Source organism: Cyanobium sp. Alchichica 3B3-8F6, assembly GCF_024346435.1.
Lineage (GTDB): Bacteria > Cyanobacteriota > Cyanobacteriia > PCC-6307 > Cyanobiaceae > Cyanobium_A.
On sequence record NZ_JAGQCZ010000001.1, the window covers coordinates 217,487 to 273,662 of the forward strand.

General features: G+C 67.9%; 54 protein-coding genes and 2 tRNA genes (1 of these 56 only partly in view). 35 read left to right on the plus strand and 21 right to left on the minus strand.

The window, feature by feature from the left end; genetic code table 11:
• Positions 1–1,078, plus strand: partial view of a magnesium chelatase subunit H gene (locus KBY65_RS01260; protein WP_255000213.1) — the 3' portion only. 2,927 nt of this gene lie to the left of the window's left edge; 1,078 of the gene's 4,005 nt are visible here — the last part of the coding sequence; its start codon lies off the left edge, out of view; the stop codon is at positions 1,076–1,078.
• On the opposite strand, the gene folP is transcribed toward KBY65_RS01260, so the two are convergent.
• The 3 genes from folP to KBY65_RS01275 all read right to left on the minus strand — a co-directional run bounded on the left by folP (position 1,033) and on the right by KBY65_RS01275 (position 2,904).
• A complete protein-coding gene (gene folP / locus KBY65_RS01265) occupies positions 1,033–1,851 on the minus strand; it encodes a dihydropteroate synthase (RefSeq protein WP_094559332.1) in 819 nt (272 codons plus the stop codon). The two genes, KBY65_RS01260 and folP, sit on opposite strands and share 46 nt — an antisense overlap.
• Positions 1,852–1,906: 55 nt before the next feature.
• Positions 1,907–2,635, minus strand: coding sequence for a triose-phosphate isomerase (gene tpiA, locus KBY65_RS01270; RefSeq protein WP_094559333.1), 729 nt, complete (start codon positions 2,633–2,635; stop codon positions 1,907–1,909).
• Between the two features lie 62 nt (positions 2,636–2,697).
• Complete coding sequence (locus KBY65_RS01275) at positions 2,698–2,904, minus strand: RNA-binding S4 domain-containing protein (RefSeq protein ID WP_094559334.1); 207 nt, start codon at positions 2,902–2,904, stop codon at positions 2,698–2,700.
• A gap of 35 nt (positions 2,905–2,939) precedes the next feature.
• Between KBY65_RS01275 and KBY65_RS01280 the strand changes: the two genes are divergently transcribed.
• From KBY65_RS01280 to KBY65_RS01290, 3 genes are read left to right on the plus strand one after another with little or no spacing between them, the layout of a single operon-like run.
• On the plus strand, positions 2,940–4,679 hold the full coding sequence (locus tag KBY65_RS01280) for an ABC transporter ATP-binding protein (protein ID WP_255000215.1): 1,740 nt from the start codon (positions 2,940–2,942) through the stop codon (positions 4,677–4,679).
• Complete coding sequence (locus KBY65_RS01285; RefSeq protein WP_255000217.1) at positions 4,679–4,978, plus strand: hypothetical protein; 300 nt, start codon at positions 4,679–4,681, stop codon at positions 4,976–4,978. Before KBY65_RS01280 ends, KBY65_RS01285 begins: the two co-directional genes overlap by 1 nt.
• Positions 4,979–4,991: 13 nt before the next feature.
• A complete protein-coding gene (locus KBY65_RS01290) occupies positions 4,992–5,234 on the plus strand; it encodes a DUF6447 family protein (protein ID WP_241518353.1) in 243 nt (80 codons plus the stop codon).
• 29 nt (positions 5,235–5,263) lie between these two features.
• Here the strand turns inward: KBY65_RS01290 and KBY65_RS01295 are convergent, their stop codons facing one another.
• From KBY65_RS01295 to carB, 5 genes are read right to left on the minus strand one after another with little or no spacing between them, the layout of a single operon-like run.
• Positions 5,264–6,277 (minus strand): ABC transporter substrate-binding protein, encoded by a 1,014-nt coding sequence (locus tag KBY65_RS01295; RefSeq protein ID WP_255000219.1) that lies wholly within the window; start codon positions 6,275–6,277, stop codon positions 5,264–5,266.
• Positions 6,258–7,121 (minus strand): ABC transporter ATP-binding protein, encoded by an 864-nt coding sequence (locus tag KBY65_RS01300; RefSeq protein ID WP_255000221.1) that lies wholly within the window; start codon positions 7,119–7,121, stop codon positions 6,258–6,260. The genes KBY65_RS01295 and KBY65_RS01300 overlap by 20 nt, the downstream gene beginning before the upstream one ends.
• On the minus strand, positions 7,118–8,008 hold the full coding sequence (locus KBY65_RS01305) for an ABC transporter permease (protein ID WP_094559339.1): 891 nt from the start codon (positions 8,006–8,008) through the stop codon (positions 7,118–7,120). Before KBY65_RS01305 ends, KBY65_RS01300 begins: the two co-directional genes overlap by 4 nt.
• Positions 8,009–8,040: 32 nt before the next feature.
• Complete coding sequence (locus tag KBY65_RS01310; protein WP_233128424.1) at positions 8,041–8,721, minus strand: DUF3386 domain-containing protein; 681 nt, start codon at positions 8,719–8,721, stop codon at positions 8,041–8,043.
• Between the two features lie 25 nt (positions 8,722–8,746).
• Positions 8,747–12,067, minus strand: a complete 3,321-nt coding sequence (carB, locus tag KBY65_RS01315) for a carbamoyl-phosphate synthase large subunit (RefSeq protein WP_255000223.1) — start codon at positions 12,065–12,067, stop codon at positions 8,747–8,749.
• A gap of 97 nt (positions 12,068–12,164) precedes the next feature.
• On the opposite strand from carB, the gene KBY65_RS01320 reads away from it, so the two are divergent.
• The 6 genes from KBY65_RS01320 to KBY65_RS01345 all read left to right on the plus strand — a co-directional run bounded on the left by KBY65_RS01320 (position 12,165) and on the right by KBY65_RS01345 (position 16,556).
• On the plus strand, positions 12,165–12,800 hold the full coding sequence (locus KBY65_RS01320; protein ID WP_254987015.1) for a DUF3318 domain-containing protein: 636 nt from the start codon (positions 12,165–12,167) through the stop codon (positions 12,798–12,800).
• On the plus strand, positions 12,793–13,203 hold the full coding sequence (gene rsfS, locus KBY65_RS01325; protein ID WP_255000224.1) for a ribosome silencing factor: 411 nt from the start codon (positions 12,793–12,795) through the stop codon (positions 13,201–13,203). The genes KBY65_RS01320 and rsfS overlap by 8 nt, the downstream gene beginning before the upstream one ends.
• A gap of 5 nt (positions 13,204–13,208) precedes the next feature.
• Positions 13,209–13,691, plus strand: coding sequence for a CGLD27 family protein (locus KBY65_RS01330; protein ID WP_255000225.1), 483 nt, complete (start codon positions 13,209–13,211; stop codon positions 13,689–13,691).
• A gap of 19 nt (positions 13,692–13,710) precedes the next feature.
• Positions 13,711–14,682 carry an asparaginase gene (locus KBY65_RS01335; RefSeq protein WP_254987012.1) on the plus strand — a complete coding sequence of 324 codons (972 nt, stop codon included), beginning with the start codon at positions 13,711–13,713 and terminating at the stop codon, positions 14,680–14,682.
• 57 nt (positions 14,683–14,739) lie between these two features.
• Positions 14,740–14,816 (plus strand) — tRNA-Met (locus KBY65_RS01340).
• 96 nt (positions 14,817–14,912) lie between these two features.
• Positions 14,913–16,556, plus strand: a complete 1,644-nt coding sequence (locus KBY65_RS01345; RefSeq protein ID WP_094559346.1) for a GMC oxidoreductase — start codon at positions 14,913–14,915, stop codon at positions 16,554–16,556.
• A 176-nt stretch (positions 16,557–16,732) separates the two neighbouring features.
• On the opposite strand, the gene KBY65_RS01350 is transcribed toward KBY65_RS01345, so the two are convergent.
• Together KBY65_RS01350 and KBY65_RS01355 are read right to left on the minus strand one after the other, a co-directional pair.
• Entirely contained in the window at positions 16,733–16,993 is a 261-nt protein-coding gene (locus KBY65_RS01350; protein WP_255000226.1) for a DUF2811 domain-containing protein, read from the minus strand.
• A gap of 430 nt (positions 16,994–17,423) precedes the next feature.
• The gene (locus tag KBY65_RS01355) at positions 17,424–18,527 is read right to left on the minus strand and encodes a sirohydrochlorin chelatase (RefSeq protein WP_255000227.1); all 1,104 of its coding nucleotides are present in this window, start codon (positions 18,525–18,527) and stop codon (positions 17,424–17,426) included.
• An 89-nt stretch (positions 18,528–18,616) separates the two neighbouring features.
• Here KBY65_RS01355 and KBY65_RS01360 point away from each other — a divergent pair, with 89 nt between their 5' ends.
• The 4 genes from KBY65_RS01360 to KBY65_RS01375 are packed head-to-tail and all read left to right on the plus strand — an operon-like array spanning position 18,617 to position 22,498.
• Complete coding sequence (locus KBY65_RS01360) at positions 18,617–19,273, plus strand: ParB-like protein (RefSeq protein ID WP_094559349.1); 657 nt, start codon at positions 18,617–18,619, stop codon at positions 19,271–19,273.
• Between the two features lie 12 nt (positions 19,274–19,285).
• Positions 19,286–21,349, plus strand: a complete 2,064-nt coding sequence (locus KBY65_RS01365) for a cation:proton antiporter (RefSeq protein ID WP_315860010.1) — start codon at positions 19,286–19,288, stop codon at positions 21,347–21,349.
• Positions 21,349–21,795 carry a universal stress protein gene (locus KBY65_RS01370; RefSeq protein ID WP_255000228.1) on the plus strand — a complete coding sequence of 149 codons (447 nt, stop codon included), beginning with the start codon at positions 21,349–21,351 and terminating at the stop codon, positions 21,793–21,795. Before KBY65_RS01365 ends, KBY65_RS01370 begins: the two co-directional genes overlap by 1 nt.
• A gap of 37 nt (positions 21,796–21,832) precedes the next feature.
• Positions 21,833–22,498: a hypothetical protein gene (locus tag KBY65_RS01375; RefSeq protein ID WP_094559351.1), complete on the plus strand. Its 666-nt coding sequence runs from the start codon at positions 21,833–21,835 to the stop codon at positions 22,496–22,498.
• Here KBY65_RS01375 and KBY65_RS01380 read toward each other — a convergent pair.
• Positions 22,495–24,894, minus strand: coding sequence for a glycogen/starch/alpha-glucan phosphorylase (locus KBY65_RS01380; protein ID WP_255000229.1), 2,400 nt, complete (start codon positions 24,892–24,894; stop codon positions 22,495–22,497). The genes KBY65_RS01375 and KBY65_RS01380 overlap by 4 nt on opposite strands.
• Positions 24,895–25,084: 190 nt before the next feature.
• Here KBY65_RS01380 and KBY65_RS01385 point away from each other — a divergent pair, with 190 nt between their 5' ends.
• Complete coding sequence (locus tag KBY65_RS01385; RefSeq protein ID WP_255000231.1) at positions 25,085–27,253, plus strand: glutamine synthetase III; 2,169 nt, start codon at positions 25,085–25,087, stop codon at positions 27,251–27,253.
• Positions 27,254–27,268: 15 nt separating this feature from the next.
• On the opposite strand, the gene KBY65_RS01390 is transcribed toward KBY65_RS01385, so the two are convergent.
• The gene (locus KBY65_RS01390) at positions 27,269–28,003 is read right to left on the minus strand and encodes a hypothetical protein (protein WP_255000254.1); all 735 of its coding nucleotides are present in this window, start codon (positions 28,001–28,003) and stop codon (positions 27,269–27,271) included.
• 274 nt (positions 28,004–28,277) lie between these two features.
• On the opposite strand from KBY65_RS01390, the gene KBY65_RS01395 reads away from it, so the two are divergent.
• Entirely contained in the window at positions 28,278–28,481 is a 204-nt protein-coding gene (locus KBY65_RS01395; RefSeq protein WP_255000256.1) for a hypothetical protein, read from the plus strand.
• 123 nt (positions 28,482–28,604) lie between these two features.
• Here KBY65_RS01395 and KBY65_RS01400 read toward each other — a convergent pair whose 3' ends face one another.
• Entirely contained in the window at positions 28,605–28,790 is a 186-nt protein-coding gene (locus KBY65_RS01400; RefSeq protein WP_255000258.1) for a hypothetical protein, read from the minus strand.
• Positions 28,791–29,056: 266 nt separating this feature from the next.
• Here KBY65_RS01400 and KBY65_RS01405 point away from each other — a divergent pair, with 266 nt between their 5' ends.
• From KBY65_RS01405 to KBY65_RS01415, 3 genes are all read left to right on the plus strand, one after another.
• Entirely contained in the window at positions 29,057–29,455 is a 399-nt protein-coding gene (locus tag KBY65_RS01405) for a molecular chaperone DnaJ (RefSeq protein ID WP_255000259.1), read from the plus strand.
• Positions 29,456–29,567: 112 nt separating this feature from the next.
• The gene (locus KBY65_RS01410; protein ID WP_255000261.1) at positions 29,568–30,110 is read left to right on the plus strand and encodes an esterase/lipase family protein; all 543 of its coding nucleotides are present in this window, start codon (positions 29,568–29,570) and stop codon (positions 30,108–30,110) included.
• Between the two features lie 23 nt (positions 30,111–30,133).
• The gene (locus tag KBY65_RS01415) at positions 30,134–30,583 is read left to right on the plus strand and encodes a hypothetical protein (RefSeq protein ID WP_255000263.1); all 450 of its coding nucleotides are present in this window, start codon (positions 30,134–30,136) and stop codon (positions 30,581–30,583) included.
• A gap of 12 nt (positions 30,584–30,595) precedes the next feature.
• On the opposite strand, the gene KBY65_RS01420 is transcribed toward KBY65_RS01415, so the two are convergent.
• Both KBY65_RS01420 and KBY65_RS01425 read right to left on the minus strand, forming a co-directional pair.
• Positions 30,596–32,764, minus strand: coding sequence for a beta-glucosidase family protein (locus tag KBY65_RS01420; protein WP_255000265.1), 2,169 nt, complete (start codon positions 32,762–32,764; stop codon positions 30,596–30,598).
• A 621-nt stretch (positions 32,765–33,385) separates the two neighbouring features.
• Positions 33,386–33,457, minus strand: a tRNA-Lys gene (locus KBY65_RS01425).
• A 98-nt stretch (positions 33,458–33,555) separates the two neighbouring features.
• Here KBY65_RS01425 and KBY65_RS01430 point away from each other — a divergent pair.
• The 7 genes from KBY65_RS01430 to KBY65_RS01460 all read left to right on the plus strand — a co-directional run bounded on the left by KBY65_RS01430 (position 33,556) and on the right by KBY65_RS01460 (position 39,419).
• A complete protein-coding gene (locus KBY65_RS01430) occupies positions 33,556–34,080 on the plus strand; it encodes a gamma carbonic anhydrase family protein (RefSeq protein WP_094559358.1) in 525 nt (174 codons plus the stop codon).
• Between the two features lie 76 nt (positions 34,081–34,156).
• A complete protein-coding gene (locus KBY65_RS01435) occupies positions 34,157–34,279 on the plus strand; it encodes a photosystem II protein Y (RefSeq protein ID WP_094559359.1) in 123 nt (40 codons plus the stop codon).
• Between the two features lie 31 nt (positions 34,280–34,310).
• A complete protein-coding gene (gene trmFO / locus KBY65_RS01440; protein WP_255000267.1) occupies positions 34,311–35,699 on the plus strand; it encodes an FADH(2)-oxidizing methylenetetrahydrofolate--tRNA-(uracil(54)-C(5))-methyltransferase TrmFO in 1,389 nt (462 codons plus the stop codon).
• A gap of 21 nt (positions 35,700–35,720) precedes the next feature.
• Positions 35,721–36,878 (plus strand): linear amide C-N hydrolase, encoded by a 1,158-nt coding sequence (locus tag KBY65_RS01445; protein WP_255000269.1) that lies wholly within the window; start codon positions 35,721–35,723, stop codon positions 36,876–36,878.
• A 63-nt stretch (positions 36,879–36,941) separates the two neighbouring features.
• A complete protein-coding gene (gene crtH / locus KBY65_RS01450; protein ID WP_255000270.1) occupies positions 36,942–38,504 on the plus strand; it encodes a carotenoid isomerase in 1,563 nt (520 codons plus the stop codon).
• A 97-nt stretch (positions 38,505–38,601) separates the two neighbouring features.
• On the plus strand, positions 38,602–38,886 hold the full coding sequence (locus tag KBY65_RS01455) for a hypothetical protein (protein WP_254987000.1): 285 nt from the start codon (positions 38,602–38,604) through the stop codon (positions 38,884–38,886).
• Positions 38,883–39,419, plus strand: a complete 537-nt coding sequence (locus KBY65_RS01460; RefSeq protein WP_255000274.1) for a hypothetical protein — start codon at positions 38,883–38,885, stop codon at positions 39,417–39,419. Before KBY65_RS01455 ends, KBY65_RS01460 begins: the two co-directional genes overlap by 4 nt.
• Before the next feature lie 37 nt (positions 39,420–39,456).
• On the opposite strand, the gene KBY65_RS01465 is transcribed toward KBY65_RS01460, so the two are convergent.
• Positions 39,457–40,230: a response regulator transcription factor gene (locus KBY65_RS01465; RefSeq protein WP_233128444.1), complete on the minus strand. Its 774-nt coding sequence runs from the start codon at positions 40,228–40,230 to the stop codon at positions 39,457–39,459.
• Between the two features lie 165 nt (positions 40,231–40,395).
• On the opposite strand from KBY65_RS01465, the gene KBY65_RS01470 reads away from it, so the two are divergent.
• Positions 40,396–40,662 (plus strand): DUF6761 family protein, encoded by a 267-nt coding sequence (locus KBY65_RS01470; protein ID WP_094559365.1) that lies wholly within the window; start codon positions 40,396–40,398, stop codon positions 40,660–40,662.
• Positions 40,663–40,693: 31 nt separating this feature from the next.
• Here the strand turns inward: KBY65_RS01470 and grxD are convergent, their stop codons facing one another.
• The 4 genes from grxD to KBY65_RS01490 all read right to left on the minus strand — a co-directional run bounded on the left by grxD (position 40,694) and on the right by KBY65_RS01490 (position 42,575).
• Complete coding sequence (gene grxD / locus KBY65_RS01475) at positions 40,694–41,017, minus strand: Grx4 family monothiol glutaredoxin (protein ID WP_255000276.1); 324 nt, start codon at positions 41,015–41,017, stop codon at positions 40,694–40,696.
• 4 nt (positions 41,018–41,021) lie between these two features.
• Positions 41,022–41,255: a BolA family protein gene (locus KBY65_RS01480; RefSeq protein ID WP_094559367.1), complete on the minus strand. Its 234-nt coding sequence runs from the start codon at positions 41,253–41,255 to the stop codon at positions 41,022–41,024.
• A 40-nt stretch (positions 41,256–41,295) separates the two neighbouring features.
• Entirely contained in the window at positions 41,296–41,793 is a 498-nt protein-coding gene (locus tag KBY65_RS01485) for a tetratricopeptide repeat protein (RefSeq protein WP_233128428.1), read from the minus strand.
• A 71-nt stretch (positions 41,794–41,864) separates the two neighbouring features.
• Positions 41,865–42,575, minus strand: a complete 711-nt coding sequence (locus tag KBY65_RS01490) for a lysophospholipid acyltransferase family protein (RefSeq protein WP_255000278.1) — start codon at positions 42,573–42,575, stop codon at positions 41,865–41,867.
• A gap of 152 nt (positions 42,576–42,727) precedes the next feature.
• Between KBY65_RS01490 and KBY65_RS01495 the strand changes: the two genes are divergently transcribed.
• Both KBY65_RS01495 and KBY65_RS01500 read left to right on the plus strand, forming a co-directional pair.
• Complete coding sequence (locus KBY65_RS01495) at positions 42,728–43,477, plus strand: pyridoxine 5'-phosphate synthase (RefSeq protein WP_255000279.1); 750 nt, start codon at positions 42,728–42,730, stop codon at positions 43,475–43,477.
• Complete coding sequence (locus KBY65_RS01500) at positions 43,474–43,794, plus strand: MgPME-cyclase complex family protein (RefSeq protein WP_094559370.1); 321 nt, start codon at positions 43,474–43,476, stop codon at positions 43,792–43,794. Before KBY65_RS01495 ends, KBY65_RS01500 begins: the two co-directional genes overlap by 4 nt.
• Here the strand turns inward: KBY65_RS01500 and KBY65_RS01505 are convergent.
• A complete protein-coding gene (locus tag KBY65_RS01505; protein ID WP_094559371.1) occupies positions 43,791–44,114 on the minus strand; it encodes a hypothetical protein in 324 nt (107 codons plus the stop codon). The two genes, KBY65_RS01500 and KBY65_RS01505, sit on opposite strands and share 4 nt — an antisense overlap.
• Before the next feature lie 125 nt (positions 44,115–44,239).
• On the opposite strand from KBY65_RS01505, the gene KBY65_RS01510 reads away from it, so the two are divergent.
• The 6 genes from KBY65_RS01510 to KBY65_RS01535 all read left to right on the plus strand — a co-directional run bounded on the left by KBY65_RS01510 (position 44,240) and on the right by KBY65_RS01535 (position 56,007).
• Positions 44,240–44,899, plus strand: a complete 660-nt coding sequence (locus tag KBY65_RS01510; RefSeq protein ID WP_254986991.1) for a metallophosphoesterase — start codon at positions 44,240–44,242, stop codon at positions 44,897–44,899.
• A gap of 23 nt (positions 44,900–44,922) precedes the next feature.
• Positions 44,923–48,171, plus strand: a complete 3,249-nt coding sequence (locus KBY65_RS01515; RefSeq protein ID WP_255000282.1) for an exodeoxyribonuclease V subunit gamma — start codon at positions 44,923–44,925, stop codon at positions 48,169–48,171.
• Complete coding sequence (locus KBY65_RS01520; RefSeq protein ID WP_255000284.1) at positions 48,168–51,917, plus strand: UvrD-helicase domain-containing protein; 3,750 nt, start codon at positions 48,168–48,170, stop codon at positions 51,915–51,917. The genes KBY65_RS01515 and KBY65_RS01520 overlap by 4 nt, the downstream gene beginning before the upstream one ends.
• Entirely contained in the window at positions 51,914–53,515 is a 1,602-nt protein-coding gene (locus tag KBY65_RS01525; RefSeq protein WP_254986988.1) for an ATP-dependent RecD-like DNA helicase, read from the plus strand. Before KBY65_RS01520 ends, KBY65_RS01525 begins: the two co-directional genes overlap by 4 nt.
• On the plus strand, positions 53,512–53,877 hold the full coding sequence (locus KBY65_RS01530; RefSeq protein WP_094559375.1) for a phosphomannose isomerase type II C-terminal cupin domain: 366 nt from the start codon (positions 53,512–53,514) through the stop codon (positions 53,875–53,877). The genes KBY65_RS01525 and KBY65_RS01530 overlap by 4 nt, the downstream gene beginning before the upstream one ends.
• Before the next feature lie 240 nt (positions 53,878–54,117).
• Entirely contained in the window at positions 54,118–56,007 is a 1,890-nt protein-coding gene (locus KBY65_RS01535) for a DEAD/DEAH box helicase (protein WP_255000286.1), read from the plus strand.
• The last annotated feature ends 169 nt before the right edge of the window (positions 56,008–56,176 follow it).

The following is a 56,176-nucleotide window of genomic DNA, read 5'->3' on the forward strand; positions in this document are numbered from 1 at the left end:
CTGGCCCGAAACCATCGCCTGCGTGCTCTGGGGCACCGACAACATCAAGACCTACGGCGAATCGCTGGCCCAGATCCTGTGGTTCATCGGCGTGCGGCCCGTGCCCGATTCCCTCGGCCGGGTGAACAAGCTCGAACTGATTTCCCTTGAAGAACTGGGCCGCCCCCGCATCGACGTGGTGGTCAATTGCAGCGGCGTGTTCCGCGACCTGTTCATCAACCAGATGGGCCTGATCGACCAGGGCGTGAAGATGGCGGCCGAGGCCGATGAGCCCCTGGAGATGAACTTCGTGCGGCGTCACGCCCAGGAGCAGGCCGAAGCCCAGGGCGTCTCCCTGCGGGACGCGGCCACCCGGGTGTTCTCCAATGCCAGCGGCAGTTATTCCTCCAACGTCAACCTGGCGGTGGAGAACAGCACCTGGGAGGAGGAGAACGAGCTGCAGGAGATGTACCTCTCGCGCAAAACCTTTGCCTTCAACGCCGATAATCCCGGCGAGATGAACCAGAACCGCGACGTGTTCGAATCGGCGATGAAAACTGCCGATGTGACCTTCCAGAACCTGGATTCTGCCGAGATCTCACTCACCGATGTGAGCCACTACTTCGATTCCGATCCCACCAAGCTGATCCGGGGCCTGCGCGACGACGGCAAGGCACCATCGAGTTACATCGCCGACACCACCACCGCCAATGCCCAGGTGCGCTCACTTAGTGAAACAATTCGGCTCGATTCGCGCACCAAGCTGCTCAACCCCAAGTGGTATGAGGGCATGCTGAACAGCGGCTATGAGGGTGTGCGCGAAGTCGCCAAGCGGCTCAACTTCACCCTGGGTTGGAGTGCCACCAGCGGCGCGGTGGACAACTTCGTGTATGAGGAAGCCAACGACACCTTCATCAACGACCCGGAGATGCGCAAGCGGCTGATGGAGCTCAACCCCCACAGCTTCCGCCGCATCGTGGGCACCCTGCTGGAAGTGAACGGCCGCGGCTACTGGGAAACCAGCGACGAGAACATCGCCCAACTGCAGGAGATCTACCAGGAGATCGAAGACCGGATCGAAGGTGTCACGGAGCCCTGAAGGGCATCGGCCATGCGGGCGGTCTGCGCGATCGGCCCCACGTCATGCACCCGCAGGATCCGCGCCCCCTGGGCGATGGCAAAGCCGCACACCGCCGCCGTGCCCCAGAGCCGCGCCCGAGGCCGGGATTCGTTCAGCACGGCCCCGATGAAGCGCTTGCGTGAGGGGCCCACCAGCAGTGGAAAGCCCTCGCCCGCCAACAGCGCCAGGCCCCGCAGCAGCGCCAGGTTGTGGCCCGTGTCCTTGGCAAAGCCCAGACCCGGATCCCAGATCACCTGAGTGGGGCGCACGCCCGCCGCGATCGCGGTTTCGGTGGCCTCAAGCAGGCCAGCGCGCACCTCCCCCACCACATCGTCGTAGTGCGCCAGTTGATCCATGCTGCGGCTATCGCCGCGGCTGTGCATCAGCACCAGGGGGCACCCCGCCGACGCCGCCAGCCGCAGCAAGGCGGGATCGCGGCGGCCGCCGCTCACATCGTTGATCCAGTGGGCCCCAGCCGCCAGGGCGGCCTCGGCCACGGGGGCGTGAAAGGTGTCGATCGAGAGCAGGGCGTTGGGATGGGCAGCGCGAATCGCGGCCAGGGCCGGCAAAAGCCGCTCCAGCTCCCGCTGCGGCCCCACCTCCTCGGCACCGGGGCGGGTGCTCTGGGCACCCAGATCGAGCAGATCAGCCCCCTGGACCAGCATCAGGCCGGCCTGTCGCACTGCGGCCTCCACACTGGCCAACCTCCCGCCTTCACTGAAGGAGTCGGGGGTAAGGTTAAGCACCCCCATCACGGCAGTGCGCCCACCCCAGGGGAAGCGAGGCTCGCCCATCAGGCGACTCCCCTCAGCGGCCGTAGTTGGCGATGCGGGCGAAGCTCACCGCATCGAGGGAAGCACCACCCACCAGCACGCCGTCGATCTCGCTCTGGGCCATCAGGTCGTCGATGGTGGCCGGATTCACCGAACCGCCGTATTGCACCGTGACACTGGCATTGCCCACCCAGCCGCGGATCAGCCCGCAGATGCGGTTGGCCTCCTCGGCGGCACAGGTTTTGCCGGTACCGATCGCCCAGATAGGCTCATAGGCCACGATCAGCCGAGTGGGGTCCACATCCTCCAGCCCCTGCTCGATCTGGCGGTGAATCACCCGCTCGGTTTCGTTGGACTCGCGCTGGTCGAGGCTCTCGCCCACGCAGAGTATCGGGATCAGGCCATGGATCTGGGCGTTGCGGGCCCGCAGATTGATCTGCTCATCACTCTCGCTGTAGTACTTGCGCGGCTCGCTGTGGCCCACGATCGCGTGGCTGACGCCGTGCTCCACCAGCATCGGCGCCGAGATCATGCCGGTGTAGGCGCCCTGGTCCTCCCAGTGCACGTTCTGACCAGCAATCTGCACCCCGGCCCCCGCGAGGTGGCGGCAGAGGGTGGGAATCGAGGTGAAAGGCGGAGCGATCACAACCTCCCGGTCGTCGGTGAGATCGGCAATCAGCGGTCGGAACGTGGCCGCAAACACCCGCGTCTCAGCGCAGGTCATGTGCATCTTCCAGTTGCCCGCGATCACGGCCTTGCGCACCGGCCCACCCCAACGACGTCAGCAAAACCTAATGGGCCGCCGGTCACTCCCTGAACCCTGGATCAGGGCCGGGCTCTGGGCACCTCACGGGGCGGCGTGAACAACACCTCGCGGCCATCGAGGGCCACCGCATCCCCCAGGGCCAGCTGGCGACCCCGGCGGGTTTCGATGGCGCCATTGACGCGCACATCCCCCCGTTGAATGCGCAGCTTGGCTTCACCGCCGGTGCCCACCAGGCCCTGGTACTTGAGGAATTGATCGAGTTTCAAGGATGAGCCCGCAACGGTGGCGATACCGTGACTGCATGCTTGCACCGTCGCTGGCCGGCTTCCGTCACCTCTGGCCGCTGCTGAAGCCCTACGGCAGGCGCCTGCTGGCCGGGGGTCTGTGCATCCTCATCTACGTGAGCTGTTGGCCGCTGCTGGCCTGGCTGGCCGGTCAGCTCATCCCCGCCATCGGCGCCGGCAACTTCCCAGTGGTGCTGCGCACGATCGCGGCGGCCTTGGGCTTGTTTCTGGTGCAGAAGGCGGCCCAGTTTGGCCAGGACACCCTGCTGGCCGGCCCGGCCCTACGCGTGAGCCAGGAGCTGCGCCGTGGGCTGTTTGCCCGGCTGCAGCGCCTGGAGTTTGGCGCCCTGGAGAAGCTCTCGGCCGGCGACCTCACCTACCGCCTCACCGAAGACGCCGACCGCGTTGGCGAGGTGATCTACAAGACCATCCAAGACACCACCCCCAGCGCCCTGCAATTGGTGGTGGTGCTGGGCTACATGGTGTGGCTCGACTGGCCCCTGGCCCTCGCCACCCTGCTGCTGGCCCCCCTGGTGGTGCTGTTGGTGAGCAGCTTCGGCGCCCGGGTGATGGCGGCGGCCGAGCGCAGCCAGAAGCAGGTGAGCGAGCTGGCCGGCCTGCTGGGTGAGGCGATTGGCGGGCTGCCGCTGGTGCGCGCTTTTGCCGCGGAACCCTGGCTGCAGCAGCGCTTTGACGCCGAGATCGACCTGCACCGCCGAGCCCGCTACCGCACCCTGAAGCTGCTGGCCCTGCAGCATCCGGTGGTGGGCTTCCTGGAGGCCGCCGGCATTCTCACGGTGCTGCTGATCGGCGCCGCCCGCATCCAGGTGGGTGGCCTCAGCAGCCAGGGGTTCAGCAGCTATGTGGCGGCGCTGCTGATGCTGATCGATCCGATCTCCCACCTCACCACCAACTTCAACGAATTCCAGCAGGGCCAGGCCTCGCTGCGTCGGCTGCGGGCCATTGAAACAGAACCGGTGGAAGCACCCGACAGCCCCACGGCCCAACCTCTCGGGCCCGTGCGTGGCGCGCTGGTGCTCGAGCAGGTGCGCTTCGGCTACAGCCCTGGCCAGCCTGTGCTGCACGACCTCAACCTGGCCGTTGAACCGGGGCAGGTGGTGGCCTTGGTCGGCCCCTCGGGGGCCGGCAAGAGCACCCTGTTTTCGCTGCTGCTGCGCTTCAACACCGCCCAGCAGGGCCGGGTGCTGCTTGATGGCCAAAACCTCGCCGACCTGCGGGCCCGGGACCTGCGCCGGGCGGTGGCCCTGGTGCCCCAGCAGAGCAGCGTGTTTTCGGGCACCGTGGCCGAGGCGATCGCCTTCGGGCGGCCCGCCAGCGAGGCGGCGATCCGGCAGGCCGCCGAGCTGGCCAACGCCGCTGGGTTCATTGAGGCCCTGCCCCAGGGCTACGCCAGCCGCATCGAAGAGCGGGGCAGCAACTTCTCCGGCGGTCAGCTGCAACGCCTGGCCATCGCCCGCGCCGTGCTGGGCAACCCCGCCGTGCTGTTGCTGGATGAAGCCACCAGCGCCCTGGATGCCGAGGCCGAAGAGGCGGTGCAGCGGGGGCTGGAGCAGGCGATGGCGGGACGCACCGTGCTGGTGATCGCCCACCGCCTCGCCACCGTTCAGGGAGCTAACCGGATCCTGGTGCTCGATGGCGGGCGGATCGTGGAGCAAGGCAGTCACAATGCGCTCATGGCGCAGGGAGGCCGCTACCGCGAGCTCTGCGAGCGCCAGTTCATTCATCTGCAGACGTGATGACGTGGGAATACCGGGTGATCCACATCAACGTGGAAAGCGGCAATCCACCAGGGCCTCCCTCCCCCGAGGCCGATAGTGAGCGGCTGGGCGGCGCCCTCAGCCCGGAGTTTCTGAAGCAGGAATTCCCCCAGCAGTACGACGCTGCCGCCACCAAGCCACGCCACCCGGCGGAGCAGCTGCAATTTTTCCTCAATGCCCTCGGCAAGGAGAATTGGGAGATGGTGGAGGCAGCCCAGGTGGGGCCCCTGCTGATGTTTTTCTTCAAGCGACCGGTTGGCCTGCCACCCGTATCCTGAGACCTGCAGAAATTTGCCTCTCGTGGACAACGTCGCCCAGCAATCCGATAACCAGCCGCCCGTGCTCACCTTCGAGGGCAAGCGCTACGACCTAAACGGCTTGCCGGATGAAATGAAGGAGCTGGTGCGGGGCATGCAGGTTGCTGACGCCCAGCTGCGCATGCATGAAGACACCTTGAAGGTGCTTGCCGTGGGCCGCCAAGCCATGGCCAGCCAGCTCAACGACAAGCTGCAAAACATCACCCCCCTTCCCTGAAAAGAGGGTTGATCTGATGGGGGTGGGCTCTAGCTCACCACCTTCTGGGCTTCCTTGATTAGCTCCTCAGGCAGGGTCACCCCAATCGCTGCGGCGGTGGCCTTGTTCACCATCAACTCAGTTTTGGTGAGGGGCTCGAAGGCCATTTTGGCCGGCGATTCTCCCTTCAATACCCGCACCGCCAGCTTACCTGCTGCGTAGCCGTCATCGAAGTAGGCCCAGCCGATCGTGGCCAGGCAGCCGGGCAGCTTGATGTCGTCGGCATCCACCGAATACACGGGGATCTTCTTCTCGAGACCCACCTTGGCAATCGAGCCGAAGCCCTGAATCGTGGCGTAATCGCCGATCTTCACGAAGGCCTCGACCTTCTTGTCGGCCAGCACCTGGGCGGCTTGCAGCACTTCGCCGGAGTTGGCCACCGACTGCTCCACAACGGTGATGTTGCGTTTGGCCGCCTCCTCCTTGAGCACCTTGGCCTCGTATTCGGAGTTGGGCTCGCCGGGGTTGAAGATCAGACCCACGGTTTTGAGCTCAGGGTTGATTTGGCGAGCCAAATCGAGCTCCTTGCCCACCGGGTTGGTGCCGATCGTGCCGACCACATTTGGCTTGTGCTGCCCCACGCCACCCGGGGGCGTGCCGGCACCGGCACCCCAGGGATTGGAGCAGTAGCAGAACACCACCGGAGTGGTTTCTGGGGCCACCTTCATGGCGGCCTGCAGGGGCGGGGTGCCCACCGCCAGGATCATGTCCACCTGGTCGCCCACAAACTGCTTCATCACCAGGGTGGTGTTGGGCATTTCGCCGGCCGCATCCTTCTGGATGAAGTTGACCGTTTTGCCAGATATGTAGCCCGCTTCTGCCAGGGCCGCTTCGAAGCCCTTGCGGGTGTTGGTCGGAGGCGGAGCTTCCACCATCTGCAGCATGCCGATGGTGGGGCCTTTCACCTTGGCGCCACCACCGAGCTTGCCGCAGGCGGAGAGCACCACCGTGCTCACAGCGCCAGCCCCAACCAGGCTCAGAAATTCACGACGCTGAAGACCCATCTGGGGCACTGGAAGACTGCGGCGCAACTATGGCGGCGCCATACATCGACCGCAATGCGGCCGGGTCGAGATGTTCACGCTCGGCAGCATTCCAATCGCCAATCAAGCCACCCTCATGGAGCATCACCAACCGGTCGCCGTGGCTCAGGGCCTGCTCGAGGCTGTGGGTCACCATCAAGGCGGTGGTGCCCAGCTGGCGCACCAACCTGTCGGTGAGCGCCATCACCGTTGCTTCGGCCCGGGGGTCAAGGGCAGCGGTGTGCTCATCGAGCAGCAGCAGATCCGGGGAACCCAGGGTTGCCATCACCAGGCTGAGGCTCTGGCGCTGTCCTCCGGAAAGTTGACCCACCGGTTCATCGAGCCGGTCGGCCAGGGGCAAGCCCAGCTCGCCCAGCAGCTCGCGGTAGCGCCTGCGGTCGCCGCCATTGGGATGGATGCCACCAAAGGCACTAATCAAAAAACCTGCTGCAAACCTGGCTGGCCTGTTGCGCCGCTCCGCCAGCCGCAGGTTTTCAGCCACGGTAAGCCCCGGACATGTGCCCTCCAGAGGGTTTTGCATCACCCGGCCAATCCAGCGGGCCCGCTGGTGATCTCGCAGGCGGTGCAGGGGGCGGCCGCCCAGGTGAATACGGCCGGCGCTGTGGCGCAGGGTGCCAGCCACCAGATTGAGCAGGGTGCTCTTGCCGGAGCCGTTGCTGCCAATCACCACCAGAAACTGACCCGGGGGGCAGCTCAGCGAGAAACCGCTGAATAATTGGCGCCAGCCCGATCCCGGCAGGGGATGGCCCCAGCTGAGCTCCTCAACGCTGAGGCCCGGGACGCTGAGAGCAGGGGCAGAACTCATTGCTCCTGCCTCCCCTGGTCTGCCGAAAGCCCAGGTATGCGCAGCCGCCCGAAGGCCAGGGCGATCAGCAGCAGCAGGGCCGTTGCCAACTTGAGATCAACCGGTTCGAGGCCCAACTGCAGGGCGATGGCGATCATGGTGCGGAACAAAATCGCCCCCACCGACACCGCCAGCAGGGCCCAGGGCAGCGAGCGGGGCCGCAGCACCGATTCGCCAATGATCACCATGCCTAGTCCCAGGATCAGCGAGCCGATGCCCATGGTCACGTCGGCAAAGCCCTGATAGGTGGCAACCAGCGCCCCGGCCAGGGCCACCAGACCATTGGCAGCAGCGATTCCCACCGTGAGCCCGCGGCGCTGGTTGATGCCGTTGGCGCGGGCCATGGTGGGGTTGTTGCCCAGGGCGCGCAAAGACAGGCCGAAATCGGTGGCCAGCAGGAAGGAGATCAGCAGGATCATCCCAAGCGTCGCCAGGGTTAATCCTACGGCCCACTGACCATCTAGGCCCAGGCCCAGGTCGGGCAGGGCCAGAATTCCAGCTGGGGTTTCAGACAGGGGGATGTTGGAGCGCCCCATCAGCCGCAGGGTGATCGAATAAAGGCCGGTGGTGGTGAGGATGCCGGCAAATAGATCATTCACCCCCAGCCGGGTGTGAATCAGGCCAGTCACCGTGCCCGCCAGGCAGCCAAACAAGATCGCCAGCCCCAAGGCCACCGGCACCGGGGCGCCCTGACTGATCAACACGGCAGCGGTGCCACCACCCAGGGCAAAGGACCCGTCCACCGTGAGGTCTGGGAAGTTGAGGACGCGCAGGGTTAGGTAGGTGCCCAGGGCCAGACCGGCATAGGCCAAGCCCTGGTCGTAGGCACCAATCCAAAGGGAAAACATGGCTGCATTGTGCCTAGCAGCAGCCTCTTGGCTTAAGCCAAGGGGGCAAGATCCTCGAAACGAAACACCTGGCGGCCGGCCGGCGTGTCGCCATGGGCAGCGGTCTCAACCACCCGCTCGCTCAGCACCCAGGGGCCCACCCGAGCCAGGGGCACAAAGGTGTCGGTGAAACGGCTGATGCCCCCCTTGGCTGCGCCAGTTGCTGGATCGGCGTACTGGCTGGTGTAGCTGCGGCTCAGGTAGCCGCTGCCGGTGTCTGTTGTGCTCTCGGTGAAGATCGTCACCACGGTGCCGTGAATGTGGCGATGCACCATCGTCACCACATTTGCCTTGATGCGATAGCGATCGCCTTCGTTTTTGCCGCCCACGATCACCTCAGTGCCCACCGCGTCGGTGTCGCCGGCGCTGAAGGTGTTGGCGCCGTGGGTTTGCTCAAAGCTGCGCCGCACCCGGTGGATCGCCACCTCCCACAGTTGGGAGGCCAGGGCCTTGTGAATCTCCTCATCGGCGACGCCAGTCACCGTGGCCTTGAGGTCTGCGCCCACCACGAAGCTGCCCTCGACCTTCTTTTCGTCTTGCTCCCAGATGCAGCGGCCCTGATAACCTCCGAAATCCGGCTCCCAGGTGTAGCGATTTTCATAGGCGGCCCGGAAAGCCGCCGTGCAGTCGCTGCCTGAGGTGATCTGGTTGCTGACCTGGGTGCTGGCTGTCAAAGCGGGATCTATCGGGCCCCCAACCCTAACGAGTGAGTCCGGGGTGGATGTCCTGCAGGGCATTCACCTCAATGGTCTGCTGCTGCAACGCCGTGATCGCCTCGACAGCGGCCCTAGCCCCGGCCAGGGTTGTCACCGTCGGCACGGCGTAGTCGAGGGCGGCCCGACGCAGATATTTGTCGTCGTGGGCGGCCTGGCGGCCGATCGGGGTGTTGATGATCAGCTGAATGCGGGCCGAGCGGATCGCATCTTCAATGTTGGGCCGGCCCTCATGCACCTTGAGGATTGATTCCACCTGCAGGCCAGCAGCCCGAAGGGCCTCGGCGGTGCCACCGGTGGCGATCAGGGCAAAGCCCAACCCCACCAGCCGCTCAGCCACGGGCAGCAGGGCCGGCTTGTCGCGGTCGTGGGTGGAGAGAAACACCGTGCCGCTGGTGGGCAGGGCCTCCCCTGCGGCTAACTCGGCCTTGGCATAGGCCATGCCGGCACTGCTGGCGATGCCCATTACCTCGCCAGTGCTGCGCATTTCAGGGCCCAGCAACGTGTCGGAACCCGGGAAGCGCTTGAACGGCAGCACCGCCTCCTTCACCGTTTGCAGAGGCGGGATGGGCTCGGCCGTGAGCCCCAGCTCCGCCAGGGTGCGGCCGGCCATCAGCTGGCTGGCCACCTTGGCCAGGGGCACGCCGGTGGCCTTGGCCACAAACGGCACCGTGCGGGAGGCGCGGGGGTTGGCCTCGATGATGAACACCCGCTCGCCCTGCTCCGGGTCGTTCTGCACCGCAAACTGCAGGTTGATCAAGCCGCGCACCCCGAGGGCCAGGGCCAGGGCACTGCTCCACTCGCGGATCGTGGCCAGGGCCGCCTGGCTGAGGCTCACGGAAGGCAGCCAGCAGGCCGAATCGCCCGAATGGATGCCGGCCGGTTCGATGTGCTCCATCACACCGCCAATCACCACTACCCCCTCCCGATCGCAAAGGGCATCCACATCCACTTCAATGGCGTTATCGAGGTATTGATCGATCAGCACTGGGTGGTCGGGCTCCACCTGCACCGCTTCCACCATGTAGCGGTTGAGCTCGGCTTCGTCGTAGACAACCTCCATGGCGCGCCCGCCCAGCACATAACTGGGGCGCACCACCACTGGATAGCCCACGCGCGCGGCGATGGCCCGGGCCTCGGCCTCACTGCGGGCCAGACCATTGCGGGGCTGGCGGATCTCCAGGCGGCGCAGGATCGCCTCAAACTGCTCCCGGTCTTCGGCGGCGTCGATCGATTCGGGGGAGGTGCCCCAGATGCGGGTGCCGGTGGCCAGGCCCTCGGGGGAGGCCAACCAATTCAGCAGGGGAATCGCCAGCTTCAGCGGCGTTTGGCCGCCGAACTGCACGATCACCCCCTCGGGATGCTCCACCTCAATCACGTTGAGCACGTCTTCGAGGGTGAGCGGTTCGAAATAGAGCCGGTCGCTGGTGTCGTAGTCGGTCGACACCGTTTCCGGGTTGCTGTTCACCATCACGGTGGCGAAGCCCTCGGCCTGCAGGGCGAAGGAAGCGTGCACGCAGCAATAGTCGAATTCGATGCCCTGGCCGATGCGGTTGGGGCCGCCGCCCAGGATCATCACCTTGCGGCGGCTCTCGGGCTGCACCTCATTTTCAGGCGGCACGATCTCCAGCCCACCGGCAGCGTTGAGCCGCTCCAGCGGCCGCTCATAGGTGGAGTAGTGATACGGGGTGCTGGAGGCAAACTCCGCAGCGCAGGTGTCGACGGTTTTAAACACGGCATTGATGCCCAGCCCCTGGCGGTGGCGCCGCACCGTGAGCTCATCGCTGCCGGTGGCCCAGGCGAGCTGGCGATCGGAGAAGCCCAGCTGTTTGAGCTCCAACAGGGCGGCGGCATCGAGTTGCTGCAGCTGGCGGCCCCGCAGCAGCCGCTGCTCAGCCTCGAGGATGCAGCGCAGCTTGGCCGAAAACCAGGGATCGATGGCGCTGAGCTGGTGGATCTCATCGTCGCTGCGGCCGGCGAGCATCGCCGCGCGCACGGCGAAGATCCGCTCAGGGGTGGCGGTGCGCAGGGCCCGCTCCAGCTCAGTGGGCTCCCAGCTGGCATCGGGCCGGTCGCAGCCCCAGCCGGCATGGCCTGTTTCCAGGGAGCGCAGCGCCTTCTGAAACGACTCCTCAAAGCAACGGCCGATCGCCATCGCCTCACCCACCGACTTCATCGAGGTGGTGAGCACCGCCGGGCTGCCGCGGAACTTCTCGAAGGCGAAGCGGGGAATCTTCGTGACCACGTAATCGATCGTGGGCTCGAAGCAGGCCGGCGTGGCACCGGTGATGTCGTTGACGATTTCGTCAAGCGTGTAGCCGACCGCCAGGCGGGCGGCGATCTTGGCAATCGGGAAGCCCGTGGCCTTGGAGGCGAGCGCCGAGGAGCGGCTCACCCGCGGATTCATCTCAATCACCACCACGTCGCCGTTGGCGGGGTTGATGGCGAACTGAATGTTGCTGCCGCCGGTGTCGACGCCGATCTCGCGGATGATCGCGATCGACTGGTCGCGCAGCCGCTGGTATTCGCGGTCGGTGAGGGTCTGGGCCGGAGCGACGGTGATCGAATCACCGGTGTGCACCCCCATTGGGTCGAGGTTTTCAATGCTGCACACGATCACCACGTTGTCGGCGGTGTCACGCATCACCTCCAGCTCGAACTCCTTCCAGCCGAGCAGCGACTGCTCGATCAGGATCTGGGAAACGGGGCTGGCCTCCAGGCCGCTCTTGCAGAACGCCCGGAACTCCTCGGGGTTGTAAGCGATGCCGCCGCCGCTGCCGCCCAGGGTGAAGGCGGGGCGAATGATGCGCGGATAGCTGCCGATGGCCTCGCCCACCCGTTCGGCCTCCTCCAGCGTGTTGGCGATGCCCGATGGGCACACCGCCACGCCGATGCGCTCCATCGCCTGCTTAAAGAGAAGCCGATCCTCCGCCTTCTGGATGGCCTCAAGGTTGGCGCCGATCAGCTCAACGCCGTGCTTAGCCAGGGTGCCGTTCTGGGCGAGGGCGACGGCCAGGTTGAGGGCGGTCTGACCGCCCATGGTGGGCAGCAGGGCATCGGGCTTCTCGATCTCGATCACCCGAGCCACCACCTCGGGGGTGAGCGGCTCGATGTAGGTGCGATCCGCCATGTCCGGATCGGTCATGATCGAGGCCGGGTTGGAATTCACCAACACCACCTCAAAGCCTTCGGCGCGCAGGGCTTTGCAGGCCTGGGTGCCGGAGTAATCAAATTCGCAGGCCTGGCCGATCACGATCGGACCCGAGCCCAGCAGCAGGATGCGCCTCAGGTCCGTGCGGCGGGGCATGGGGGGTGGGCAAGCCAAACCTGCCTAGCCTCTCACGCCCCCCTGGCAGCAGCTGCGGCTGGAATCGCTAACGTGATTGATGACGCGGAAGCCCCAGATGAGTGAGCTCCAGCGCCTGAAAGGGCTGCTGCCACCTGAATTGCAGAGCTGGGTGTTTGTGGAAGCGGCCGCCTCGGTGGAGCCGCCCCTGATCACCATCGAAGAAATCGGCCGCGATGAAGTCGAAATTCAGGTCGACCTGGAAAGCTGGGACGGGCTGGCGATCGACCATCGCAACCTGCTGTTTTGGCACGAGGTGGGCCGCCTTCAAAACGATGCGGTGCCCCGCGACGGTTGGGAGATGGCGGCCCTGGCGATCGGCCTGGGTGGCGCCATCGGTGAGCTGTGGGTGCAGGACGGCCTCCTGCTGGTGATGGCCCTTGGCCTATCCGGCTTTGCCGGCTACCGCCTCTACCTCAAAAACAATTCCGAAAAGCGGCTGCAGGATGCCATCGCCGCCGATGAGCGGGCCATCGACCTGGCCACCCGCTTCGGTTACACCCTGCCCAATGCCTACAAGAGCTTGGGCGGCGCCCTTAAGGAGCTGGTGGAGCAGACCCGCAAGAAAAAGAAGCGCGCCTTCTACGAAGACCGGCTCGAGGCACTGCGCAAGAGTGCCGGCAAGGCCCGGGCCGAAATGGCCCAGCAGCAGGGCTCGCGTCAATCCGTCACCAGTGAGAACGTCTATGGCTAATTCCCCCGCTGGCAGGTCCACGACCCACCAGGAGCTCGACAGCGAGCAGCTGGCAAAGCTGGCGGCAGAAGCCTGTGACGACCGCAAGGCCGTGGACATTCGTCTGATTCGCGTTGACGAGGTGTCGTCGTTGGCCGATTGGTTTGTGATCTGCAGCGGCCTCTCCGACGTGCAGGTGCGCGCCATCGCCCGCTCGGCTGAGGATCAGATTGAGGAGGCCACCGGCCGGCTGCCCCTACGGCGCGAAGGCCAGAAGGAGGGCCGCTGGATGCTGCTCGACTACGGCGAAGTGATCGTCCACGTGCTCACCCCCAGCGAGCGCACCTACTACGACCTCGAATCCTTCTGGGGTCACGGCGAACAGGTGCGTTTCGTAAGCTCTATCCTAACAGTTTCTCCCTGAACGCCATGCCGTGCCCGGTGCCGCCCGAGCAACGGCCCCTGCAGGAATACGAGCAGTTGCTGGCCTCCTGGTTTTTTGTTTGGCCATCCCACGACCTGCCAGGTCTGTTGCGCCCCCTAGCCACCAGCTGGCTGCTGCTGCTGCCCGTTTCGATCCTGGTGGCCAGTGGCAGCTGGGTATTGCGCCACCACCCGGCCCAGCTGGTGCTGGCGGGCATGGTGGCTGCAGTGGCGCTACCGATGCTGCTGCTCGTGCGCCAGTGGCTTGGCTGGAATTACGTGCACCGCCGCCTGGTCTCCGAGCGAGTCGAATACGAGGAATCGGGTTGGTACGACGGTCAAGTGTGGGAGAAGCCCCTGGCCTGGCGCCAACAGGACCTGCTCGTCGCCCAGCACCAGGTGCAGCCCGTGCTGCGGCGGCTGCAGCAGGGTGCGGCGCTGGCGGTGATCCTGGCCTTGGCGGGGGCCAGCCTCTGTCAGGCTCTGTGAGATCGGTTCCCGGGCTTCTGTGACCCTGTCCTCCAGTTTTGGTGGCACTTCCCGCGGGGGCGTCCCTCCCCTGGAGGTGCGCCTGCTGCGCAACGGCATCGTCGAATCCCGCCACCGGGTTCATGCCGTGGTGTGCGACGGCCGGGGCCGGGTGTTGATGCGGGCCGGTGATCCCCAGCAGCTGAGCTTCGTGCGCTCCGCGCTCAAGCCCTTCCAGGCCACCGTGTTTGTGAGCAGCGGCGCGGCGGAGCAGTGCAACTGCGGTGAGCGGGGCCTGGCCATCGCCTGCGCCAGCCATGCCGGCACGGCCATGCACGCCCGCGAAGCCTTCAAGCTGCTCTGGGGTTCGGAGATCGAAGCCGAGCAACTGCAGTGCCCCGTGCCCGACTGCGGCAGCAGCCCCCTGGAGCACAACTGCTCCGGCAAGCACGCGGCCTTTCTGGCCACCTGCCGCCGCCTGGGCTGGAGCACCGAGAGCTACCTGCAGAAGGAGCACCCCCTGCAGCAGGAGGTGCTCAAGCGCGTGGGCGATCTGCTCGCCCAGCCCGCCGCCGAGCTGCTCACCGCCCGCGACGACTGCGGCGCCCCCACCCTGCAGCTGCAGCTGGCCCAGATGGCCCTGCTCTATGCCCACCTGGGTGCCGGCAGCCAGGCCGACCTGGAACGGCTCAGCCGGGCCATGCTGGCCCACCCGGAGCTGGTGGCGGGTGAGGGGCGCTTCGACACTGAATTGATGCGCCGCGGCCACGGCCAGGTGGTCAGCAAGGGCGGTGCCGAGGGCATCCAGTGCCTGAGCCGCGTCGGCGAGGGCATGGGGGTCGCGATCAAGGTGGAGGACGGCTCCGCCCGGGCCAAACATGCTGTAGCCCTCCACCTGTTGGAGCAACTCGACTGGCTGACGCCGATGACCCTGGAGGAGCTGCGCAGCCAGTTCTTGCAGCCGGCTCCCCATCTGCGCCTCGAGGTGCTCGGGGAGCTGCGCTTCGACTGACCCGCTTGACGGAACCAGCTGGACGGGCCACACCGACTGGTATGGTTGGGAAGTCGACGCGGGGTAGAGCAGTCTGGTAGCTCGTCGGGCTCATAACCCGAAGGTCGCGAGTTCAAATCTCGCCCCCGCCACCACATCCTCGAAACCCCGGCAGCCCCCTGTCGGGGTTTCGTTTTGGTTGGCCCGGGGATGGCCCACGCCCCGATCCACCCTCTGTGCCGCCCCGCCCGATGAAGGCCCCCACCCCAATGCGCCAACCGGACGCCATCGTTGTGGGCTCCGGTGCCACCGGCGGCGTGGCGGCGATGGTGCTGGCGGAAGCGGGGTTGCAGGTGCTGGTGCTTGAGGCGGGCCCCGACCTGTCCTCCCGCCAAGCCTTCGGCAGTGAACCGCTGAACACGGCCCGGCGCGTCGCCCACATCGCCAGCGGCAAGCAGCGCTTGCAGCGCCACCACCCGGGGTTCTGGAAACACAACCCCAACCTGTTCGTCGATGAGCAGCGCAACCCCTACTCCACTCCCAACGATGCACCGTTTCTGTGGAGTCGCGGGCGACAGGTGGGGGGCAAAAGCCTCACCTGGGGCGGCATCACCTTGCGCCTCTCCGACTACGAATTTCAGGCAGCAGAACGCGATGGCCAAGGGCCCGGCTGGCCCATCGGCAGTGCCGACCTCGCCCCCTACTACACCCGGCTCGAGCAACTGCTGGAGGTGCATGGTGCCTGCGACGGCCTGCCGCAGTTGCCCGATGGCCACTTTCTGCCGCCCCTGCCCTTCACCCCGGGAGAGCAGCATCTGCAGGAGTGCATCGGCCGCGATCTCGGTCTGCCCCTGATCGCCTCCCGGGGCTTCAACCTGCACCGGGGCCCGGGCTGGCCCCGCTCCTCCAGCCAGGGCCGCACCCTGGCCCGGGCCCTCGCCACCGGCCGCACCCAGGTGCGCAGCAACGCCGTGGTGAGCCATCTGCTGCTCGATGGCAACCAGGCCAGGGGTGTGGTGCTGGTGGATGGCCGCACCGGATCCCAGGAGCGGATCGACGCGCCACTGGTGGTGCTCTGCGCCTCGACGATCGAAACGCTGCGGATCCTGCTGCACTCCAGTGAGAGCCAGCAGCGCGGCGGCTTGATCGACCCCTCGGGCAGCCTCGGCCGCTACCTGATGGACCACATCTCCAGCAGCCGCTTCTTCTCGATCCCCGATGTGGCTGCCCCCGGCGGGGCGGTGGAGCTTTCAGGGGCGGGCAGCTGCTTCATTCCCAACACCGTCAACCTGGAGCCCGGCAGCGAGGTCGGGTTCCATGGCGGCTACGGCCTCTGGACGGCGCTGCAACGCTTTGATCCACCCGCCCTGCTGCAACGCCGCCGCGGCGAGGCGGTGGGCTTCCTAATCGGCCACGGCGACGTGCTGCCCAACGCCGACAACCGGGTCACCCTGAAAACCGAACAGCGCGATGCCTGGGGGCTACCGACCGCCCACATCGCCTGCCGCTGGGGTGAGAACGAGCGTCGCCTGGTGGCCCACATGCACCAGCGCATGGCGGCCGTGGTGGCCGCCGCTGGAGGGCAGATCCGGCCGATCGAAGACCTGTTCGTGCTGCCCCTGCTGGAGCCCTGGATCCGCAGCAGCCTGGCGGTCAGGCCCGAGGCACCACCCCCCGGCTACTACATCCACGAACTGGGCGGCGCTCGCATGGCCACCAGCGCCGAGGACGGCGTGGTGAACCCCCTCAACCAGTGCTGGGGGGCGGCCAACGTGCTGGTGGTGGATGGCGCCTGCTGGCCCCGTGCCGGCTGGCAGAGCCCCACCCTCACCGAGATGGCGATCACCTGGCGTGCCTGTGAAGCCGCCGCCAGCCGCCTGCGCCGGGGCGACTAGAGATCCGGGCCCCGTCGGCCAGAAAAGTTGTCGTCTCACGATCCGGTGTCGATCGCCACAAACGACGCTGGACATGCTGCGCACAATGACTATGCGACCTGTCACAGGGTCGGGCAAGGGAAACTCAGGCGGAGGTTGGCCCCTCCGCTTTTTTTGCGCCAATTCCGCGCAAACCCTCAGCGGCGCAGGAACAGGCCGTTGAGGTAGTGCTGGGTGACCCCCTGGTCGCTGCAGCCGTTCTGGAACAGGAAGCTGGCCAGGGCGGAGGAAATCAGACGGTATTGGTCCCAGTTGGGATGGTCGTTGAGGAACTCCCGCATGCCCTCGAATAGCACCTCCGGCACCTCGGCTTCGAGGCTGATGCAACATGCCTCCGGCTCGATGCAGCATGCCTCCGGCTCGATGCAGCGTTCCAAGTGACTGCGCTCGGTGCTCATGGAGGACGACCAATGGCTGGGGAAGGCCCCCTAGTACGCCACACCAACGGCGGGTGCGTCAAAGCGCTGCAGCTGGCTCGCCCCCGCGCCAATCCAGCCTGAGATTGCCTGTGCTGACGGACACCTGGAGCACCCAACCAGCACCGCCTGGCGAAGTAGGCCACTTCGGGCTGGAACTGTCAAGGCGTGCTTGAACAAAAGCGGATATTCCCCAGAGCCACGGCCCCAACGGGCTCAACGAGCCCGTTTCTGGGGAAAAACCCCAGGAAAACGGGGGAAAACAGAGGCCAAATGGGGAAAGCGTCGACAGATCAGCAAGCCTGATGCACTCGAGTCTCGCAAGACGCTGACCGCGCCGAGACCAATGAGCTGCTCGAAACACCACGGAATTCTTCCGAATTGGCGCCCTTGATCACCAGTCCCTCACCCCTCAGGTGGCACCGCCTGGGCGGAGGGTGCGGGGGCCGAGGGGATGGTCGGCGTGGGGGTAGGGCGGATGGTGATGCGCGTGATCGTGGCTGTGCCCAGACCCGTGGTCGTGGTTGTGAGCATGGCCACCGAGGGGAATGGGCACCCCATCGGGCTGACAGGCGCCGGTGCATTCCCGCTCACAGAGATCACAGCCGTCGGTGAGCCCCTCCACGTGGTGGTGGTGGCTGTGCTGCGGCGCCCCCACTTCGGTTTCAAAGCCGAGCACCTGGGCGCGGTATTTGCACAGCGAACAGTTCATGTTGGAGTCCCCCCGCACCACCTCGGCCACCCGTTCCACAAAGGTGTCGAGCACCAAGGGGTGATCGGCCAAGTACGACGCCTTCACAAACTCCACGTCGGGATGGTCCTGGGCCACCCGATCGGTGTGCTGCTGAATCCGGCTCACCAATACCCCCGAAAAGAGGAAATAGGGGAACACGACAACCCGCCGGTAGCCCAGCCGCACCACATGGCGCAGCCCAGGCTCTACCAGCGGGAATGTGACGCCCGAATAGACCGTCTCGCCCCAACCGAACCCGAAGCCCTCCACCAGCATCCTCGTCACCTTGGCGACGTTGGAGTTGGCATCAGGATCGGAAGAACCCCGTCCCACCACCACCAGCAGGGTGTCGTGCAGTGGCACAGCGTCGCCGGCCTGCTCGAGGGCTTCGCGGATCCGGGCTCCAGCCGCCTGAATCATCTTCAGATCGACCCCGAGCTCCCGGCCGTAGTCGATGCGCAGGCCCGTCTCGGCTGCGTAGGTGTTGAGCACCGACGGGATGTCGTTCTTGGCATGCCCAGCGGCAAACAGCATCGCCGGCACCGCCAGCACGTGGCTCACGCCTCTGGCCCGCAGCGCCTCCAGGCCATCGCGCAGGATCGGTCGGGCAAATTCCAGGTAGCCGTAGTCCACGGGGACCGCTGGCAGAAGCGCCTGTAGGCCCCGGGCCAAATGGGCGAATTCAGCCACCGCCAGCCGGTTGCGGCTGCCATGGCCGCACACCAACACTCCAATCGGTCCATGGGGACCATCCCTGAGGTCGGGGCTGGGAAGGGAAGCCATGGCCGTTCACACCTGTTGCGACCCTATTCCGGCAGCCCATCACGGGCGGCACCGGGCAGGATGGGGACATTCAGGCCGCCCACGCCGCCATGGCACTGCGCCTCCCCCCCTACAAGCCGTTGCCGGCTCCCAAGCCGGGATCGGCGCTGGTGGAGGTGCCGATCGCCCAGCTGCGGCCGACCCAGCTCTGCGTGGGACTGGCGGAAGTGCACAGCCGGCTGCGGGATTTCAGCGCTGAAAATGCCCGCGAACGGCGCTCCTATCTGGGCAGCAAGCCGGTGCCCCTGGTGCGGAACCGCCGCGGCGACGTCTGGATGGTCGACCGCCACCACCGCCTGCGGGCCCTGATCGAGATGGAGCCGGAGGCCACCGCCTTTGGCTATCTGGTGCTGGAGCTCGACACCGACGACCACCACGACGTGCTCGAGGCCCTGCACCGCCGCGGCTGGCTCTACCTCTATGACGGCCGCGGGCTTGGCCCCCTGGCCCCCTCAGCCCTACCCGAAATGCTCACCGGTCTGCAGGACGACCCCTACCGCAGCCTGGTGTGGAAGCTCAAGCAGGAAGGGGTGCTGGCACCCGCCCCGCTGATTCCCTTCCACGAATTCCGCTGGGGGGCCTGGTTGCGCAGCCGCCCCCTGCCGCCCTTCAGCTCCGAGCAGCTCGAGCCCGCCCTGCCCCGCGCCCGGGCCCTGGCCCGCTCCAGTGCCGCCTCCCACCTGGCGGGCTGGAAAGGCACGCCTTAATCCCCGCGCCGCGTGATCGCAAGCTGGCTCAGCGAGACCCCCCTGGCGGTGTTTGCCCTGCTGCTGGGGGTGAGCGTGTTGGTGCCACCGCTGGTGCGTCGGCTCCATCTGCCAGATCTGGTGGGTCTGCTGATGGCCGGAGTGCTCATTGGCCCCTTCGGCCTCGGCTGGCTGAACCAGGAGGAGCCCACGGTGAAGCTGCTCTCCGATGTGGGCGTGATCTACCTGCTGTTCATCGCTGGGCTGGAGATTGACCTGGCTGAATTCGCTCGCATCCGCCTGCGCTCCTTCCGCTTCGGTCTGCTCACCTTTGCTCTGCCGATGGCCGGCGGCTTGCTGCTGGGGCTGGGCTTTGGCTACTCCCTGCTGAGTGCCGTGCTGATCGGCTCGATCCTCTCCTCCCACACCCCCCTGGGCTACCCGATCGTGCGCAGCTACGGGGCCATGCGGGAGGAAGCGGTCACCGTCGCCATCGGCGGCACGATCCTGACCGACATCGCCGCCCTGGTGGTGCTGGCCCTGTGCATGGGCCTGGCCCGAGGAGATCTGACCGCATTTGCAGTGGTAGCCCTACTGCTGCGGGTGGTGGTGTACGCCGTCCTGGTGGTGCTGGTGATCACCCGCGTGGGCAAGGCCCTGGTGCAGCGCAACGTCAACAACGACAGCCCGTTGTTTGTGGCGGTGCTGCTGGCGGTGTTTCTGGCGGCCCTCGCCGCCGAACTGGCCGGCGTGGAAAAGATCGTGGGTGCCTTCCTGGCAGGCCTGGCTGTGAATGCGGTGTTGCCGGAAGGGCGGGTGAAGGAGCAGGTGATCGTGGTGGGAGCCACCCTGTTCATCCCGGTCTTCTTCATCGACCTGGGGCTGATGCTGAATCTGCCGGTGTTTGCCCGCACCATGGCGGGATCGCTGTTTGCCCTGCTGCTGATCGCCATCCTGATCGGCAGCAAGGGGCTCGCTGCCTGGTGGGCCGGACGCCTCTATCGCTACAACGGCATCCAGATGCTGACGCTGTGGTCGCTGTCGTTGCCCCAGGTGGCTGCCACCCTGGCCGCCACTTTCGTGGGGTTCCGCGGCGGGCTGCTGGATGAGCAGATGCTCAACAGCGTGCTGGCCCTGATGGTGGTGACGGCCAGCCTGGGACCCTGGCTCACCGCCCAGGCGATGCCCCGGTTGGGGGCAGCGGCAGCTGCCGCTTTAACGCCCGCCAACGACGGCCAGCTGGCCTTGCGGCGGAGGGGTTTGGCGGTGCTGGTGCCGATCGCCAACCCGGAGCAGGAGCGACGTTTGCTGGAGCTGGCCCGCCTGCTGGCTGGGATCGACACCGCACCTGCAGGCCGTGCACCCGCAGGCCGGTTGCTGCCGCTCAAGGTGGTTGCCCCTGAGCGGGCCGCAGCCGGCCGCGCCTGGCTGCAACAGGCCCAGGCACAACCAGTGGGCGAGCGTCTGCTGCGGGTAGACAGTGATGGAGCCCTGGGCATCGCCCGGGTGGCCCTCGAGCAGGACGCAGATCTGGTGGTGATGGGGCTGGCAGCACCCGACCACCTGGGCCGCCGGCTCTTGGCTGACTGGCTGTTTGGCGATCTGGTGGATGCCACCTGCCGCCTGGTCTCCTGCCCGGTGGTGGTGGCCCGTCTGCTGCAAGACCCCTGCGCCAGCCAACGCCTGCTCGTGCCCTTCAAGGACCTCGGCGCCGCTGCCCTGGAGCAGTTCCAGCTGGCCGAGCGCCTCGCCACCAGCAGAAGCCAAGCCGGAGCCAGCACGGCAGCCCAGGCTCGAGCGACGATCACCGTGCTGCACCTGCACGACCCCCACCTGCCGGCTGCCGAGCGCGATCAGCTCCACACCCGCCTGCAGCGCTGGGGCGAAGGGCCGGTGCCGGTGGAGGTCGTGCTGCAGCCGAGCCAGGCCATCGAGGCTGATCTGCTGGCAGCCAGCGCCAGCCACGACCTGGTGATCCTGCGCTCCCAGCGGCGGGTTGTGGCCGGCCTGCCGATTGCCGCGAGCGACCGGGTGGGTCGGTTGCTGCGCCGCCTGAACTGCTCCACGCTGGTGATCAGCGATCCCCTGCGCAGCTGATGCCCTACCGCCACCTGCTCGTGCCTACCGACGGCTCCGAACTCTCCGGCAAAGCCCTGCAGCAGGCCGTGGAGCTAAGCCAAAGCCTCGGGGCGCGACTCACCGTCTTTCACGTGCAGACCAACTTCCCGATCTCTCTGGTGGGCGTGGGCGAACTGGTGGATCCCCACACCGTGGATGCACTGGTGACAGCTGCTCGGGACAACGCCCAGCAGATCCTGGCGGAAGCCGCGGCCGTGGCCCAGGCCGCGGGGGTGCCCTGCGACCAGGACACCGTGGTGCACGCCCTGCCCAATGCGGCAATCGTGGAGGCCGCCGGCCGCCATGGCGCCGATCTGATCGTGATGGCCTCCCACGGCCGCCGCGGGCTGGAGGGGATGCTGCTGGGCAGCGAAACCCACCGGGTGCTCACCCACAGCGCTTGCCCGGTGCTGGTGGTGCGCTAAGACCTATACGCTGCCCCCCAGTGCAGTAGGCGAGCCGGTGGCCAAGGACGAAGCGAGCAGGGGCGAGGAATTGCTGGCCCTGGGCTGGACCGCCGAAGAGGTGCGCCAGTACGAAGAGCTCTGGGAGTACCGCCAGCGTTGGGGCGCCATCAACCTGGAGCCGGAAGATCGGGTGTTTCTGCGCCGGGCGGAGGCGGCCCTGCCCAAACGGGCAGCCAGCGGCAAGGGCTCACTGAAAAAGTCGCTGAAGGAGAAGTCGCACTACCGCTGGCTGCGCTTCTACTGCGACACCCTCCAGTCCGAGGCCGAGCGGCTGGGGCTGCAGCCCGGTGAGGAGGCGGCCTGGGTGATCCTGCTGGAGGAGGAGCTGCGCGCCCTCGACCATTACGAGCCCGTGCTGGGGCTGCCCGACACCCTCAAAGCGAAGGAACTGGCGCCGGCACGGGAGGCCTGGATCGAAGCCGTTGCTGCGCAGGGCCGGGAGCTGAGCGTCGATTTCGACGCGCCGCTGCAGGCGCTCAAGCAACAGGAGAGCACCAGCTGGAAGCCGCTGCGCAGCGAAGGAGCGCGCACCTATCCGGTGCTCGCTGCCGATGCCGCCGCCGCCTTCCGCACCACGGTGCGCCGCGAAGTGGCCCAGAAGATCCGGGCGACTTTCCCCTCGCTGCAGGACAGCGACAAGCCCGAACCCCCGAGCGACTAGGGCGCCGGGGCCCCGGCGCTGGCCTGCACCGGCACCCGGCCCACCTTCCAGATGCGCTCGGCGTAGTCAGCGATCGAGCGGTCGCTGCTGAAGAAGCCACAGCGCATCGTGTTGTGCAACGACATCCGCGCCCAGCGGCCCCGATCGAGCCAGGCTTCATCCACGGCGTTCTGGGCGCGGCGGTAGTCGGCCACATCCGCCATCACCCGGAAGGGATCGTGGCTGGTGAGGCTGGCCAGCAAGGGGTGGAAGAGCTCGCCATCCCCCTCGCTGAAGTAGCCCGAGCCGATCAACTCCAGGGCCTGGCGCACGGCCGGGTCCTGCTCGATCCAAGGCATCGGGTGATAACCGCTGTGGCCCAGCTGCTCGATCTGCTCTGCGGTGTGGCCGAACAGGAAGAAGTTCTCCGCCCCAACACAATCGTGGATTTCGATGTTGGCCCCATCGAGGGTGCCAATCGTGACCGCACCATTGAGAGCCATCTTCATGTTGCCGGTGCCGGAGGCCTCCTTACCAGCAGTGGAGATCTGCTCGGAGAGATCCACGGCGGGATACACCAGCTGGCCCAGGCTGACGCTGAAGTTGGGCAGGAACACCACCTTGAGGCGACCCTCCATGGCGGGGTCGATGTTGACCACATCGGCGATACCCACCAGCAGGCGGATGATCAGCTTGGCGAGGGCGTAGCCCGGGGCCGCCTTGCCGCCAAACACGAAGGTGCGGGGCGGCAGATCTTCACCGGCGCGGATGCGCAGATAGCGCTCCACGATCTGCAGGGCCGCCAGGTGCTGGCGCTTGTATTCGTGGATGCGCTTGACCTGCACATCAAACAGAGAGGTGTGGTCCACCAGCACCCCCAGCTCGCGGCGCATGTACTGGGCGAGGCGCTGCTTGCCGAGATCCCGCACCGCCTGCCAGCGCTCCAGGAACGCAGGGTCGTCGGCAAAGGCGGCAAGCCCTTGCAGCTCCTCGAGGTGGGTGCGCCAGCGATCGCCGATCACCTCATCGAGCAGGGCCGCCAGGGGTGGGTTGGCCACCGCCAGCCAGCGCCGCGGTGTGACGCCGTTGGTGACGTTGGTGAAGCGCTCCGGCCAGATCCGGGCCAGATCGGCGAACAGGTTCTGCTTCAGCAGGGTGCTGTGCAGCTCGGCGACTCCATTGACGTGGTGGCTGCCCACCACCGCCAGGTGGGCCATGCGCACGCGCCGCTGGGGCCCCTCCTCAATCAGGGAAATGCGCTGCAGGATCTGGGGATCGCTGGGGTAGCGAATCCGGGCCATGCGCAGGAAGCGCGTGTTGATCTCGTAGATGATTTCCAGCTGGCGCGGCAGCAGCTGCTCAAACAACTCCACCCCCCAGGTTTCGAGCGCCTCGGGAAGCAGGGTGTGGTTGGTGTAGCTGATGCTGGCGGTGGTGATCGACCAGGCGGTGTCCCAGTCGACGCCGTGCACATCCATCAGCAGCCGCATCAGCTCCGCCACGGCGATGGCCGGATGGGTGTCGTTCAGCTGCACCGCAAATTTGCGGTGGAAATCGGTCACCGCCAGGCCCTGGCCCCGCAGGATGCGGAACATGTCCTGCAGGGAGCAGCTCACGAAGAAGATCTGCTGCGACAGGCGCAACCGCTTGCCCTGCTCCAGCTCATCGTTGGGATAGAGCACCTTGGAGAGCGTCTCCGCCTGCATCTTGCGCAGCACGGCCCGGGTGTAATCGCCAGCGTTGAAGGAGGCGAAATCAAAGGCCTCGGGGGCCACCGCCGACCACAGCCGCAGGGTGTTGGCGGTGTTAACGCCGTAGCCCAGGATCGGCGTGTCGTAGGCGACGCCGATCACCGTGTGCTCGCCGATCTGCACCGGATAGCTCCACTCCGGCCGAATCACCTCCCAGGGATTGCCATGGGACAGCCAGGGATCGGTGCTCTCCACCTGGCCGTGGGGGGTGATCTGCTGGCGGAAGATGCCGAATTCGTAGCGGATGCCGTAGCCGATCGCCGGCAACTCCAGCGTCGCCATCGATTCCTGGAAACAGGCTGCCAGCCGTCCCAGGCCGCCATTGCCCAGGCCGGGTTCGGGCTCTTCGGCGATCAGCTCCTCAAGGTCGAGCCCCAGGGTGCGGCACGCCTCCCGGGCCGCGTCCACCAGGCCCAGATTCACCAGGTTGTTCTCCAGATGGGGGCCGAGCAGGTATTCAGCCGAGAGATAGGTGGCCGTGCGCACGCCCTCACGGGTGTAGGTGTCGGCCGTGTCCACCCAGTTTTTGAGCAAGCGATCCCGCACCGCCAGCGCCAGGCAGCGGTAGTGGTCGTGGCGGGTGGCCAGGGAACTGGATTTGGCCTGGCTGAAGAAGAGATGCCGCTGGATCGCTTCCACCAGGGCCTGGCTGTCGGCTGAGGCCATACCAGGCTTCCTGCAAAGCGCAAGTCTGCAGGCCACGGCTGAATTGCGCAGGGGCGCGGTCACGGAGTCCGGACACGGGGCTGGGGCAGGCGAGCCCGACGAATTGCGCCAGCGGTATCAACCGCGGCAAAGCCCGGGGGGGGTAACGGCTTTGGGTGGGTTTATGTGATGTTCCATGGCGAACTTCCCCATGCCTTCCCAGCCCCGTCTGCAAGCCCTCGAAAAGATTCTCAGCCGCCCCATCGCCAGCACCACTCCAACCCAGTCGCTCGATGAGCTCTGGGCCGGCGACGTCTTCAGCCTCGACAAGATGAAGGCGGCGCTGCCGAAGGAGATCTTCAAGTCGGTGCAGCGCACCATCAACGAGGGCAGCAAGCTCGACGTGTCGGTAGCCAACGTGGTGGCTCAGGCGATGAAGGAGTGGGCCACGGCCCGCGGCGCCCTCTACTACTCGCACGTTTTTTATCCGCTCACCAACTCCACCGCCGAAAAGCACGACGGCTTCATTTCCCCCCAGGGCGACGGCACGATCATCACCGAGTTCACCGGCAAGGTGCTGGTGCAGGGTGAACCCGACGGCTCCTCGTTCCCTAACGGCGGCATCCGCTCCACCTTCGAGGCCCGCGGCTACACCGCCTGGGATATCACCAGCCCCGCCTGGCTGATGGAGACGCCCAATGGCGTCACCCTCTGCATCCCCACGGTCTTCGTGTCGTGGACCGGCGAGGCCCTCGACAAGAAAACCCCCCTGCTGCGCTCGATCGCCGCGGTCAACAAGCAGGCCCAAAGGCTGCTCAGCCTGCTGGGAGAAACCACCATCGCCCCGATCAACTCCAGCTGCGGCGCCGAGCAGGAATATTTCCTGATCGACAACGCCTACGTGCCCCTGCGCCCCGACCTGCTGCTGGCGGGCCGCACCCTGTTCGGGCACCCCTCCGCCAAGGGCCAACAGTTTGACGACCACTACTTCGGCGCCATCCCGGAGCGGGTGCAGGTGTTCATGCAGGAGGTGGAGCGGCAGATGTACCGCCTGGGGATTCCGGCCAAAACCCGCCACAACGAGGTGGCTCCTTCCCAGTTTGAGATTGCGCCGTTCTTCGAGGCGGCCAACGTCGCCACCGACCACCAGCAGCTCACCATGACCATCCTTCGCAGCACGGCGAAGAAACATGGTCTGGCCTGCCTGCTGCACGAGAAGCCCTTCGCCGGCATCAACGGCTCCGGCAAGCACGTCAACTGGTCGATCGGCAACGCCACCCAGGGCAACCTGCTCGATCCGGGCAAGACGCCCCATGAAAACCTGCAGTTTCTGATGTTCTGCGGAGCGGTGATCCGGGGCGTGCACATGTATGGCCCCCTGCTGCGGGCCGTGATCGCCACCGCCAGCAACGACCACCGCCTCGGCGCCAACGAAGCGCCCCCAGCAATCATCTCGGTGTATCTGGGCAGCCAGCTGGAGGATGTGTTCAACCAGATCCGCGAGGGCCGGCTCTCCAGCTCAGCCCTGGGCGGCGTGATGAACTTCGGCGTCGACACCCTGCCGGAATTCGACAAAGACGCCGGCGATCGCAACCGCACCTCGCCCTTCGCCTTCACCGGCAACCGCTTCGAGTTTCGCGCCGTCGGCTCCAACCAATCGGTGGCTGGCCCGCTGGTGGCCCTCAACACCATCCTGGCCGATTCCCTCGCCTGGATCTCCAGCGAACTGGAGGCCAAGCTGGGCAGTGGCTACGGCCTGGAGGAAGGGGCTCTGGCCGTGCTCAAGACCCTGATCGAACAGCACGGCGCCGTGGTGTTTGGCGGCAACGGCTATTCCGATGAATGGCACCGCATGGCCGTGGAGGAGCGGGGCCTTGAAAACCTGCGCACCACCGCCGATGCCCTACCGGTGTTGGAGCGCCCGGCCATCCGCGAGTTGTTCGAGCGCACCGGCGTTCTCTCGGCCGTGGAGCTGCAGAGCCGCTTTGAGGTTTACGCCGAGCAATACATCCTGGCGATCGATGTGGAAGCCAAGCTAGCCGTCCAGATCGCCCGCACCCAGGTCTACCCGGCGGCGATCCGCTACCTCGGCGAACTCGCGGAATCTCTGCAACTGCAGAGTTCCCTGGGCATCCAGGTGTCCCCGGAAACCTCCAAGGAGGTGGCGGGACTGTGCCAGTCGTTGATGGACATCAGCGGCCAGCTGCAGAGCGCCATCGACCATCCCCCCCACGGCACCGAAGCCCATTTGCACTACAGCGCTGACACGCTGGTGCCCTTGATGGCGGAACTGCGTGCGGTGGTGGATGGTCTGGAGGCCCTGGTCGACGACAACCTCTGGCCCCTGCCCACCTACCAGGAGATGCTGTTCGTGCGCTGAATCACTTCAGCACCGTCACTGCGGGAACACGTCAATGCTGGCGCGTTCGCGGTAACTGGGGTCGGCCATGGTGTCGACCTCAAACCAGGTCCAGGTGGCACTGGGTTCGGGAGCCCGGCTGAGCAGTGGCCACTCGATGCGCCGGCGCTGGTAGGTCAGCCCCACGCAGGTCAGGGCTTCGTCATCGGCCATCAGCGACCACAGCACATGCACCTCGCCGCGGTCGTAGGCGATCGGAGCCTCCTGAATGCCCTGCTCCGGCAGCCAACCCGGCGCCAGGGTCAGGGAGGTCTGGTTGTCCCAGCAGAGGTAGCTGCCGTTTTCGGTGGGATAAAACCAGCAGGTTTCGTTGGCTGCTTCAGCCAATGGGAAGCGATCGAGCAGCTGCACGGTCTGCACCTGAAGAGGTGGCTCCTGCCCCTGCCGCGGTGTCGTTCCAGCAGCCGGGCCGCTCAAGGCATAGACACCGATCCACAGGCTGGCCACATCCAGCTGGGTCACCACCGCGTCACAGATCAGGCCGCGACGGTCGCCCGCCCCCCCAATCGGATTCTCTCCCGCAATGGTGGCGGAACCACTGCTCACCAATTCATCAAGGCTGCTGTCCCATGGCTCGGGCAAGCGGAACAGCCGCAGCGCCCTGCCCCGATCGGGCCCCAGCTGCTGGGACGCCACCAGCGCCTGCCAGTCGACGCCATCGCCTGGAAGCTCCGGGCTCCGGGCGAGCACAAAGGCAAGGGAGTGGAGCATGGGAACGAACGGAACATCGGGCTGCCAGACCAGGACCCTAGAAGCCCTGCCCCAACACGGTGGTGTTGATCGCTGCAGCTCAGAGCGGTCGCAGGACCAGCTCGACGATCACAAAGCCCACCAGGGCCAATAGCGCCAACAGGGAGGGCAGCCGCACCAGCTCTTCACCCCCAAAGCCTCAAATCAACCCTAGGAGCCCTGAGCGCCCCCGTCTGAGGACCTGAGAGAGAGGGCCTGAGAGACTGAACTCGTGCGCTCGTCCCAAGCCCGGCCCATGACCAGCCGTGACGGCGGCTACCGCACCGCCATGAGCCTGCTGGTCCTGATGGGGGTGGCGATTGGCTTGCACCTGTATGCCGTGCGGGTGAAGGACGTCAAACCCTCGCGAAGCCTGCCTGAAACCACCCTCAGCCGCACCGGCAAGACCACCATTCCCAGTTCCCAATCGAGACGCATCCAACAGCTGATCCGCCGCTGAACGTTCAACGCACAACGTTCAACGCTCAAAGGCCAACCCCACCAACGAACCGGCGTTGCCCTTGAGCTGCCAACAGCCCTTCACGTGCCGGTAGCCGCACCCACGGCCGTGGGCCTGGGTGATCTACACGCCATGGCCCCCTGGGGGCAGATCAAGCTGGGGCGCGACCCACACCGCCACCCCACCGGCACTGAAGTTGGCAATCTCCACAGGGATGGCGGGCAAGGCGCGACCGTCCCACTGCAACCACCCCTCCATGGGTTTCTCAACAGGCCAACGCTGCCCCTCGCGTTGGTTAAAAGGACCCAACCCAGCCGCCCGGCTCCGCCCTGCCCCGAAGGACGCCGGACTAAATCGACACCTGAACAGAGACCCCATACAACCTCCTGCGCAAGATGAACGGAGCGCACTGGACTGAGCGCACTGGGACGGGCGCACTAGGCGGAATTCACTTGGATGTGGGCCAAGCGCACAGAAGCCAGCCGTGGCGAGCTGTTCACTCCTTTTCTCAAGGCTAGACCCATTTGCGTGCCCCCTGGGGGCTTTGCGAGAGTGGAAAGATTGCCGCAGAGCCAATGCCCCAGACCCTGCGACCCAATCCGATGGGGCTGGTGCCCACCACCCCTGCCGGGGGGCAGGACCCGCGAGATGGAGAGGGGTTCGGCAGCAGCAGCCGCAAAGGCTTTGGCGGATCGGGGCAGAGCCGCAGCAGCCGGCGCAAGGGCGTCCGTAAACGCAGCCCGGCCCTGAGCAAGGCCGACTGGGGGCCCCTCGGCAAGCATCCCAACCGTGAGGCGATCGTGGCCCGGCAGCGCTTGCATCTCCCCCTGGCCGGTCGCATCAGGCCCGACGACGTCAACCGGGCCTGGAAGAGTGCGGCCGCCGAACACCACCCCGATCGCGGCGGCAGCCACGACACGATGCAGCGGGTCAATGGCGCCCGAGATCTGCTGCTGGGCCGCAGCAGCGACTGAGCCAACAACACCCCGGCCAATGCCGCCAGAGTGAAGTTGAACTCCGGGGCGAGCCGCCATCGACAGCGCCGTACCCCTTGTGCTGGTGCATGGGTTGCTGGACAGCCCCCGGGTGGTTGACGGACTCAAGCGCGCCCTGGGCGAGGGGCGGCACCCGCTGCTGATTCCCGATCTGCCGCTGCGGCTGGGACTCACCCCGGTGCCGGAAGCTGCAGAACTGCTGGGGAGCCACATCGAAGCCGCCTTCGGGCTCGACCAACCCGTGGATGTGCTGGGCTTTTCAATCGGGGGCGTGATCGCCCGCACCTGGATTCAGCTGCTGGGAGGGCACCAGCGCACCCGGCGCTTCACCAGCGTGGGCAGCCCGCAGCAGGGCACCTTCACGGCCCAACCCTGGCCGGGGCGCCTGCTGGCGGGCATTGCCGATCTGAAGTGGGGCAGCCCTCTGTTGGCGCAGCTCAACGGCAACCTCGACAACCTGGCAGGGATCGACTGCTGCAGCTTCTATTCGGCCATCGATCTGGCCGTGCTGCCGGGCTGGCGGGCGGTGCTGCCGGTTGGGCGCATCCAGATGCTGCCGGTGTGGGCCCATCCCCAGTTGCTGCGCTCTCCCCAGGCGATCGCGCCGCTGGCGCAGGAACTGTTGCGGCCGTGATGGGGGAGCACACCACACTCCCCATGGCGGCCCTCACCAGCACCCTGGGCTGGCTGCTGTGGAGCGTGCTCGTGGGCGCCACCGCCAATCGGCTGCCCTCCGGATGGCTGGCGCGCGACCACTGGTTTTGGCGACGGCCCTGGCACGAACAAGCCCGCAGCTTCGAGGGCCGGCTGGCGATCCGCCGCTGGAAACCCTGGCTGCCGGATGCCGGCACAGCCCTGCCGAGCGGTGTCGCCAAAGCCAGCCTGGTGGGGCGCGATCAACGCAACCTAGAGCGGCTGCTGCTGGAAACCAAGCGGGCCGAGTGGGTGCACCTGGTGCTGTGGCTGTTCTGGCTGGTCACGCCCCTGTGGCTGCCGCCGGCGGGGGTGCTGATCAACCTGGCTTTCGCCACCCTGTTCAATCTGCCCTGCCTGTGGGTGCAGCGCTACAACCGCCTGCGGCTGCAGCAGCTGCTGACCCGCCCCTGATCTGGGCCCAGATCAGGGGCCCAGATCGGTAGCCGCGCAGATCACCTCCACCACCAGCCCCTCATCCTCGCTGTGCTGCGCAACGTGCAGCCGGTGGAGGCCCGCTTCGAGCCAGAAGTGGCTTGTGGCCTCATCGAAGTAGGCCAAACGCCGCAGCGGAATCAGGAGGCAGAGCCGCTGGGAGCCGCCGGGTTCGAGGGCCAACCGGCCAAAGCCCACCAGGGAGCGCCGGGGGCGCTCCAGCGCCAGGCCAGGCGGCTCGACATACACCTGCACCACCGCCTCGCTGGCCACGGCGCCGGTATTGGACACCACCACGGCCACCTGCAGCGGGCCCCCATCCGCCAGCTCGGCCACCGCATCGCTGAGCTGAAACGTGGTGTAGGAGAGGCCGAAGCCAAAGGGGAAGGCGGCGGGATGGCCGTCGCGTTGCAGGCGGCGGTAGCCATGCCAGAGGTCGTAGCGCACCTGCCGGGCACGGGGCTCAAAAGCGGGCCAGTGGTCGGCGCTGGTGGGGATGGCGAAGGGCAGACGGCCGGAGGGGGACACCCGGCCAAACACCACATCGGCCAGGGCCTGCCCGCCCCGCTCGCCCGGATACCAGAGCAGCAGGATCGCCGGCACCGCCTGGCGCCAGGCCTCCATCAGGATCGCGCCGCCGCCCATCAGCACCACCACCGTGCGGGGGTTCGCCGCCAGCACGGCCTGGATCAGGGCCACCTGCTCGGCGGGCAGGGCGAGCTCGGTGCGATCGCCGGCGGCGAAGTCGCCCCCCTGGCGGGCCGAGCCGTAGCTGGTAACAGCCGCAATCGCACGGGCCACCGGCGGCCACCAGCGCTGCAGCAACGGGTGGGGTGGGGGCATCTGGCGCAAAATCGGCGCAATGTCGCCGGGGTGGATGTGCTCCCCCTCCAGGCGCCAGTCGAGGCCGAGCACCAGCAGCGCCGCGTCACAGTCGGCGGCCACGGCCACGGCCTCCTGGAGGCGCTCACCGCTGGCATGACGCACGGCGCCGGGTGCGGCGGCGGCCCGCAAGCCCTGCAGGGGCGTCACCACCACCCCCGGCTCAGGCCGGGTGTCGGAGGAGCCGCGATCACCCAGGTTGGCCACGGCGGCCAACGGGCCGATCACCGCCAGCGACCGACCCGGATCCAGCGGGAGCAGGGCCGGGTCGTTTTTGAGCAGCACGATCGCCTTGGTGGCCGCCTCCCGCGCCAGGGCCCGGTGCTCCGCGCAGCCCCGCAGGCTGGCGGGGTAGTTGCCCTCCGGCACGGCCAGCTGCACCCGCAGCTGGCGCAGCACGGCGTCATCGAGCCGATCGAGCGGCAGCTGGCCATCGGCCAGGGCCGCCTCGAGGCATCCCGCAAAGATCATCCGGAAGGGCATCTCCAGGTCCTGGCCCGCCAGCACCGCCGCCAGCCCATCTCGCACCCCGAAGATGAAGTCGGTCACCACGAAACCGCGAAACCCCCAGCGGCGCTTGAGGATCGCCGTGAGCAGCTGCGGGTGCTGACCGCACCACATGCCGTTCACCTGGTTGTAGGCGCTCATCACCGAGCCCGCCCCGGCCTCGACGCAATCACGGAAATGGGGCAGGTAGAGCTCATGCAGCACCCGCTCACTCACCTGCACATCCACCAGGAAGCGGGAGCTGTCGATCGAGTTGAGGGCGAAATGCTTGACGCAGGCCACCGCATGGCGCTGGATGCCGCGGGTCATCGCCGCGCCAAGGGCGCCGAGCAGCACCGGGTCTTCGCCGTAGGTCTCCTGGGCCCGGCCCCAGCCGGGATGGCGCAGCAGGTTGACACACACGGCAGCTAGCCAGTTGGCGCCAAAAGCCCGGGCTTCCCGCGCCATAGCCGCGCCGATCCGCTCCTCGAGGTCGACGTCCCAGCAGGCGCCGCGGGCGATCGGAGGCGGGAAGGTGGTGGCTCCGCCCTTGAGCACCACCCCTCGGGGGCCATCAACAAACTGCAGCCCTGTCAGCCCCAGCCGGGGAACAGCGCCCGCCGGCCAAGGATGCACGTGGGAGGCATCGCGGCTGGCGATATCGGCCATGCCTGGCCAGAAGTCGGTGTCACCCTCCAGCAGAGCCAGCTTCTCAGCGCTGCTGAGCTGGGCCAACAGATCCCGGGCCCGGCGCTCGATCGCTTCAGCTCCCCCCTCTGGCGACGCCGGCACGGGATCCCTCCCTGGCTGCCCTGACGCTAGGAACGCTGGCCGGCCCCAGCTGACACAACACTCGCCAACACAAAAACCCCCAACGCAACAACGCCCGGAGCGTGGGCCCCGGGCGATTGTCTGCTCAGCCGTGGTGCCGACCCTCGGGGGTGCGGGCGCAGCTGCGCGAGGTTTTTGCTTGGAATTCAGATCAGGCGATCTGAGAATCTTCAGTTGTAATCGGAGCTGCCGGCGCTGGCACCTGGGGCCAGGTGACAAGTGGGACGTCCCGTTTGCATCCGGGGCACCTGAAGCGGTGCAGTGGAGGCGTCAAGCCAAAGGACGTCAGAGATCCATCGAGAGTGTTGGAGCAGGGGCCGGATCGTCAGCGCGCTCCTGATGACTGCTCAGGGGGGGTGTCTTCCATCTGTGGAGCCTCCGAATCCCGATGCACACACCTTCGCGCCGTCAGCAGCCCCTGACAACCCCGGGAGGCGTGGCAGCAACGGCTCTTCACCAATGAAGATCCAACTTCATGAAGCGGCCCGCTCTGCTGCTGGGGGCATGCTTCACCGCCAGACCTGAAGCCATTCAGCCGCCGTGTGGGCGACCGTCAGACCGGCAAGAACCGCCCTGTTGAGATGGGTCGCCTGAGATTCGAACTCAGGACCAATCGGTTAAAAGCCGAGTGCTCTACCGCTGAGCTAGCGACCCGCGCCCGTTGGGCACCTATGGAACGTATCACCCAGCGGCAACCTCCTCCAAGGGGCAGGGATCAGCCGGGAGAATGCCCGAACGTGCTGGTACGACGGATGAGCAGCGATCCCTGGTGCACCAGTTGGCCCGAGCCCCGCATCGATCCCGGGGCCTGGGTGGCCGACTCCGCCGTGGTGATCGGCGATGTGCAGCTCGCGGCCGGTGCCAGCCTCTGGCCCACCGCCGTGGCCCGCGGTGATGTCTGCCCGATCGTGGTGGGCGAGGGCAGCAACGTGCAGGACGGCGCAGTGCTGCACGGCGATCCAGGCCAGCCGGTGACCATCGGCGCCGATGTCACCATTGGTCACAGGGCGGTGGTGCACGGCGCCACCCTCGAAGACGGCTGCCTGATCGGCATCGGCGCCATCGTGCTGAACGGGGTGACCGTGGGAGCAGGAGCCCTGGTGGCCGCGGGCTCAGTGGTGACCCGCGACGTGCCCCCAGGGGCCCTGGTAATGGGGGCGCCGGCCCAGCTGAAACGGGACCTCAGCCCCGAAGCCCAGGCGGAGCAACGCCAGCATGCCCGCCGCTACCGACAGCTGGCTGAAGCCCATGCCCGGACCGCACGGGGAAACGGATGACGACAAATCCAGGGCCTGGCGAACCGCAGACAGAGCGAACTCCTTAAGATCGCGTGATCTTGTTTCTCTGCCTTCCATGGACGCACGGCTGGTGCTGGTTGCCGCTCCCATCCTTCTGGCCGCTAGCTGGGCCGTGTTCCACATCGGCCGCGCCGCCGTGGGTCAACTGCAGCTGATGCTCAAGCGCGCCCGCGCCTGAACCTGTTCCCCCTGAGGCGATCTGCAAGCCCATGGTGTTAGTGGTCGGTGCCGGCCTCGCCGGCACTGAGGCGGCCTGGCAGATCGCCCAGGCCGGCATCGCGGTGCGGCTGGTGGAGATGCGGCCCGTGCGCCGCTCACCCGCCCACCACAGCGCTGAGTTCGCCGAGCTGGTGTGCAGCAACAGTTTTGGCTCCCTGAGCAGCGACCGGGCCGCCGGGCTGCTGCAGGAGGAGCTGCGGCGCTTGGGCTCCCTGGTGATCCGCACCGCCGATGCCCATGCGGTGCCCGCCGGCGGTGCCCTGGCGGTGGACCGGGGCCGCTACAGCGCCGCCCTCACCGCCGCCCTTGAGCAGCATCTGCTGGTGAGCGTGGAGCGGCGCGAGCACACCGAGTTGCCCGGCCCCGGCGAGATCGCCGTGCTCGCCACCGGTCCGCTCACCAGTGAGCCCCTGGCCGAACAGCTGCGGGCCTTCACCGGTCGTGCCGACTGCCACTTCTTTGATGCGGCCAGTCCGATCGTTGAAGGGGAGAGCATCGACCTCTCGGTGGCCTTTCGCGCCTCCCGCTACGACAAGGGCGACGCCGACTACATCAACTGCCCCATGGACCGGGATCAATTCCTGGCCTTTCGGCAGGAGCTCCTCAACGCCGAGCAGGCCGAACTCAAGGATTTCGAAAAGGAGAACGCCACCTTCTTCGAGGGCTGCCTACCGATCGAGGAACTTGCCCGCCGCGGCGAAGACACGATGCGCTACGGCCCGCTTAAGCCGATCGGCCTCTGGGATCCCCGCTGGGGCGACCTCAACGATCGAGAGGTGCGCCGCGCCAAGCGGGCCTACGCCGTGGTGCAACTGCGCCAGGAAGACAAGGACGGCCGCCTCTGGAACCTGGTGGGCTTCCAGACCAACCTCAAGTGGGGCGAGCAGAAACGGGTGCTGCGGCTGATCCCGGGGCTGGAGAACGCCGAGTTCGTGCGCTTCGGCGTGATGCACCGCAACACCTTCCTGGAATCGCCCCAGCTACTCGATGCCACCCTGCAGTTCCGCAGCCAGCCCTCGCTGCTGGCGGCGGGCCAGATCACCGGCACCGAGGGCTACGCGGCGGCGGTGGCTGGCGGCTGGCTGGCTGGCACCAATGCCGCCCGGCTGGCGAAGGGCCAGGAGCCGCTCAGCCTGCCGCCCTCCACGATGATCGGCGCCCTCACCCACTTCATCGCCGAGGCCCCCTGCGGCGGCAAGGGCAAACGGGGGGGCTTCCAACCGATGCCGCCCACCTTTGGCCTGCTACCCGAGCTGGCCGAGCGCATCCAGGGCAAGCGGGAGCGCTACGGCGCCTACCGCGACCGGGCCCTGGCCGATCTGGAGCCCTTCACGCGCCGATCAGCCGTTGACGCCGCCACCGCCCCTGCCTATCCATAGGGGAATGGACAGGAACCACGGATGCCCCACCAACGCCTGCTTGCCACCACCACGGGGCTCTGTTGTCTAGGGCTGACGGGCCTTGTCGGGCTGAGCCTGGGCCTGCTGGCGGGACCACTGCCCACCAGCGCCTGCACCGGTGGAGCCCTCACCGCCAGCGACGGGGCCGTGGTGGTGGGGCGCACGCTGGAATTCGGCAAGCCCCTTGATTCCCAAGTGGCCATCTGGCCCGCCGGTAGCGCGTTCACCGGCAGCGCCGGCGAGGGGCCTGGGCTGCGCTACCGCTCCCGCTACGGCTTTGTGGGGGCCACCGTGGCCACAAGCGCCGACCTGATCCTCGATGGGCTCAATGTGAAAGGGCTCAACGTCGGGCTGTTCTATTTCCCGGGCTATGCCGAATACACCCCAGCCAACCGGGCCCGGCGCAACCGCACCCTGGCCCCAGCCCAGCTCGGCTCCTGGCTCTTGGCCAACTTCGCCACCGTTGAAGAGGTGCGGGCTGCGGTGAACGACGTGGATCTCACCGCCCAGGTGCTGCCGTTGCTGGGGATCGTGCCCGACGTGCACTTCAAGGTGCAGGACGCCAGCGGCAAGAGCATCGTGATCGAACCACGCGGCGGCAAGCTCGTGGTGCATGACAACCCCACCCGGGTGCTCACCAACGCGCCCGACTTCAGCTGGCACAGCACCAACCTCAACAACTACGTTCCGCTCAGCAACGCCTACCCAACGGCCCGCACCCTGGGCCAGAGCGACAGCGGTCGGCTCACCCTCCAGCCCTTCGGCATGGGTGCTGGCGGGCTCGGCCTGCCGGGTGACTTCACGCCGCCCTCGCGCTTTGTGCGCATGGTGTATTTCACCCAGAACGCTGCGCCCACACCCAACGCCAAGGCGGCCGTCGCCAGCCTGTTCCACATCCTCAACAACTTCGACATCCCCTTTGGCGTGGCCAAGCCGCCGGCCGGCAGCGGGGAAGGACTGCCGGGCTTCACCACCTGGACCAGCGTGGCCGACCTGCGCAACCTGCAGTTCAACTGGAAAACCTATGGCGATCAACGCGTGAGAACCCTCGACCTGCGGGCGGCGCTCCAGGCGGCCGGCTCCCAGCTGCTGCTGATCCCCATGGGTCCGCAGGATCCGGCGTCGGTCTCCCCCACGATCCCGGTGGAGCTGCCCTGAAGCAGCACCAGCTGGGCAGCAGCCCTGGCTCCTAGGGTCGCCGCAGCCACACCAACCGCACCGGTGACCACCACCCCCGCCCCCACCTGGGATGTGATCGTGATCGGCTCGGGCATCGGCGGCCTGGTCACCGCCTCTCAGCTGGCCGCCAAGGGCGCCAAGGTGCTGGTGCTGGAGCGCTACCTGATTCCCGGGGGCTCGGGGGGAAGCTTCAAGCGCGAGGGCTACACCTTTGATGTGGGCGCCTCGATGATCTTCGGCTTCGGCGAGGAGGGTCACACCAACCTGCTCACCCGGGCCCTGGCCGATGTGGGCCAGCACTGCGACACGGCGCCCGATCCCGCCCAGCTCGAATACCACCTGCCCGGCGGCCTCAATGTGGCCGTCGACCGCGATTACGAGCGCTTCCTCGCCGATCTCACCGCCCGCTTCCCCCACGAGGCCACGGGCATCCGCGCCTTCTACGACACCTGCTGGCAGGTGTTCAACTGCCTCGATGCGATGCCGCTGCTGTCGCTCGAGGATCCGGCCTACCTGGCCAAGGTGTTCTTCCGGGCGCCGCTGGCCTGCCTGGGCCTGGCCCGCTGGCTGCCGGTGAATGTGGGCGATGTGGCCCGCTCCCACATCAAGGATCCGGCCCTGCTCAAGTTCATCGACATGGAGTGTTTCTGCTGGAGCGTGATGCCGGCGAATCTCACGCCGATGATCAACGCGGGGATGGTGTTCTCCGATCGCCATGCCGGCGGCATCAACTACCCCAAGGGCGGCGTTGGGGTGATCGCCGAGAAGCTGGTGGCGGGGCTGGAGATCCATGGCGGCGCGATTCGCTACGGCGCGCGCGTCACCGAGGTGCTGATCGAGAACGGCGCGGCCGTGGGCGTGAAGCTGGCCAGCGGTGAGGCCTTGCGCGCCCAGCGGGTGGTGAGCAACGCCACCCGCTGGGACACCTTTGCAGGAGAGGGCGGCAGCGAGGGCTCCGTGGCGCGGCCGCTGGTGGATGAAGCCCACACCCCCAAGAGCGAAACCACCTGGCGGCGCCGCTACAAACCCTCACCCTCGTTTCTGTCGCTGCACCTGGGCATCGACGCGGCCGTTGTGCCCGAAGGGTTCCACTGTCACCACCTGCTGCTGGAAAACTGGGCCGAGATGGAGGCCGAGCAGGGGGTGGTGTTCGTGTCGATGCCCACCCTGCTCGATCCCTCCCTGGCCCCAGCAGGCCGCCACATCCTGCACAGCTTCACCCCCAGCTCCATGGAGCACTGGCAGGGGCTCTCCCCCTCTGCTTACCGCGCCAAGAAGGAGGCTGACGCGGCGCGGCTCATCACCCGCCTCGAGGCGATCCTGCCGGGCCTGAAGGGCGCCATCCGCCACCAGGAGGTGGGCACCCCCCGCTCCCACCGCCGCTTCCTCGGCCGTATGGGCGGCAGCTACGGCCCGATTCCGGCGCTGCGGCTGCCAGGCCTGCTGCCGATGCCCTTCAACCGCACCGGCCTTCAGCACCTGTATTGCGTGGGTGATTCCTGCTTCCCGGGTCAGGGGCTGAATGCGGTGGCCTTCAGCGGCTTCGCCTGCGCCCACCGCATCGGCGCCGATCTGGGCCTCAACCCCTGGGCATTGCCGGCCTGAGGTCAGGTGTCGCTACCGGCCTGAGCGATGACGGATCACCGCCCCACGCTCCCCCGAGTCGCTGCATAACCTTGTTGAGCGGTCGTTTCCCTGCTTGATGCCTAACTCCCCCACCCCCAGCTCGGCAGACCTTGCCCGCTATCTGGAGCAGCGGGGTGAGCTCGGCAAACCCTGGATGCTGCAGCTGCTGCGGCTCACCAAGCTGAAGGAGGCCAAAGACACGATGGATCCCGACGCCTACCTGGCCAGCCTGCAGGAAGCCCATGCCGACCTGATGCGCCTCGGCGAATTCTGGAAGGGCCGCGAGCAGGAGGTGTTCAGCGGTCGCTATCAGCCCTCGGCGTTGATCGAACCCCTGCCCGGCTCCCCCGAAGACCGATGAGCAGCGGCGGCGAACCCGGCGCCAGCGACCGCTACCCGATGGCGCCGCTGATCCGCTTCACGCTGATCGCGCTCTACTTCGCCCTGGTGGCGCCCCTCCCCTGGCTGGCACCACCAGAGCTGAAACTGGCCCTCTGGCTGGCCCTACCCCTCGGGCTCGCCCTCGTGCTGGCCGCCACCAGTGAAGCGGTGGAACTGAACGCCGAGGGAATTCGCGTTGGCCACCCCGACTGGTGCCGCTGGCTGCTGCGGCGCGGCTGGAGCCTGCCCTGGGGCTCGATCCGCAGACTCACACCCGTGGCCACCAGCCAAGGGGGCCGGGTGTTTTATGTGCGGAGCGAAAATGGATCGGCCTTCCTGCTGCCGCAACGGGTTGCCGCCTTCGACGAGTTTCTGGGCCGCTTCAACCGGGAAACGGGCCTTGACACCAGCGCCATCGGCCGGATCAGCCCGCCCTGGACCTACCAGCTCCTGGCCGGGCTCAGCGGGGCCATGGTGCTGGGAGAGCTGGCCTGGGGCCTGGCGCAGCGCTGATCAGGGACGCTGAGCAGCTGAGACGTTGGGCGGCCGATCAGACCACGCTGTTGAGCGGCTGGCGGGCCGGCTCTTCTTCGGCAGCAGGCTCGGGCAGGGTTTCAAGACTGAAGCGATATCCCTGCTGGCGCATCGTTTCGATGCCGCCGCCCTCACCCAAGCCAGCCTGCTCAAGCTTGCGGCGCAGGGTCAGCACCTGGGTGTCGACCGAACGGGGCCCACCGCTGAACGGCGGCCACGCCATCCGCAACAGCTCCTGACGGCTGCGCACCACCCCTGGCGGCATCAACAGGGCGCAGAGCAGGGCAAATTCCCGAGGGCTCAGCTCCACTGGCTGGTCACGCAGGGTCACCTGGCGCAACAACACACGCACCTCCAGCGGCCCGACGCAGACCCGCTCCTGCAACCCCGTGCCGCTGCGGCGCAGCAGGGTGCGGCAGCGGGCCGCCAGCTCCTCGAGGCCAAAGGGCTTGCGCAGCACGTCGTCGGCGCCGGCATCGAGCAGGGTCACCACCGGCTCGGAGCCAGTGCGGGCGGTGAGCACCATCACCGGGCAGCGCAGCTGGGCCGCCAAGCGCAGGGCCGAGCTCTCATCCAACAGTTCGGCGCTGATCAGCAGATCGGGTGATTGGTCCTGGCAGACCTCCAGGGCTTCGCGGGCGGTGGCCACGGCCGCCGCCAGGAGGCCGTCCTGCCGCAAGCGTTGTGCCAGCACCGTGCGCAAGGTGGCGTGCGGATCAACCACCAGCACCCGATGGGGCTGCGTTCCAGACTGGGGCGCCTTGGGGCTGGCTGGCTGGCTCGTTGACAGGCTGGATGGCGGTGGCGAAGGGGTTGAGCTGATGGGGTGACAGTTGTTAATGGCCCTAAGGCTAACCGTGCCGGCCAAGAGAGCCACGTATCAGGCGATGCGGTTGTTCTTCCGATCACACCCCCTGGCCTCAAGGGCCAGAATGGTTAGAGGGTTGATGACCCCATGACCGCGCTCCAGCACCCCGAAGCCATCCGCCACTTCCAATCGCTGTGCGATGCCTGCCAGGAACTGGCCCATCGTTTCCACAGTCCAGCGGAACTGCGTCTCTACGCCGATGGCTATCTGCACGCCCTGCGGCGCACCGCCGTACTGGATTCCCTCACCCAGCGTCGGCTTGAGGAGCTGATCGACCGCTGGATCCAGGATCCCTCCAGCTTCGTTGGACCGGATGGCGATCCCCGCAGCCTCTACGAATCGGGCCGCTACTGATCAACAGCAGCGAGCTGAGCTCCGGCACTGCTCAACTGGCCAGGGCGATCTCGAGCTTTTCGCGCAACTCGCCCGAGTTGTACATCTCGATCAGGATGTCGGAGCCGCCGATGAATTCCCCTTTGACATACACCTGGGGAATCGTGGGCCACTCGGAAAACTCCTTGATGCCCTGACGGATGTCCCCGTCGGAGAGCACGTCGAAGGTTTCAAACGGCACACCCGCCGCGTGCAGGATCTGCACGACGTTGTTGGAGAAGCCGCACTGGGGCATCAGCTTGTTGCCCTTCATAAACACGAAAACAAGACTGCTGGCCAGCAGCTCCTCGATGCGTTGGCGGGTGGTGGCGTCCATGGACTCAGGCGGGAGTGGAGGTTTGCAGGGCCAGGGCGTGGATCGCTTCGCTGGCCAATTCCTGGCGCAGGGCGCCGTAGACGAGTTGGTGCTGCTTCACCCGGGTGAGGCCGTTGAACGCCGAGGACACAACCGTCACTTGGAGGTGATCACCACCACCGGTCAGGTCCTCCACGTCCACGCAGGCGTCGGGTAGGGCCTGGGAGATAGCAGCTTTCACCTGGTCGGGATGCACCATCGAGCCGGTGTTGCAGCGAATAACCGCGAATCTAAAGGCCTCAGTTGCCAGCTGTCGCCGCGGCCCCGGCGGTGTAAGGGGTGGTGGCAAAGCCGATTTCAACCAGGCTCTGGTAGGCCTTGCGGCCCTCCGGATTGGCCGGGGTCATCACCTTCACCACTTCCACCAGCAGCGGCACAGCCACTTCGGGCTGGTTCTGGCGACGGAACACAGCTGCCAGGCGCAGGTTGGCCTGGGCCATGGTTTCCAGAGCCTCGCGGCCCTTCTGATCCATCTCTCGGGGTATGCGCGCGTCCAGGCCCCGGAACGAGCCACTCAGGTCGCGGTAGAAACCCAGCAGACGGCGGCAGGCGTCGCGGGCCTGGTCGTAGAGCTTGCGGGCCTCGGCCAGGTTGCCGCTGGCGGCGGCGGCATCACCCCGGGCCAGCAGGGTGCGCACCGCATCCAGATTGAACGGACTGCCCGATGACTCCAGGGCCTTCTGGGGCTCCTGCTGGGCCTGCCCCCCCACCGGCGCCAGGGGGGCGGCCAGGGCCATCAAAGCCAGAACGGAACCGCAGATCAGGCGGGACGGCCTACGCACAACCAGTCAACACAGACCTAAAAACTCTACGGCGCGAGACCAACGCGACCCCGCGCCTGGGTTTCGGCCTGCTGCAGCGCAGCGGTGAGGTGATCGGTGAAGGCGATCGCCGCCTCCCGTCCCTGACCCTTCAAGGTGAGCGGTGGGCCGAAGCAGAGCACCGCCCGGTCGCGCCAACGGGGCAGGCTGTGGCTGTAGGCGATGCCCACAGGCACCACCGGCACCACCACCCCCTGCCCTGCCGCCAGTAGGGCCAGGCGGGCCAGGCCCTGGTGCAGGCGCAAGGACGAGGATTCCCGTTGGATGCGTCCCTCGGGAAACACCACCAGCTGCTGCCCGCCGGCAAGCAGGTCGACGGCGTAGCGCAGGCTGGCCATGGAGGGGCGGGTCTGGTTCACCGGAAAGCAGCCCAGCCGATGCAGAAACCAGCCCTGCAGGCCGCGCATCTCATCCACGGTGACCATGAAGCGGCAATCCCGGCCGGTGACGCGGCGGCCGGCGGCATGGGGCAGCAAGAAGGCGTCCCAGCGGGCCCGATGGGTGGGAGCCAGCAGCACGGGCCCGGAGGTCGGCAGGTGCTCCCGGCCCAGCACCTGAATGCCGCGAAAAAACAGGCCCAGGGCGATGTCCTGGCTGACCACCATGGCCAGCGGCGACAGCCAGGGGCTGATGCCGTTGCAGAGCCCCCGTTCCCGCACCTGGTGGAGAGAAACCGAAGGGGCCGACTGCGCCGCCAACAACCGCGTTAAGGAGAGGAACTTTGACGTTAGGGGCAGCGGTTGCCACCCCGGCCTGGCTGCGGGCAGTTAGGCCGGCGTCCAGGAACCACCGGTCCAGGGCCCTCCATAGGATTTCGACGCAGTCTTCCCGCTTACCCGATCCCTCAGCCATGGCCAGCCTCGGCGTCAACATCGACCACATCGCCAATGTGCGCCAGGCCCGCCGCACGGTGGAGCCCGATCCGGTGAGCTTTGCCCTGCTGGCCGAGCTGGGCGGCGCCGATGGCATCACCGTGCACCTGCGCGAAGACCGCCGCCACATCCAGGACCGCGACGTGGAGCTGCTGCGGGCCACCGTGCGCAGCCGCCTCAACCTGGAGATGGCCGCCACACCGGAGATGGAGGCGATCGCCCTGCGGATCCAGCCCGACATGGTGACCCTGGTGCCGGAGAAGCGCCAGGAGGTGACCACGGAGGGCGGCCTGGATGTGGCCGGCCAGCAGGCCGCCCTCACCAACCTGGTGGGCCGGCTGCAGGGAGCCGGCATCGGCGTGAGCCTGTTTGTGGATGCCGACACCACCCAGCTCGAAGCCTGCCGCGCCACCGGCGCCCGCTGGGTGGAACTGCACACCGGCGCCTACGCCGAAGCCGGTTGGGACTCCCAGCCGCGCGAGCTGGCCCGGCTGAGCGAGGGCAGCTTCATCGCCCGCAGCCTGGGTCTGCGCGTTAACGCCGGCCACGGCCTCACGTATCAGAACGTGGAGCCAGTGGCAGCGATCGAGGGGATGGAGGAGCTGAACATCGGCCACACGATCGTGGCCCGGGCCCTGGCGGTGGGATTGGAGGCGGCGGTGCGGCAGATGAAGGCGTTGATTCAGAATCCGCGCCGCGACCCCCTGTTCGGCAGCCGCCAGCCATGACCACCCACCACTTCATTGCCGCTAGCGAAGCGTTCCTCACCGTCGAGGAGCCGCTCGAGGAGGTGCTGCGGGAGCGGGTGCGCCATTACGGCGAGCAGGGCAAGGCCATTGATTTCTGGCTGGTGAAACGGCCGGCTTTCCTGGAGGCCCCCGAACTGGAACCGATCGCCAGCGCCATCCCACGGCCGGCAGCAGCGGTGGTGTCCACTGATGAGAAATTCATCACCTTCCTCAAGCTGCGGCTTGAATTTGTGGCCACCGGTCGCTTTGAAGCCCCTAGTGCCTCAATCCCCGACGCCCTGGCCGGCGCGGCCTAAAAGAGCCCCAGGAAGCGTTTACGCGGCGCGTCATCGGTGGCTCCTCGACCGCCGTCCTGCTGGTAGCGGGGTTTGTCGTCGCCAATGGTGAGCAGGGCTTCCTTGTTCTTCCACCACACCCAGTCGCGGATTGGTGGGGTGTTGGCCAGTTGCTGGCGGGTGAGTCCCAGGCCGAGCTTGGCGGAGGCATCAAGCAACACATCGAGCATCTCCTCGCCGTTGCCGCACCGCGCCAGGGCCTCATTGGTGCGCTTGGCCCCGTTGAGAGCCTTGACCAGGGCATTCACCCGCTGCCCCACCGATAAGGACGCTGGGTTCATCGGCTGGACACCTCGCTGGAGCGACCGTACCAGCGTTGATCGGTAGGTGGCCGGTGGGTGGCCGGTTCAGGGGGGCTGACAAGAAGCGGGTGGGGAGGCAAGACTGGGCATAACGCGATGGACTGATGACGTCCCCCTCACGGACCTGCCACCACTGGGTGATCGGGGACGTCCATGGCTGTGCTGACTCCCTGGAACGGTTGGTGGCCAAGCTGCCGGCCCGCGACCGGCTGGTGCTGTGCGGCGATGTGATCAACCGCGGCCCCCAGATCCGCCGCACCATGGAGCTGGCCTGGGGTCTGGTGGACTCCGGCCGGGCCGTGTGGCTCAAGGGCAACCATGAGGCCGATCTGGTGGAAGCCCTACGTCAGGGCAACTGGATGGCCCACCGGGCCCTGGCCGGCTGCGACACCTATCGCCAGCTCGGCGATCGCCACACCCGTCTCTGGCAGGAACGCCTGGAGCAGCTCCCCTGCAGCTACGGCGGCCCTGGCTGGGTGGCCACCCACGCCGGCTTCGATCCCGCCACCTGGGAGCCGGATCTAAGCATCCGCATGCCCTTCTGGCAGTCCTATGACGGCCGCTTCGGCGAGGTGGTGATCGGCCACACCCCCGGCCCCCAGGTGCGGCGCCTCGGGCAGATCGTGATGGTCGACACCGGCGCCTGCTACGGCGGCGAACTCTCCGCCTACTGCCCCGAAACCGGCGCCATCCATGCCGTGCCAGGCCTGCGCGACCGCAGGCTCACGCCCTTCAGCAAGCAGCTGGCGGGCTGTCTGCCCTGATGCCCCCCCGCTGAGCCCAATCCTTGCTCACCGTTTTCCGGGGCAACCGGGCTGAACACCTGGCCGAACTGCTGGCTGCCCAGCTGCGGCTGAACCCGCCAGACCCCTTCGCGTCGGTGCAGGTGGTGGTCAACACCTGGCCCACCAGCCGCTGGCTGGGCGAACAACTGGCCGTGCACCTGGGGGGGATCGCCGCCAACATCCGCTACCCGTTTCCGGGCAGCCAGCTGCGCCAGATCGTCAATGCCGTGCTGGGCGATGCCCCCGGCGACGAGGATCCCTGGCGCGCCAACCAACTGGTGTGGCCCGTGTTGGAGCTGCTGCCCGAGTTGCTCGAGCAGCCCGAGGCCGAGGCCCTGCGCCACTGGTGGAGCCGCCGCCAGGGCAGCAGCCAGCACCTGAACCTGGCCCAGTGGCAGCTGGGCCGCAGCATCGCCGATGCCCTCGACGACGCGGCCCTCTATCGGCCCGACCTGCTGGCGGCCTGGTGGCACGGGGAGGAGCGCCCTCCCCTGCCCCCCGAGCAGGCCTGGCAACGGCGACTGGTGACGTTGTTGCGCGAGCGACTGGAGGTGAAGCCCTTTGGCCTGCGGGTGCGCGACGCCATCACCCAACTGCAGCAGGGACCACCACCAGCGGGAAGCCTGCCCGACCCCTTGCGCCTGTTTGGGCTCAGCAGCCTGGCGCCGATCCAGGTGGAGCTGCTCCAGGCCCTGGGCCTGCACACCCAGGTGGACCTGTATCTGCTCACCCCGTGCCGCGATCTATGGCAGCGCTGCACCAGCCGCCGTCAGCTGCTCAGCGACGCCATCGCCCTGCGCCAGCCCCTCGATGGCGACTGGCTGCTGCAGGCCTCGGGACTGGAAGCCCGCTTTGGCCGACTGGGCGGCGAATTCCAGCAGTTGCTCGAGGGCAGCGGCGAGAGCCACCAGGGGCAGTGGGCGGAAAAGGACCTATTTTTCGCGCCCGCCGCGGCCCATGGCGGCCCGGAGCCGGCGCCCCTGCTGCATCAGCTGCAGCAACAATTGGCGGATCCGGCTGAACAACCCCGGCTGCAGCGGGCCACAGGAGATCGCTCCTTGGAGTTCCATCGCTGCCCCGGCCCCCTGCGCCAGGTGCAGATCGTGCGCGACCGGATCCTGCAGCTGATGGCGGCCGACGCCACGCTCCAACCCCGGGATGTGCTGGTGATGACCCCCCAGGTGGATGGCCTGGCGCCGCTGGTGGCGGCTGTATTTGGCGACAACGAGGCCACCGGGGTGGACCTGCCGTGGCGACTCACCGACCGCAGCCAGCAGAGCGAGGCGAGCCTCAGCCGCAGCCTGCTGGAGCTGCTGGCGCTGGCGGGGGAGCGGTTCACCGCCTCGGCGCTGGAAACCCTGCTGGAGAGTCCGGCGTTGCAGGAGCACTTCCAGCTCAGCGGCGCCGAGATGGCGGCCCTGCATCCGCTGCTGCAGCGCTGCGGCTTCCGCTGGGGCCTCGATGCCGAAGAGCGCGGCGGGCTGGCCAGCGGCAGCCTGGCCTGGGCCATCGACCGGTTGCTGCTGGGGCTGGTGCTGCCCGAGGAGTCCGGCCTGGCCCCAGCCGACACCGCCCCCCTGGCCTGCGGCGAAGGGCTGGAGCTGTTGGGCCGCTGGCTGCACCTGCTCACCCGGCTGCGCCACTGGCTCATGGAGCTGCGGCGGCCGCGGCGCTGCGAGGCCTGGGCCAGCTGCCTGCGGGCCCTGCTCACCGACCTGTTTGGTGAGGGCGGCGATCAGGCCTGGGAGCTGCCCCTGGTGCTGGCCGCCATCGACGCCTGGCAGCAGGCCGCCGCCGGCTGCGCGCTGGAGCTCGCCGCACCGGTGGTGGCGGCCGTGCTCGATGAACGGCTGGCGGCCGATTCGGGCCGCTTCGGTCACCGCAGCGGCGCCCTCACCATCAGCGCCCTGGAGCCGATGCGGGCCATTCCCCACCGGGTGGTGGTGTTGATGGGGCTGGATGCGGGCGCCTACCCGCGCCAACGCCAGCGGCCCGGCTTCCACCTGCTGGAGCAGCAGCGGCAGCTGGGCGACCCCAACCCGGCCGACCAGGACCGCTACGTGCTGCTGGAGGCCCTGCTCTCGGCCCGCGACCACCTGCTGGTGACCTGGAGCAGCCGCGACCCGCGCAAGGGGGAGGAGCTGCCGCCGGCCACACCGGTGCGTCAGTGGCTCGAATGGCTGCAGGGGCAACTGCCCTGCCAGGGCCAGGGGCTGGTGGTGGAGCACCCCGCCAACCCGCTCGACCGGGCCAATTTCCAGCCCATCGGCGAGCGGCCGCCCGGCAGCTGCGACCGGCGCCTGCTGGAGGCCCGGCAACTGCTCGATCAACAGCTCGATCAACCGGGGGGCGGCACGCTGCAGGCACCCTGCCCCCTCGCCGCGAGCGTTGCCCCTGGCGACACACCCGACGAGGAGGCTGACGCCTACAGCGACCTGCGCGACTGGCTGCAAGCCCCCCAGGCCAGCTGGCTGGCGAGCCTGGGGCTGCGGCCGCGGGAATGGGCCGACAGCCTCGACGATCTCGAGCCCCTCAGCCTCGACGAACGCCATCGGGCGGCGCTGCTGCGCCAGGCCCTCGACCAACCGGCAGGCGCACCCCTGGAGGAGCCGGGCAGCTGGTTGGAGCGCCACCGGGGTCAGGGCCTGCTGCCGCCCCTGGCGGCCGGGGAGCTGGAAGCCCGCGGCCTCAGCCAGCGCTGGCGCAGCCTGCAGGAGAGCCTCGCGACCCTGGGGCCTGAGCGCCGCCTGCTGGCCACCTGGCAGACCTGGCAGCAGGAGTTGCTGTGGCGGGGCTCCTCGCTGCTGCTGCTGCACACGGCCCGGGCCCGCTACCGCCAGCGGCTGGAGCTGTGGCTGGCCCTGCTGCTGGCCTCAGCCGCCGACCAGGCCCCGGCTGACGGGGTTCTGGTGGCCCGCAGTGACCAGGAGTTCAGCGTGGCCCTGCGCCTGAAGGCCCCGGATCGCGACACCGCCCGAGCGGAGCTGGAGCGCCTGGCGGACCTGCGCGAGCACTGGCGCCAGCGCTGCTGGCCGGTGCCCCCGGAAACGGGCTGGATGCTGCTGGAGAAGGGGGAAGGGCGGGCAATCGACACCTGGGAGGGCAATGCGCTGGTGCCCGGCGAACGCCAGGAGCCCGAGCAGACGCTCTGCTTCGGCGCCGACCTCAGCGGCAGCGCCCTACTGGCCAGCGGCCTGGTGGCCGAGCAGGCGGCGGTGTTGCTGGGCCCGCTGCGGGAGCGGCTGGCATGACGCACACCCCCAAGCGCGAGCAGCCTTTTGAGGCCAATGGCTTTCCCCTGGAGCCCGGCATCCGGCTGCTGGAAGCCAGCGCCGGCACCGGCAAAACCTTTGCCCTGGCCCAGCTGGTGCTGCGCTACGTGGGCGAGGCGGAGCTGGGCCTGCGCCAGCTCCTGGTGGTGACCTTCACCGAAGCCGCCGCCGCCGAGTTGCGCGATCGCATCGGCCAGCGGCTGCAGCTGGCCCTCTCTGGCCTGGAGGATCCGGCCTGGGAAGCACCCGATCCCACCCTGGCCACCTGGCTGGAGCGGCAGCGGCCCCGGGCCGACAGCCTGCGGGCCCGGCTGCTGCTGGCCCTCGAGGAGCTCGATGCCGCCGATATCACCACCATCCACGGCTTCTGCCGCCGCACCCTGCAGCGCCAGGCCCTGGAGGCCGGGCTTCCCCCCGAGCTGCAACTCGAAGACGACCAGAACACCCTGGCGCGGCAGGTGGCCCACGACTACTGGCAGCGGCAGGTGCTGCCCCTGGACAGCCACCTGCTGGCGGGGCTGCAGCAGCGGGTCCAGGGCCCCGAGCTGCTGGAGCAGCTGCTGCGCCAGCTCGATGGCGATCCGGCCCTGCAACTCGACCCCCTGCCGCCCCCGCTGCAGGCCGATGCCCCCCTGGCCCCCCAGCTCACGGCCCTCTGGGCGGAGGCCTGGGGTGGGTTTCAACAGCTCTGGTCCGAACGCGGTCGGACCCTGGAGGCGGCGTTCTGCGCGGCGGCCGCCCAGTGGCGCGGGCAGGGCGTCAAAACCACCACCCCCTACAGCCCCAAACCCACCAAGGACCGCTGCGCCCTGGTGGAGGCCTGGATTGCCGCCCAGCCCCCCGGCGGCGACTACGGCGCCACGGCGGGCCGCAGCGGCGGAGCCGGGGGGTTGCTGCGCGACTACTTCCATCCAGGCAGCTTCCTCAAGCTGGCCCGGGGCCTGGACAGCAGCAGCGAGGGCCCGGAGCCATCCCTGCCGGAGCGCCCCCTGCTGGAGGCGATCGCCCAGCTGCTGGATGGGCCGGCGGAGGCCCTGCTGCTGCACGCCTGCCACTGGGGCCGGGGCGAACTCAACCGTCGCCGCCGCCAGAGCGGACGCCTCGGCTTCGCCCAGCTGCTGGAGGGTCTCGACCCGGGGGACCTGGCCAGCACACCGCTGCTTCAGGCGGTGGGAGACCGCTATGCGGTGGCCCTGATCGATGAATTTCAGGACACCGACCCGATCCAGTGGCGGATCCTGTCGCGGGCGTTTCAGCCCGAACGGCACCGGCTGGTGATGGTGGGCGATCCCAAGCAGGCGATCTACCGCTTCCGAGGCGGCGAGCTGGCCACCTACCTGCGCGCCCGGGCCACGGCAAGCCAGGCCGGCGGAATCAGCAGCCTCACCGACAACTACCGCTCCAGCGAAGCCCTGATCAGCGGGCTGAATGCCCTGATGCACCCGGGCCTGCGCCGCAGCGGCCTGGCGGTGCCGCAGGTGCATCCCCGGATGGGGGACGCCGGCCTGGTGCTGCCCGCGGGCCAGCACCCCCTGCAGTTGCTCTGGCTGGGCGGGAAGCGTCAGGCCGGCCAGAAACCGCCGAGCCGCAGCGCCCTAGAGCGGCAACTCCCCGGCCAGATCGCCAGCTTCACAGCCGCGCTGCTCAACCGGGGGCTGGTCGAGCAGCGTCCCAACGGCAGCCGCCCCCTGAACCCGAACGACATCTGCCTGCTGGTCAGCACCCACCGCCAGGCCGAAACCCTGCGCGGCGAGCTGGAGGCCTGCGGCATCGCCAGCCGCCTGGTGAGCCAGGGGGATGTGCTGGACAGCGCCGGGGCCACGGCGCTGCAGCGGCTGCTGGATGCCCTGGCCGAGCCGGGCCGGGCCAACCGGCTACGGCTGCTGGCCGCCTCCCCCCTGCTGGGTTGGAGCGCCGCGCAGATCGCCGGCGCCAGCCCGGAGGACTGGAGCACCCTGGCGGCGCGCCTGGCCCAGCTGGCCCAGCAGCTGCCGCGCCGCGGACTGCTCGGGGTGCTGGCCAGCCTGCTGGAGCAGCGGGGCTTGGCCCGGCTCTCCCTGGGGGGGCGGTTGCTGGCCGATCTGCAGCAGTGCGCCGCGTTGGTGGCGGAGCGCCTCCACGCCGACAAGCTGGGGCCGGCGGCAGCGGCCGACTGGCTACGGCGCCGGCGGCTCGAGCCCGACCGGGACGTACCCGAAGCCCACCAGCCCCACAGCGACGTGGTCGATGCGGCGGTGTCGGTGGTGACGGTGCACCGCAGCAAGGGCCTGGAATACCCGGTGGTGATCTGCCCCTACCTCTGGCAAGCCCCGGGAGACGGCCGCGGGCCCCAGCGGATCGGCGTGCGCTGGCAGCCCGGCGGCAGCGATCCCGTGCTCGATCTGCATCTGAACGGCCACTGGCGGGCTGGGTTTGCCGCCCGGCAGCATCAGTTGCAGGCTGAGCTGCAGGAGCGGGAACGCCTCGCCTACGTGGCCGCCACCCGAGCGCGGCTGCTGCTGGTGCTGGCCTGGGGGCCGGCCCAAGGGCAGCAGGGCAACCCCCTCCACCCCTGGCTGTTTGACCAAGACGAGCCCCCCGCCGCCGATCACGACCCCTACGCAGGCCGCAGCGATGCCGACTGGCGCGAGCGGTTGCAGCAGGCTCTAGGCCGCCGACGCCTGCCCCTCACCCTGCTGGATCCCCCCACCCCCGGCGAACGCATCCGGCTGCTGGCCTGCCACGACAGCAGCAACGCGCCCTTGGCGCGGGGGCCCGTGCCCCGCGCCCCCTTCGACACCACCTGGGGCCGCAGCAGCTACACCAGCTGGACCCAGGGCAGCCACAGCGCTGCTCCCGCGGCGCTGGAGGAGGGCCGCGAAACCGATGCCCTGGTGGCCGAACTCGACGCCTCAGCCGAGCCCGGCGGCGAGGCGCCGCAGCCCTGGCCGGATGACGGGCCATTGGCGGCGTTTCCTTGGGGGGCCCAAGCGGGCGATTGCCTGCACCGCATCCTCGAGCAGCTCGACTACCGCCAACCCGTGGCGGCCCAGGCGGAGCTCTGTGCCCGGGAACTGCAGCGGGCCGGCATCGCCGAGCAGCACGGCGCGGCGGCGGTGCTGGGGTTGGAGCAACTGCGGCAGACCCCCCTGGGGGGCGCCCTGGGGAGCTTTCAGCTGGCCGAGCTGGAGCACGGCGATCGCCTCAACGAGATGAATTTCGATCTGCCGCTGAGCCTGGTGCGGGCCCGGGCCCTGGCGCGTCCATTTGCCGACCACCCCGAAGGGTGGTTTGGGACGGCCTACGCCGAGCAGCTGGCCCAGCTGGACGTGGCCAGCCAGGGCTTCCTCACCGGCTCGATCGACCTGGTGTTCCGCCACGGTGAGCGCTGGTGGGTGGCCGACTGGAAGAGCAACTGGCTGGGCGAGCGCGACGCCCAGGGCCAACCGCTGCACTGCGGTCCGCGGCACTACACCTCGCCAGCAATGGCCGCGCTGATGGCCACCAACCACTACCCGCTGCAGGCCCACCTGTATCTGGTGGCCCTGCACCGCTACCTGCGCTGGCGCCTGCCCGGCTACCGCCCCGACCAGCACCTGGGCGGCTACGTCTATGTGTTCCTGCGGGGGGTGCCCGGCCCACGGCCGCCAACCGCAACGGGCGGCGACGTGCCCGGCATGTTTGTGGAGCAACCGCCGCTGGCGCGGTTGCTGCAGCTCGACCGGGCCCTCGGGGGCACGCCATGAGCACCAGCCCCGTTGCCGATCAACCCGCGTGGCTGCAGGCCCTGGCCGCAGCCCTGAGCGAAGCCTTGCCGCGGCTGCACGCCACCAGCCCCGATCCCCTCGTGGGCGAGCTGATCGAGGCCCTGGCTGCAGCCCTGGCGGAGGGCCAGCTGGAGATCGCCGTGCCCAGCCCGGAGCATCGCCAGGCCCTGGAGGCCTCACCGCTCAGCGCCGAGCCCAATGGCCCCCTGGCCCTGGAGGGCGATCGGCTGCTGTGGCGGCGCTGGCAGCGCCAGCGCGAGGGCGTGCTTCAGGCCCTGATCAACCGGGCCCAACGGCCGCTCGATTCAGCCACACCAGCGCCCGCCGTCGAGATCGAGGACAGCAGCGGGCTCGATGCCGACCAACAACGGGCCGTAGCGGCGGTGCTGCGGCATGGGCTGGTGCTGCTCGAGGGCGGCCCCGGCACCGGCAAAACCAGCACCGTGGCCCGCATGCTGGCGGCGGTGCAGGCCCAGCAACCCGGCAGCCGCATCCACCTGGCCGCTCCCACCGGCAAGGCCGCCGCCCGGCTGCGGGCCGCCCTGGCCAATGCCGAGCTGCAGCTGCCTTGCAGCACCCTGCACCGGCTGCTGGAGAGCCGCGGCGAGCGGTTTGGCCGCAATCGCCACCACCCCCTGGCCCTCGACCTGCTGGTGGTGGATGAGGTGTCGATGGTCGACCTGCCCTTGATGGAGGCCCTGCTCGACGCCCTGCCGGCCAGCTGCCGGCTGGTGCTGGTGGGCGACGCCGCCCAGCTGCCGCCGGTGGGCCCCGGCAGCGTGCTGCTCGACCTGCAGGCCCCTGAGCGCCGCCGGGCCCTGGGGCCTGCGGCCATCACCCTGCGCACCACCTACCGCAACAACGGCACCATCGCCGCCGTGGCCGCCGCCCTGCGCGACGGCGACCAGCCCCTCGAACCCCTGCTGACAGGCCTGCTCGAGCCCCTGGATCCAGACGCCAACCTGGCCTGGATCCAGGCGGGGCCGCGGATGCTGCCAGCCACGCTGCTGGAGCGGCTGCGGCGGCACCAGCAACAGCTCGAGCAGCTCTGTCGCCAGAACGACCCCAACGATCCCGCCACGGCGGCCAGCCTGTTGGCCGCCCTCGACGCCTGCCTGGTGCTCACCCCGCTGCGCCGCGGCCGCTGGGGGGTGGAGGCGATCCACCAGGCCCTGCTGGGGGAGGCCACCGGGCGCTTGCCCCAGCACTGGCCGCTGGGCACACCGGTGCTGTGTCGCCACAACCTGACGGAACTGGGCCTCGCCAACGGCGACGTGGGCCTGGTGGTGGAGGGCCCAGGGGTCACCCGTGGGGAGCGCCGGCTGCTGTTCAACACGCCCGGCAGCCCCCAGCCGCTCTGGATTCACCCCGCCCAGTTGCCCGATGCAGAACCGGCCCTGGCCCTCACCGTGCACAAAGCCCAGGGCAGCGAGGCCGATGAGGTGTGGGTGCTGATGCCCGACACCGGCCGCCCCCAACGGCGCCTGCTCTACACCGCCATCACCCGGGCCCGGCGGCAGGCCCAGCTGATCACCCCCTTGCGGGCCCCGTCCGACAGCGCCAGCCTGATGGCGTGATCCACCCCAACCCCCACAACCCGGAAGGCCGGGTGGAGCGCCCCTGGGGCTGGTTCGAAACCTTGGCCAGCGGTGAGCAGTATCGGGTGAAACGGCTGCTGATCCACAGCGGCCAGAGGCTGAGCCTGCAGCGCCACCAGCACCGTTGCGAGCACTGGGTGGTGGTGGCGGGCACGGGCGAGCTGCAGGTGGTCGACGCTGTGATCGCGGCGGTGCCAGGAATCAGCGTGTTCATCCCCCAGGGGGCGCTTCACCGGGCCCAGGGCGGCAGCGAAGATCTGGAGATCGTCGAGGTGCAACGCGGCGCCTGGCTTAGCGAAACCGACATCGAACGACTGGCCGACGATTTTGGGCGGCTGTGAATGGCGAGCCATTGCGAGTGATAAAGTTTTGGTTCAGCCTTTTTCAAGGGCAGGGCAGTTTTGTTAGGTGCGGGCCAGAGCAACTGATTACCGGGTTCGGCAGTGCAGCGTTTTGTTGCTCCGCCACTGCCCATCGAATCAGTCTTTCTTGCCTCCATTGGGTTTCTGCCGGCCTGCGTTGAAGGACCTCACCAGCCAGGACTTCACCAAGTTCTGCTTCACCAGGCCGAATTGAATCCAGTGACCGAACTTTCCAACGGCGGCAGTTTCACCTGCTCCGTCGAAATCAATGCGTCTGTAGAGGCGTCGACGGAAGCGTCCGCGCAGACCTGCGTCGATCCATCCAACGACGTCTCCGACACCCCGATCGAGACGCCCACCGCTACTGCTTCGGCCCAAGAGGAGTCGAAGGCCAGCCAGGGCTTTGCCCGCTTTGGCTTCGGGCCCGAGCTGCTGAAGGCCCTTGAGGCCATTGGCTATCAGGAGCCCTCACCGATCCAGAAGGCCGCCATCCCCGAGCTGCTGCTCGGTCGCGACCTGGTGGGCCAAGCCCAAACGGGCACCGGCAAAACCGCAGCATTCGCCCTGCCGATGCTGGCCGCCCTCGATCCCGCCGAACGCAAGCCCCAAGTGCTGGTGCTCGCCCCCACCCGGGAGCTGGCCCTGCAGGTGGCCGACGCCTTCAACAGCTATGCCACCCACCTGAGCGGGGTGCGCACCCTGGCGATCTACGGCGGCGCCGACTTCCGCGAACAAATACACCAGCTCAAGCGTGGCGTTCAGATCGTGGTGGGCACCCCCGGTCGGGTGATGGACCACATGCGCCAGGGGACCCTCGACCTCTCCAATCTGCGAGCTCTGGTGCTCGACGAGGCCGATGAAATGCTGCGCATGGGCTTCATCGACGACGTCGAATGGGTGCTCGAGCAGCTACCTGAAAAGCGTCAGGTGGTGCTGTTTTCCGCCACCATGCCGGCCGAAATCCGGCGGATCTCGCAGAAATATCTCAACGCGCCCGCCGAGATCACGATCAAACAGAAGGCCGCCGATGCCAGCCTCATCCGTCAGCGCTTCCTGATGGTGCATGCGCCCCACAAACTGGCTGCGCTGGAGCGGGTGCTCGAGGCCGAAACCAGCGAAGGGGTGATCATCTTTGCCCGCACCAAGGCGATCACGATCACCGTGGCCGAATCGCTGGAGCAACACGGCTACGACGTGGCGGTGCTCAACGGCGACGTGCCCCAGGCCCAGCGGGAGCGCACCATCGAACGCCTCAAGAGCGGCCAGGTGGATGTGCTGGTGGCCACCGACGTGGCCGCCCGCGGCCTCGATGTGGAGCGCATCGGCCTGGTAATCAACTACGACATTCCCTTCGACTCCGAGGCCTACGTGCACCGGATCGGTCGCACGGGGCGGGCGGGCCGCAGCGGCGACGCCATTCTGTTTCTCACCCCCCGCGAGCGGCGCTTCCTGGGCAGCCTCGAGCGGGCCGTGGGCAAACCGATCGAAGAGATGGAGGTGCCCAGCAACGCCACCATCAACCAGAACCGGCTGGACCGGATGCGCACCAAACTGACCTGCTGTCTGCAAACACCCTCCAGCAGCGATCAGGAACGGGCCCTGCTCAGCGAAATCCTGCAACGGGTGGCCCAGGAGCTGGGCTCGAGCCCCGAGCAGCTGGCACTGGCCGCTCTCGAGCTGAGCCTGGCGGGCAAACCGCTGCTGCTCCAGGGCGAAGAGAATTTCCACCAGGTGCGTCCGAGTGGTCCCGGTCGGGATGGCGGACGGGATGGAGGACGGGACTTCGGGCGCGATCGGGGTCGGGGGCGCGAGCTGGGACGCGATGGGGTTCGGGGTCCCCGGGGTGAGCGGCCCATGGGACCGCCGGAAGATCACATGGAGCGCTTCCGCGTCGAAGTGGGCTGGCGCGACCGGATCAAGCCCGGCAACATCGTGGGTGCCATAGCCAATGAGGCGGGTCTGAACGGTCGCTCGATCGGCCGCATCCAGATCTTCGACACCCACAGCACCGTGGACCTGCCCAAGGGCATGCCCGATGAGGTCTTCCAGGGCCTGAGGCAGCTGCGGGTGATGAACAAACCACTCCAGCTCTCCCGGCTGCAGGGTTAACCGTCTCGGGCGCCAGACATGCCCACCGCCCGACCCTGCTCCATGTCGCCCAGTCCTGTGCGAATCGTCCCCGTTGGCCTGCTGTGCCTGGGGCTGGGGCTGGCCGGGCTGGGGCCATCCAGCCGGGGCATCAGCGTCTCGGAGGTGGTGAAAGCCTTCTGCCTATCGG

Coding starts and splice junctions, on each gene's coding strand:
- KBY65_RS01500 (WP_094559370.1), top strand. CDS start 43,474: ATGACCACCCACCACTTCATTGCCGCTAGCGAAGCGTTCCTCACCGTC.
- KBY65_RS01285 (WP_255000217.1), top strand. CDS start 4,679: ATGACGTGGGAATACCGGGTGATCCACATCAACGTGGAAAGCGGCAAT.
- carB (WP_255000223.1), bottom strand. CDS start 12,067: ATGCCCCGCCGCACGGACCTGAGGCGCATCCTGCTGCTGGGCTCGGGT.
- KBY65_RS01455 (WP_254987000.1), top strand. CDS start 38,602: ATGCCTAACTCCCCCACCCCCAGCTCGGCAGACCTTGCCCGCTATCTG.
- KBY65_RS01470 (WP_094559365.1), top strand. CDS start 40,396: ATGACCGCGCTCCAGCACCCCGAAGCCATCCGCCACTTCCAATCGCTG.
- KBY65_RS01395 (WP_255000256.1), top strand. CDS start 28,278: ATGACCAGCCGTGACGGCGGCTACCGCACCGCCATGAGCCTGCTGGTC.
- KBY65_RS01320 (WP_254987015.1), top strand. CDS start 12,165: ATGAGTGAGCTCCAGCGCCTGAAAGGGCTGCTGCCACCTGAATTGCAG.
- KBY65_RS01385 (WP_255000231.1), top strand. CDS start 25,085: ATGCCTTCCCAGCCCCGTCTGCAAGCCCTCGAAAAGATTCTCAGCCGC.
- KBY65_RS01295 (WP_255000219.1), bottom strand. CDS start 6,277: ATGGGTCTTCAGCGTCGTGAATTTCTGAGCCTGGTTGGGGCTGGCGCT.
- KBY65_RS01370 (WP_255000228.1), top strand. CDS start 21,349: ATGCCCTACCGCCACCTGCTCGTGCCTACCGACGGCTCCGAACTCTCC.
- KBY65_RS01330 (WP_255000225.1), top strand. CDS start 13,209: ATGCCGTGCCCGGTGCCGCCCGAGCAACGGCCCCTGCAGGAATACGAG.
- KBY65_RS01525 (WP_254986988.1), top strand. CDS start 51,914: ATGAGCACCAGCCCCGTTGCCGATCAACCCGCGTGGCTGCAGGCCCTG.
- KBY65_RS01405 (WP_255000259.1), top strand. CDS start 29,057: ATGCCCCAGACCCTGCGACCCAATCCGATGGGGCTGGTGCCCACCACC.
- KBY65_RS01445 (WP_255000269.1), top strand. CDS start 35,721: ATGCCCCACCAACGCCTGCTTGCCACCACCACGGGGCTCTGTTGTCTA.
- KBY65_RS01510 (WP_254986991.1), top strand. CDS start 44,240: ATGACGTCCCCCTCACGGACCTGCCACCACTGGGTGATCGGGGACGTC.
- rsfS (WP_255000224.1), top strand. CDS start 12,793: ATGGCTAATTCCCCCGCTGGCAGGTCCACGACCCACCAGGAGCTCGAC.
- KBY65_RS01380 (WP_255000229.1), bottom strand. CDS start 24,894: ATGGCCTCAGCCGACAGCCAGGCCCTGGTGGAAGCGATCCAGCGGCAT.
- KBY65_RS01390 (WP_255000254.1), bottom strand. CDS start 28,003: ATGCTCCACTCCCTTGCCTTTGTGCTCGCCCGGAGCCCGGAGCTTCCA.
- KBY65_RS01430 (WP_094559358.1), top strand. CDS start 33,556: ATGAGCAGCGATCCCTGGTGCACCAGTTGGCCCGAGCCCCGCATCGAT.
- trmFO (WP_255000267.1), top strand. CDS start 34,311: ATGGTGTTAGTGGTCGGTGCCGGCCTCGCCGGCACTGAGGCGGCCTGG.
- KBY65_RS01355 (WP_255000227.1), bottom strand. CDS start 18,527: ATGGCTTCCCTTCCCAGCCCCGACCTCAGGGATGGTCCCCATGGACCG.
- KBY65_RS01520 (WP_255000284.1), top strand. CDS start 48,168: ATGACGCACACCCCCAAGCGCGAGCAGCCTTTTGAGGCCAATGGCTTT.
- KBY65_RS01300 (WP_255000221.1), bottom strand. CDS start 7,121: ATGAGTTCTGCCCCTGCTCTCAGCGTCCCGGGCCTCAGCGTTGAGGAG.
- KBY65_RS01495 (WP_255000279.1), top strand. CDS start 42,728: ATGGCCAGCCTCGGCGTCAACATCGACCACATCGCCAATGTGCGCCAG.
- KBY65_RS01280 (WP_255000215.1), top strand. CDS start 2,940: ATGCTTGCACCGTCGCTGGCCGGCTTCCGTCACCTCTGGCCGCTGCTG.
- KBY65_RS01435 (WP_094559359.1), top strand. CDS start 34,157: ATGGACGCACGGCTGGTGCTGGTTGCCGCTCCCATCCTTCTGGCCGCT.
- grxD (WP_255000276.1), bottom strand. CDS start 41,017: ATGGACGCCACCACCCGCCAACGCATCGAGGAGCTGCTGGCCAGCAGT.
- KBY65_RS01505 (WP_094559371.1), bottom strand. CDS start 44,114: ATGAACCCAGCGTCCTTATCGGTGGGGCAGCGGGTGAATGCCCTGGTC.
- KBY65_RS01345 (WP_094559346.1), top strand. CDS start 14,913: ATGAAGGCCCCCACCCCAATGCGCCAACCGGACGCCATCGTTGTGGGC.
- KBY65_RS01480 (WP_094559367.1), bottom strand. CDS start 41,255: ATGGTGCATCCCGACCAGGTGAAAGCTGCTATCTCCCAGGCCCTACCC.
- KBY65_RS01360 (WP_094559349.1), top strand. CDS start 18,617: ATGGCACTGCGCCTCCCCCCCTACAAGCCGTTGCCGGCTCCCAAGCCG.
- KBY65_RS01415 (WP_255000263.1), top strand. CDS start 30,134: ATGGCGGCCCTCACCAGCACCCTGGGCTGGCTGCTGTGGAGCGTGCTC.
- KBY65_RS01485 (WP_233128428.1), bottom strand. CDS start 41,793: ATGGCCCTGGCCGCCCCCCTGGCGCCGGTGGGGGGGCAGGCCCAGCAG.
- KBY65_RS01460 (WP_255000274.1), top strand. CDS start 38,883: ATGAGCAGCGGCGGCGAACCCGGCGCCAGCGACCGCTACCCGATGGCG.
- KBY65_RS01350 (WP_255000226.1), bottom strand. CDS start 16,993: ATGAGCACCGAGCGCAGTCACTTGGAACGCTGCATCGAGCCGGAGGCA.
- folP (WP_094559332.1), bottom strand. CDS start 1,851: ATGGGGGTGCTTAACCTTACCCCCGACTCCTTCAGTGAAGGCGGGAGG.
- KBY65_RS01305 (WP_094559339.1), bottom strand. CDS start 8,008: ATGTTTTCCCTTTGGATTGGTGCCTACGACCAGGGCTTGGCCTATGCC.